53 protein-coding genes are annotated in these 52,834 nt (G+C 56.5%); 13 read left to right on the top strand and 40 right to left on the bottom strand.

Going from position 1 to position 52,834, the window contains the following annotated elements:
* Positions 1–285 (bottom strand): DUF4372 domain-containing protein (locus RQ738_RS03835; RefSeq protein ID WP_314162131.1); only part of this gene is annotated, 285 nt, incomplete at its 3' end.
* A gap of 446 nt (positions 286–731) precedes the next feature.
* On the bottom strand, positions 732–1,604 hold the full coding sequence (locus RQ738_RS03830; RefSeq protein WP_314162130.1) for a phosphate/phosphite/phosphonate ABC transporter substrate-binding protein: 873 nt from the start codon (positions 1,602–1,604) through the stop codon (positions 732–734).
* Positions 1,605–1,826: 222 nt separating this feature from the next.
* Between RQ738_RS03830 and RQ738_RS03825 the strand changes: the two genes are divergently transcribed.
* From RQ738_RS03825 to RQ738_RS03815, 3 genes are all read left to right on the top strand, one after another.
* The gene (locus tag RQ738_RS03825; protein ID WP_314162129.1) at positions 1,827–2,909 is read left to right on the top strand and encodes an efflux RND transporter periplasmic adaptor subunit; all 1,083 of its coding nucleotides are present in this window, start codon (positions 1,827–1,829) and stop codon (positions 2,907–2,909) included.
* A 3-nt stretch (positions 2,910–2,912) separates the two neighbouring features.
* Positions 2,913–6,092 (top strand): efflux RND transporter permease subunit, encoded by a 3,180-nt coding sequence (locus RQ738_RS03820; RefSeq protein WP_314162128.1) that lies wholly within the window; start codon positions 2,913–2,915, stop codon positions 6,090–6,092.
* A gap of 62 nt (positions 6,093–6,154) precedes the next feature.
* The gene (locus RQ738_RS03815) at positions 6,155–6,496 is read left to right on the top strand and encodes a pentapeptide repeat-containing protein (protein ID WP_314162127.1); all 342 of its coding nucleotides are present in this window, start codon (positions 6,155–6,157) and stop codon (positions 6,494–6,496) included.
* On the opposite strand, the gene RQ738_RS03810 is transcribed toward RQ738_RS03815, so the two are convergent.
* The 10 genes from RQ738_RS03810 to hisB all read right to left on the bottom strand — a co-directional run bounded on the left by RQ738_RS03810 (position 6,484) and on the right by hisB (position 13,896).
* Positions 6,484–8,337, bottom strand: coding sequence for a thioredoxin domain-containing protein (locus tag RQ738_RS03810; RefSeq protein WP_314162126.1), 1,854 nt, complete (start codon positions 8,335–8,337; stop codon positions 6,484–6,486). The two genes, RQ738_RS03815 and RQ738_RS03810, sit on opposite strands and share 13 nt — an antisense overlap.
* A 70-nt stretch (positions 8,338–8,407) precedes the next feature.
* Entirely contained in the window at positions 8,408–9,421 is a 1,014-nt protein-coding gene (gene tatC / locus RQ738_RS03805; RefSeq protein ID WP_314162124.1) for a twin-arginine translocase subunit TatC, read from the bottom strand.
* Positions 9,405–9,761, bottom strand: a complete 357-nt coding sequence (tatB, locus tag RQ738_RS03800) for a Sec-independent protein translocase protein TatB (RefSeq protein ID WP_314162123.1) — start codon at positions 9,759–9,761, stop codon at positions 9,405–9,407. The genes tatC and tatB overlap by 17 nt, the downstream gene beginning before the upstream one ends.
* 61 nt (positions 9,762–9,822) lie before the next feature.
* Entirely contained in the window at positions 9,823–10,089 is a 267-nt protein-coding gene (tatA, locus tag RQ738_RS03795; RefSeq protein ID WP_314162122.1) for a twin-arginine translocase TatA/TatE family subunit, read from the bottom strand.
* A 33-nt stretch (positions 10,090–10,122) separates the two neighbouring features.
* On the bottom strand, positions 10,123–10,440 hold the full coding sequence (locus tag RQ738_RS03790; RefSeq protein WP_314162121.1) for a phosphoribosyl-ATP diphosphatase: 318 nt from the start codon (positions 10,438–10,440) through the stop codon (positions 10,123–10,125).
* A 2-nt stretch (positions 10,441–10,442) separates the two neighbouring features.
* The gene (hisI, locus tag RQ738_RS03785; RefSeq protein ID WP_314162120.1) at positions 10,443–10,829 is read right to left on the bottom strand and encodes a phosphoribosyl-AMP cyclohydrolase; all 387 of its coding nucleotides are present in this window, start codon (positions 10,827–10,829) and stop codon (positions 10,443–10,445) included.
* A 164-nt stretch (positions 10,830–10,993) separates the two neighbouring features.
* Positions 10,994–11,767, bottom strand: coding sequence for an imidazole glycerol phosphate synthase subunit HisF (hisF, locus tag RQ738_RS03780; protein WP_314162119.1), 774 nt, complete (start codon positions 11,765–11,767; stop codon positions 10,994–10,996).
* Positions 11,768–11,876: 109 nt separating this feature from the next.
* Entirely contained in the window at positions 11,877–12,620 is a 744-nt protein-coding gene (gene hisA, locus RQ738_RS03775) for a 1-(5-phosphoribosyl)-5-[(5-phosphoribosylamino)methylideneamino]imidazole-4-carboxamide isomerase (protein WP_314162117.1), read from the bottom strand.
* Positions 12,621–12,633: 13 nt separating this feature from the next.
* Entirely contained in the window at positions 12,634–13,281 is a 648-nt protein-coding gene (gene hisH, locus RQ738_RS03770) for an imidazole glycerol phosphate synthase subunit HisH (protein WP_314162115.1), read from the bottom strand.
* A 21-nt stretch (positions 13,282–13,302) separates the two neighbouring features.
* Entirely contained in the window at positions 13,303–13,896 is a 594-nt protein-coding gene (gene hisB, locus RQ738_RS03765) for an imidazoleglycerol-phosphate dehydratase HisB (RefSeq protein ID WP_314162113.1), read from the bottom strand.
* Positions 13,897–14,126: 230 nt separating this feature from the next.
* Between hisB and RQ738_RS03760 the strand changes: the two genes are divergently transcribed.
* Positions 14,127–14,807, top strand: a complete 681-nt coding sequence (locus RQ738_RS03760; protein WP_314162112.1) for an OmpW family protein — start codon at positions 14,127–14,129, stop codon at positions 14,805–14,807.
* A 551-nt stretch (positions 14,808–15,358) separates the two neighbouring features.
* Here RQ738_RS03760 and dtd read toward each other — a convergent pair.
* The 6 genes from dtd to RQ738_RS03730 form a co-directional block, all read right to left on the bottom strand.
* Positions 15,359–15,805: a D-aminoacyl-tRNA deacylase gene (dtd, locus tag RQ738_RS03755; RefSeq protein WP_314162111.1), complete on the bottom strand. Its 447-nt coding sequence runs from the start codon at positions 15,803–15,805 to the stop codon at positions 15,359–15,361.
* Positions 15,802–16,758, bottom strand: a complete 957-nt coding sequence (pip, locus tag RQ738_RS03750; RefSeq protein ID WP_314162110.1) for a prolyl aminopeptidase — start codon at positions 16,756–16,758, stop codon at positions 15,802–15,804. Before pip ends, dtd begins: the two co-directional genes overlap by 4 nt.
* Before the next feature lie 4 nt (positions 16,759–16,762).
* Positions 16,763–17,320: a hypothetical protein gene (locus RQ738_RS03745; protein WP_314162108.1), complete on the bottom strand. Its 558-nt coding sequence runs from the start codon at positions 17,318–17,320 to the stop codon at positions 16,763–16,765.
* A 370-nt stretch (positions 17,321–17,690) separates the two neighbouring features.
* Positions 17,691–19,076: an HDOD domain-containing protein gene (locus RQ738_RS03740; RefSeq protein ID WP_314162107.1), complete on the bottom strand. Its 1,386-nt coding sequence runs from the start codon at positions 19,074–19,076 to the stop codon at positions 17,691–17,693.
* A 136-nt stretch (positions 19,077–19,212) separates the two neighbouring features.
* Positions 19,213–20,358, bottom strand: a complete 1,146-nt coding sequence (locus RQ738_RS03735; RefSeq protein ID WP_314162106.1) for a phosphatidylserine/phosphatidylglycerophosphate/cardiolipin synthase family protein — start codon at positions 20,356–20,358, stop codon at positions 19,213–19,215.
* 23 nt (positions 20,359–20,381) lie between these two features.
* The gene (locus tag RQ738_RS03730) at positions 20,382–20,579 is read right to left on the bottom strand and encodes a hypothetical protein (protein ID WP_314162105.1); all 198 of its coding nucleotides are present in this window, start codon (positions 20,577–20,579) and stop codon (positions 20,382–20,384) included.
* A 69-nt stretch (positions 20,580–20,648) separates the two neighbouring features.
* Here RQ738_RS03730 and RQ738_RS03725 point away from each other — a divergent pair, with 69 nt between their 5' ends.
* Both RQ738_RS03725 and RQ738_RS03720 read left to right on the top strand, forming a co-directional pair.
* A complete protein-coding gene (locus RQ738_RS03725; protein ID WP_314162104.1) occupies positions 20,649–21,473 on the top strand; it encodes a DUF2797 domain-containing protein in 825 nt (274 codons plus the stop codon).
* 59 nt (positions 21,474–21,532) lie between these two features.
* The gene (locus tag RQ738_RS03720; RefSeq protein WP_314162102.1) at positions 21,533–21,883 is read left to right on the top strand and encodes a PilZ domain-containing protein; all 351 of its coding nucleotides are present in this window, start codon (positions 21,533–21,535) and stop codon (positions 21,881–21,883) included.
* A gap of 19 nt (positions 21,884–21,902) precedes the next feature.
* Here RQ738_RS03720 and RQ738_RS03715 read toward each other — a convergent pair whose 3' ends face one another.
* The 5 genes from RQ738_RS03715 to RQ738_RS03695 form a co-directional block, all read right to left on the bottom strand.
* On the bottom strand, positions 21,903–22,625 hold the full coding sequence (locus RQ738_RS03715; RefSeq protein ID WP_314162100.1) for a hypothetical protein: 723 nt from the start codon (positions 22,623–22,625) through the stop codon (positions 21,903–21,905).
* A 77-nt stretch (positions 22,626–22,702) separates the two neighbouring features.
* Positions 22,703–23,485 (bottom strand): Hpt domain-containing protein, encoded by a 783-nt coding sequence (locus RQ738_RS03710; protein ID WP_314162098.1) that lies wholly within the window; start codon positions 23,483–23,485, stop codon positions 22,703–22,705.
* 153 nt (positions 23,486–23,638) lie between these two features.
* Complete coding sequence (locus tag RQ738_RS03705; RefSeq protein ID WP_314162096.1) at positions 23,639–24,193, bottom strand: 2OG-Fe(II) oxygenase; 555 nt, start codon at positions 24,191–24,193, stop codon at positions 23,639–23,641.
* A 3-nt stretch (positions 24,194–24,196) separates the two neighbouring features.
* Positions 24,197–24,397, bottom strand: coding sequence for a DUF2788 domain-containing protein (locus RQ738_RS03700; protein ID WP_314162095.1), 201 nt, complete (start codon positions 24,395–24,397; stop codon positions 24,197–24,199).
* A 90-nt stretch (positions 24,398–24,487) separates the two neighbouring features.
* On the bottom strand, positions 24,488–25,549 hold the full coding sequence (locus tag RQ738_RS03695) for a GGDEF domain-containing protein (RefSeq protein WP_314162094.1): 1,062 nt from the start codon (positions 25,547–25,549) through the stop codon (positions 24,488–24,490).
* 133 nt (positions 25,550–25,682) lie between these two features.
* Between RQ738_RS03695 and RQ738_RS03690 the strand changes: the two genes are divergently transcribed.
* Complete coding sequence (locus RQ738_RS03690) at positions 25,683–26,183, top strand: TlpA disulfide reductase family protein (protein ID WP_314162093.1); 501 nt, start codon at positions 25,683–25,685, stop codon at positions 26,181–26,183.
* A gap of 212 nt (positions 26,184–26,395) precedes the next feature.
* Here the strand turns inward: RQ738_RS03690 and RQ738_RS03685 are convergent, their stop codons facing one another.
* From RQ738_RS03685 to def, 14 genes are all read right to left on the bottom strand, one after another.
* On the bottom strand, positions 26,396–27,154 hold the full coding sequence (locus RQ738_RS03685) for a c-type cytochrome (protein WP_314162092.1): 759 nt from the start codon (positions 27,152–27,154) through the stop codon (positions 26,396–26,398).
* A gap of 131 nt (positions 27,155–27,285) precedes the next feature.
* Positions 27,286–30,978 (bottom strand): methionine synthase, encoded by a 3,693-nt coding sequence (gene metH, locus RQ738_RS03680; RefSeq protein WP_314162091.1) that lies wholly within the window; start codon positions 30,976–30,978, stop codon positions 27,286–27,288.
* 325 nt (positions 30,979–31,303) lie between these two features.
* Entirely contained in the window at positions 31,304–31,747 is a 444-nt protein-coding gene (locus tag RQ738_RS03675) for an NfeD family protein (RefSeq protein WP_314162089.1), read from the bottom strand.
* Positions 31,747–32,682 carry an SPFH domain-containing protein gene (locus RQ738_RS03670; protein WP_314162087.1) on the bottom strand — a complete coding sequence of 312 codons (936 nt, stop codon included), beginning with the start codon at positions 32,680–32,682 and terminating at the stop codon, positions 31,747–31,749. The genes RQ738_RS03675 and RQ738_RS03670 overlap by 1 nt, the downstream gene beginning before the upstream one ends.
* A 396-nt stretch (positions 32,683–33,078) precedes the next feature.
* Positions 33,079–33,396 (bottom strand): tetratricopeptide repeat protein, encoded by a 318-nt coding sequence (locus RQ738_RS03665; protein ID WP_314162086.1) that lies wholly within the window; start codon positions 33,394–33,396, stop codon positions 33,079–33,081.
* A complete protein-coding gene (locus tag RQ738_RS03660; protein WP_314162083.1) occupies positions 33,393–33,971 on the bottom strand; it encodes a class I SAM-dependent methyltransferase in 579 nt (192 codons plus the stop codon). Before RQ738_RS03660 ends, RQ738_RS03665 begins: the two co-directional genes overlap by 4 nt.
* A gap of 94 nt (positions 33,972–34,065) precedes the next feature.
* A complete protein-coding gene (locus RQ738_RS03655) occupies positions 34,066–35,514 on the bottom strand; it encodes a TrkH family potassium uptake protein (RefSeq protein WP_314162081.1) in 1,449 nt (482 codons plus the stop codon).
* 4 nt (positions 35,515–35,518) lie between these two features.
* Positions 35,519–36,892, bottom strand: coding sequence for a Trk system potassium transporter TrkA (gene trkA, locus RQ738_RS03650; RefSeq protein ID WP_314162080.1), 1,374 nt, complete (start codon positions 36,890–36,892; stop codon positions 35,519–35,521).
* Positions 36,893–36,898: 6 nt separating this feature from the next.
* Positions 36,899–38,281, bottom strand: coding sequence for a sigma-54 dependent transcriptional regulator (locus RQ738_RS03645; RefSeq protein ID WP_314162079.1), 1,383 nt, complete (start codon positions 38,279–38,281; stop codon positions 36,899–36,901).
* A 96-nt stretch (positions 38,282–38,377) separates the two neighbouring features.
* The gene (locus tag RQ738_RS03640; protein WP_314162078.1) at positions 38,378–40,597 is read right to left on the bottom strand and encodes a sensor histidine kinase; all 2,220 of its coding nucleotides are present in this window, start codon (positions 40,595–40,597) and stop codon (positions 38,378–38,380) included.
* Positions 40,579–41,163, bottom strand: a complete 585-nt coding sequence (locus RQ738_RS03635; protein WP_314162077.1) for a DUF4390 domain-containing protein — start codon at positions 41,161–41,163, stop codon at positions 40,579–40,581. The genes RQ738_RS03640 and RQ738_RS03635 overlap by 19 nt, the downstream gene beginning before the upstream one ends.
* 97 nt (positions 41,164–41,260) lie before the next feature.
* Positions 41,261–42,592 (bottom strand): 16S rRNA (cytosine(967)-C(5))-methyltransferase RsmB, encoded by a 1,332-nt coding sequence (rsmB, locus tag RQ738_RS03630; protein WP_314162076.1) that lies wholly within the window; start codon positions 42,590–42,592, stop codon positions 41,261–41,263.
* Positions 42,579–43,532 carry a methionyl-tRNA formyltransferase gene (fmt, locus tag RQ738_RS03625; RefSeq protein WP_314162075.1) on the bottom strand — a complete coding sequence of 318 codons (954 nt, stop codon included), beginning with the start codon at positions 43,530–43,532 and terminating at the stop codon, positions 42,579–42,581. Before fmt ends, rsmB begins: the two co-directional genes overlap by 14 nt.
* An 11-nt stretch (positions 43,533–43,543) precedes the next feature.
* Entirely contained in the window at positions 43,544–44,062 is a 519-nt protein-coding gene (gene def / locus RQ738_RS03620) for a peptide deformylase (protein WP_314162074.1), read from the bottom strand.
* A 178-nt stretch (positions 44,063–44,240) separates the two neighbouring features.
* Here def and RQ738_RS03615 point away from each other — a divergent pair, with 178 nt between their 5' ends.
* The 6 genes from RQ738_RS03615 to hemF all read left to right on the top strand — a co-directional run bounded on the left by RQ738_RS03615 (position 44,241) and on the right by hemF (position 50,925).
* Entirely contained in the window at positions 44,241–45,293 is a 1,053-nt protein-coding gene (locus tag RQ738_RS03615) for a LysM peptidoglycan-binding domain-containing protein (protein ID WP_314162072.1), read from the top strand.
* Between the two features lie 40 nt (positions 45,294–45,333).
* Positions 45,334–46,458, top strand: a complete 1,125-nt coding sequence (dprA, locus tag RQ738_RS03610) for a DNA-processing protein DprA (protein ID WP_314162071.1) — start codon at positions 45,334–45,336, stop codon at positions 46,456–46,458.
* Positions 46,459–46,469: 11 nt separating this feature from the next.
* Complete coding sequence (locus RQ738_RS03605) at positions 46,470–46,949, top strand: DUF494 domain-containing protein (RefSeq protein WP_314162069.1); 480 nt, start codon at positions 46,470–46,472, stop codon at positions 46,947–46,949.
* A 125-nt stretch (positions 46,950–47,074) separates the two neighbouring features.
* A complete protein-coding gene (gene topA, locus RQ738_RS03600; RefSeq protein WP_314162068.1) occupies positions 47,075–49,387 on the top strand; it encodes a type I DNA topoisomerase in 2,313 nt (770 codons plus the stop codon).
* Complete coding sequence (locus tag RQ738_RS03595; RefSeq protein ID WP_314162067.1) at positions 49,371–49,949, top strand: L-threonylcarbamoyladenylate synthase; 579 nt, start codon at positions 49,371–49,373, stop codon at positions 49,947–49,949. The genes topA and RQ738_RS03595 overlap by 17 nt, the downstream gene beginning before the upstream one ends.
* A gap of 61 nt (positions 49,950–50,010) precedes the next feature.
* On the top strand, positions 50,011–50,925 hold the full coding sequence (hemF, locus tag RQ738_RS03590) for an oxygen-dependent coproporphyrinogen oxidase (protein WP_314162065.1): 915 nt from the start codon (positions 50,011–50,013) through the stop codon (positions 50,923–50,925).
* Positions 50,926–50,958: 33 nt separating this feature from the next.
* Here the strand turns inward: hemF and RQ738_RS03585 are convergent, their stop codons facing one another.
* From RQ738_RS03585 to RQ738_RS03575, 3 genes are all read right to left on the bottom strand, one after another.
* A complete protein-coding gene (locus tag RQ738_RS03585) occupies positions 50,959–51,810 on the bottom strand; it encodes an REP-associated tyrosine transposase (RefSeq protein ID WP_314162063.1) in 852 nt (283 codons plus the stop codon).
* A 114-nt stretch (positions 51,811–51,924) separates the two neighbouring features.
* Entirely contained in the window at positions 51,925–52,269 is a 345-nt protein-coding gene (locus RQ738_RS03580; RefSeq protein WP_314162062.1) for a hypothetical protein, read from the bottom strand.
* A gap of 80 nt (positions 52,270–52,349) precedes the next feature.
* Positions 52,350–52,772, bottom strand: coding sequence for a transposase (locus tag RQ738_RS03575; protein ID WP_314162133.1), 423 nt, complete (start codon positions 52,770–52,772; stop codon positions 52,350–52,352).
* Positions 52,773–52,834 lie beyond the last annotated feature (62 nt).

Below are 52,834 nucleotides of genomic sequence, written 5' to 3'. Positions count from 1 at the left end.
GTAGAGCGCATAAGGCTTACTGTCATTAATGCGAGATAAATTAGAACGAGACAGCTTTGCACTGCCCAGATGATAAAGGCGATGGGCCTGCGCTGAGATATTTTCAACAATGTCACGCAAGCTGTTTCGCCCCGCCAACTGTGCCATCGACATGGTCACGAACTGCGACCAGCGCGAGGCGGTGCGGAAAGAACGGCCTGTATGATGCTGTTTTGCCAGGGTCTCGAATTCATGTCTAGGGATAAATTTGAGCAATTGTGAAAATACGGTGCTATGATGTGCCAAGGCTTAAATCTCCTTCTATTATAGTGTTTGTTCGCACGTTCATTATAACAGATCATTGAGATTTAAGCCTTTTTTCGTTCGGTTAACGGGACAGCAGTGACTTTCCTTACATATTCAAAACGGGAATTCCTGTCCATCGCTCAGGAATGAGGTTCGTCCTGTTACCAGTCAGGGGAGGCCCGGGGTGTCGCTGGTAAGCTGGCTGTACCACGACCAAACAGATTCAAGGGGTTTTTATTAAAGAAACCGGGCATGGCAAAAATGGGCATCCTGGCCTGGTTAACGAGCCTCATTAAAAACCTTAGTCTAAGTATAGTATATTTTTGCCGATCCGGGAAAGTGGTGCCGCATGACGTTACCAATGCCGCCGTGAGGTATATGTAGGTATATCAGTATGTTGCCGGTTAATAATATTGTCGAGGGTGTTATTCATCTGGTTCGACAGGCTATTCATGAAAGCCCCATACCGATAACAACAGCCGGGACAGGTCATGGTATTCACTTTCCCGCGCCGCGACGAAGTTCTTGCTGCGGAAGCGATTCAACACCGGCAGGGCGCCCGGTTTGCCTTCACTCTCAAGCAGTGCCTTTGTTATCTTCTCGCGGGTTTCTGCATCGATACGCATTGAAATCGAAAACGTCCGCGGCGGCAGGGGCTGCTGACGGGTCGAGTAGAGCAGGCGGTAACCCCTGGTCTCGCCTTTCTTTTCAAACTTCTTCCAGAACTTGATGGGCAGGATCGCAGCCATGCCCTTGCCCTCTTTCAGGCATTGCATGGCCGCCTTGAAACTGTTCTGCGCGACAATAACCGGCTGACGGACCGGGTTAGGGAAGGCATCCAGGACCATTAGCGTCGCCAGGTTCGGGGAGTTCACGGCGCAGATCTTCTTGCCGATGAGTTGATCGATTTGTTTGATCGCCCCGCCATCCTTCACTGCCGCCATGAAAACCAGCTCGCCGGGCAGGCGCGCCATGGGGACATGGTTGGTGTGCTGCATGCGCCAGCTGACAAAATGCGGGCCGTCAAAGATGATATCAAACTCGTCCTTGCGCATTTTACTGGTGTATTCGAGGAAATTACGCACCGGCACAAGCTTGACCTGCTTACCGCTGGCCGCGGACAGGTATTCGGCTATTGGACCATAAAGTTTATGGGTATCGGCTACCGACTGGGTCGGTGCCGTCGTCATCGTGATAACGCCGTCTTCGGCGGCCAGTGCCATTACCGGGATCATCAGGCATGCCCCCAGAAAAAACCCGGCGCGGGCTACACCCTTACGACAGCGGTTTCTGCTGGCGCAGTAAAAGGTTTTTAACATGCTCTCTCCCCATAAATGATGATGGCTTTTTATTGTCACAGCTTCACTATTATTTTGAGTATGGCAAAAACTCCCCTCTTTGTGAAACCTTTACCGCACTGTCAAGTCATAAACATGTGAAGCATGAACAGGCCATCAAACCCTTTCCCCGTTGTTTAGAAAGGGCCTACAATAAGCATTTAATTTATCAGGCATTCCCTGTTGCAACTGCGAGCCCCAGGCATGACAAGAACAACGACGCTTCCCCCCTTTTTATGGTTATTAGTCGCCATCGGCCTGGTCCTGTTAAGTGCCTGTGCCGATGAGACCACTGCAAAGAAGACCGGCACGCGACCGGCCCAACTGGTTGAGTTGGCCCCCGCCCGTGCAGAAACGGTTCGGCATAGTTCGCGGCGCACCGGCACGTTACATGCCCGCACCGAAGTCAAACTCTTTAACCAGGAAGAAGGGGTTTTGACCGAGCTGCCCTTCCATGAAGGTGCCCGGGTAAAAAAAGATGATGTAGTGGTACGCATTGATGACAAGTTACTCCGCGCCGAACTCGATAAGGCCCATGCCACCCGCCGCCAGGCTGAAGAGGATTTGGCCCGCCTGAAACAACTTCGTTCGAAACGACTGGTCGCCGAGGATGCACTCGCCCGGGCGCATACCGCCCTTGATGTGGCGAAGGCTGAAGAAAGCCTGTTACAAACACGCTTTAGCTACACCCGTATGCACGCCCCCATTGATGGTGTGATCAGTCAACGCTTTGCCGAGCCCGGCCTCGTCGCCCAGCGCCATACCCATCTGCTGACCCTTATTGATACCTCGACACTGATCACCGAGGTCGCTGTGTCCGAATTGTTGCTCCCCGGCCTGCGCAACGGTGATGATGTCGAGGTGACGATTGACGCCCTGCCAAACCAGCGTTTCTGGGGCAAGATCCTTCGTATTCATCCCAGCCTGAATGCTGCCACGCGCACCGGGATTGTCGAGATCGTACTGGACCCGGCACCCGCCGGAGCCCTGCCCGGACAGTTCTGCCGGGTCACGTTACAAGGCCCGCCACAGACACGCCTGCTGGTTCCATTTTCTGCACTCCGACGTGATGCCGAAGGCGAGTTTGTATTTGTGGTTGATAACAAGGACAAGACCGTTCGTACGGCGGTGCGGAGTGGCTTGCGCATCGAAGACAAGGTCGAGATTCTTGAAGGTCTCGAAGAGGGTCAGCGGCTGGTCGTGAAGGGCTTTCTCGGTCTGAAGCCTGGCAGCCCGGTTCGCACGGCGGCAGACTCGCCGGTCGGGCAAAAATCAACCAGGGAATAGTCCATGCCATCCCGTAACCATAACATGCGCTTTCGCAGCGGTGGCCTGGCCAGTTGGTCAATCCGTCATCCGATTGGCATTATCATGATCACCCTTGCCGTGGTTGTGCTTGGCGGCTTCGTGCTGGATCGCCTCTCGATTAACCTGCTACCGCACATCATCTATCCGGAAGTGCGGGTGCGTATTATCGATCCCGGCGTGCCTGCCACGGTCATGGAAGATCGGATTACCCGGCAGCTGGAAGAACAACTGGCGATTACCGAAGATGCCATCAGCGTCCAGTCGCGGACCTCGGAAGGTCGCAGCTCGGTAGATCTATCCTTTGAGTATGGCAAGGACATTGACATTGCCCTGCGCGATGCCAGTACCCGCCTGGACCGCGCGAAGCGCTTCTTGCCCACCTCTATCGACCCGCCGGTTATCTACAAGCGTGACCCTGCCCAGATCCCGGTCATGGAATATGTGGTCAGTTCGACAAGCATGGACGCCGTGCAACTGCGTGACTGGGTGGATAACACCTATTCAAAATGGTTTCTCAACCTGCCTGGTGTGGCCGCGGTCGAGGTCGGTGGCGGCCTGGTACGCGAGATCCTTATATTGCCCGACCAGGAACGCCTCAGCGGGCTCGGCCTGTCTATCAGTGATGTTGTCAGGGCCTTGCAGCGCGGTAATGTTGAAGCGCCGGGTGGTCGTTTGATCATGCTTGAACAGGAGATTATCAGTCGCACCTCGGGACGTTTTGAAAACGTCTCTGATATTGCAGAGCTCCCCATCGCGCTTGCCAATGGCGAGACCATCCACCTGAGCAATATCGCCAGGGTCATTGACGGACACGAGGAACAGCGCCTGCAGGTACGTTATAACGATATCCCCGGCGTCAAGGTATCGATCCAGAAGCAACCGAATGCGAATACGGTAAATGTCGCCGATGCGGTCAAACAACAGGTCGAGTGGCTCAAACAGCAGGCCATATTGCCCCAGGGTACCCGGGTGCAGATTGTTGATGACCAGTCGATCTATGTCCGCAATTCACTGAACAATGCCGCGACCGCCGCAATCAGTGGCGCCATCCTTGCCATGATTATCGTCTACCTGTTCCTCGGCAACCTGCGTCATACCCTGATCATCGGCAGTGCGATTCCCATCGCCATCATGGTGACCTTCATCCTTATGGGGCTCGGCGGCCTGAGCCTGAACATCATGACTCTCGGGGGCCTCGCACTCGGCATCGGCATGCTCGTCGATAATACAATCGTCATGCTCGAAAACATTTCCCGTCACCAGCAGGAACGGGACATTGTAGAGACGGAAACCACCGCCGGTCTCGATGCGGATTCCGCTGCCGCGGTAACCGCGGCAGGCGAGATAAACAGCGCCATCGTCGCCTCTACCTCCACCAATCTTGCCGCCGTGCTGCCGTTCCTGTTTATCGGCGGCCTTATTGGCCTGTTGTTCCAGGAACTCATCTTTACCATTTCGGCAGCCATCGTGGCCTCCCTCGCCGTGGCCCTGACCCTCGTGCCGGCGCTGGCCGCCCACTCTGCAAGTAACCGCACCAGTGGGGTTCGTGCAAAAATTGATGCCTTTGTCGAATTGTTGCGCCAGCGTTATGTCGCCGGTCTCGAGGCGGTTCTCACCAATCATGGCCTGCGGCTTGCTGTTATCGGCGTCTTGCTGACAGCACTACTGATCAGCATCCTTACGGTGTTTGCGACAAACAAGAATATCTTCCTGCCCGCCTTTGATGACGGCAAGTTGCGTGTCAGCATCAGTGCCGATCCCGGTATCTCGCTGACTGAAATGGATGCCAGCGTGATCAAGATTGAAAAACTCCTGCGCGCCCAGCCAGAGGTCAGGGGCGTGTTCTCGATTGTGGGCGGCAGGATCTTCGGGCGCTCGGAATATGAGGCGAGCAACCAGAGCACCCTGACCGTACAGCTTGTGCCGACGACTCAGCGCGTGCTTTCCAGCGACGCCTGGAAGGACAAGATGCAAAAGCTGATTCGCCAGCAAAACTTCGCCGGTATCCGCGTGCGGATGCGTACCTATGGTATTCGCGGCTTCCGCACCAGCCGTGGTGATGATGATCTGAGCCTGCGTATCCAGGGCCCGCAACTGGCAACGCTCGATGAAATAGGTGACGAGATTATGCTACGCCTGCGTGACACCAGCGGTTTGCGTAACCTGAAGCATTCCTCGGAGGAAGTCCGCCAGGAACTGGCTATCGAGGTTGACCGTGAACGTGCCGCCAGCCTCGGCCTGGATATCGAAGATGTCACCCATGCCCTGCGCTATGCCCTGAACGGCGAGGTCGTCACAGACTTTATCGACGGCGACAAGAGCTATGATGTGCGCCTGCGCCTGCCGCGTAGCCGCATTGAATCACCGCAGGACATCGAGTCGATCCTGCTGTTCAGTTCGCGCCAGCCGGGGGCTTCCGTCTACCTCGCCGATGTCGCCAACGTCAACATCATTGCCAGCCCCGCGCAGGTATTGCGCGACAAGCAACAACGCTATGTTGAAATCAGTGCCTCGCTAAGCACCGACATACGTACGGCGGGTGAAATCCATGCCGAGATCGAGACACGCCTTGCCGACCTGGCGCTGCCGGATGGCTACACCTTCTATGACGGTGGTGCCAGCCAGGCCTTACAGGAAGGCAAGCAGCTTTCCGGTATGCTCCTGCTCCTCGCCCTGTTCCTGGTACTCGTGGTCATGGCGATCCAGTACGAGTCACTGCAAAACCCGCTGATCATTCTTGTCAGCGTCCCCTTCGCGACCATTGGTGTCGCCATAGGCCTGTTCGTTACCGGCTTGCCGGTTTCCATGCCGGTCGCCCTCGGCCTTATCATGCTGGCCGGCATCGTCGTCAACAATGCAATCGTGCTGGTCGAGTATATCGAGCTGCAGCGCGCCGCCGGACAGGCCTTGCTAACCGCGACCCTGACGGCGGCACGTTTACGCCTGCGGCCGATTCTCATGACGACCCTCACGACCGTGGTCGGTATGTTACCGCTGGCACTCAAACTCGGCGAAGGTGCCGAGATGCTACAGCCACTGGCAGTTACCATCGTCTCAGGACTGAGCTTTTCCTTGCTGGTCAGCCTGTTCCTTATCCCGGTTATCTATACCGAGGTTCACCGCCTGCTTGATAACCGGCGAGCCGCCAGGCTCAAGCCCTAGCTTGCCATCACTGTGCAAACCACCTAATGTGTATCAGGAATATTTAAATCAGGAGCCCCGCCATGAGCGAACCGGAAATGAAAGAAGACCACCTTTACCACTTGTTGCGTGAGGGCAAAATCGATGACTTTAATCATGCCTGTGCCAAGGGCGAGAGCCCTGATTTGATCAATGCCGACATGCGCGGGCTTGGCCTGCAGGGTCTGCATGCCGATGGGCTGGACTTCCAGGGTGGTTACTTTCGTCAGGCCGATTTACGCGGTATCGATTTCAGCAAGGCGAACCTGAACGGTGCCAGTATCCATGCAGCGAAAATATCCGGCTGCCTGTTCCCGGCCGAGCTCAGCGCCGACGAGATCACCCTTTCTCTGATACACGGTACGCGGATGCGCTACGGCTGTTGAAGCATGAAAACCACCCGGGCCTGGCTGGCAAACCAGTAAGGGTCCTCAAGTAATAATGCCTGCCCGGCACTGATGGCGTGCATGGTCTGTGCACGTAATCCACTATCTTCTCTTTCCTGTAACCAGCCAAGCGTTGCCCGCAACAACTCTGCCGAGGGTGAGGGCATCGGGCCATCGGCCAGCACCACCTGGCTGGTGGCAGTGGCCAGCAGGCTGGTTTCGGTCAAGCGCCAGCCCTGGGCTGTGAAAAATCTTTTCCATGCCGTCCTGATAATCCGCCCGACCTCGTCATAATCTTTCGCCTGCTTGCTTAACCCGACCCATGCCAGCAGGCCTTGCGCCACGTAGGCGTAATCCTCGAGCGTCGCCTCACCGAGAGCCTTGCCATTTGTATCCCGGGCACGCAGCAGGCGCCCGTCCTGCCACAACTGGCTGAGTAAAAATGTCCTGATACGATCCGCCATATCTCTATAGCGTTTGTCATCAAAAACTGCGGCGCCCTCGGCAAAGGCTGACAGGGCCAGTCCATTCCATGCTGCCAGCTGTTTGTCATCCACTGGCAGGCTGCGTTGCTTGCGCGCGGCCAGCATTTTCTGTTTTGCCGAAGTCAGTCGTTGTCTCAGTTCGGCGAGCGGAATCGATAGCTCGGCGGCCACCTCCTCGCTATCCCGGTAGGCCAGCGGCAGATAACCATCCTCCGTGGTCATGCTACCTTCTATTTTCCAGGCCTTGCTCACCGCCAGCCATTCGGCTGCAGTCAGTAATGCCTGCAGTTCCTCCGCCTGCCAGAGGTAGTAACCACCTTCGATACCATTGCTGTCAATTGCCGACAGGCTCGCATACAGGCCACCCTGCCTGCCCGCCAATTCGCTTTGCATGAAGTCGAGTGTCTGCCGTGCTGTCGCGAGATAGGCCGGCTCATCAAGCAACGTGCCGGCGCGCAAGTACAGACTCGCCAGCAAGGCGTTGTCATAGAGCATCTTTTCAAAATGCGGCACATGCCACTGGGGATCGACCGTATAGCGGAAAAAGCCGCCACCGACAATGTCATGCAGACCCAGACTGGCCATATTATCGAGCGTCAGGCGCAGGAATTCGGCAGTCTGGGCATCCGCGTCACTGGCGTAACTCTCCAGCAAGGCGGCCAGTTGCGGAACGGAAGGAAACTTGCTCTGGTTGCCAAAACCGCCGGCCATGTGATCAGCCTTTGCAAAGCTGACTTTTTTCAGTTGCGCGCGAACCTGTCCGGCGAGATCCGTTTTTAGCGGGATCCCTGCCGGCAGGGCGGCAGTCACAAATTCCGCGCTGGCCGCTTTGGCATCGGCAGTTAACTGCACATGATCCTGTTGCCAGAGTGTCTGCAACTCGTCCACCAGTGAACCGAAATCCTCCGGTGGCAGGTAGACGATACCAAGCAGGGGGTATCCATCGGGGGTGATAAAGACATTCAACGGCCAGCCGGAATAGCCGCGGGTGCTTTCAACAAACTCAATCAGGCGTGTGTCCAGAGCCGGGTTCAGCTCACGGTCAACCTTGACCGGGATGAAGTTGCTGTTCAGCTTTGCCGCGATTGCGGGGTTCTGGTAACTCTCGCGCTGCATGACGTGGCACCAGTGACAGGCAAAATAGCCTACCGAGACAAACAGGAGTTTATTTTGCCGGCGTGCCATGGCCACGCTCTGCTCATTCCATTCCTGCCAATATACCGGGTCGCCAGCATGCATGGCCAGGTAGGGTGAGGCATGGTTGGCGAGGGTGTTTTTCAGCCCGGCATGGGCATCGGTATGCAGGAGCACTGCCATCAACAGCAGGGCAATGCCCGGTAGCAGGCGTGGCTTCATGTTGAGACTCCCGTCATATACATATAAGACAGCGGGAAGGCATGATTTACTCCCGGGCACGGGTGCCGATTTATTCTTTCTTGTCGCCGCTCCCGGGCGTGTCTTCTTCGTCTTTCTCGTCTTTCTCGTCTTTCTCGGCCTCCTCTCTTTCGATACGGTCGAGTTCGGCCTCCATTTCCTCGTAAGTCAATTCCCTGTATGGATCTTCCTCTTCTTCCATATCAGCCTCAGCTGAAGCGGCCTGTTCCTGCTTTTTATCTGCCGCCGCATGCCCTGCCGCTGATGCCGCCGCGGCAGGCATAGTGCTGTCTTCTGATGCTGTTTCGCTGTCGCTATCCTCGTCACCTCTGCCGCGCTGCGGGGTAAAACGCCGCGCAAAAAATACCCCGACCTCGAACAACAGCCACATAGGCATCGCCAGGAGAACCTGTGAAACGATATCCGGTGGCGTCATGAGCATGCCGATGACAAAGGCGCCAACGATAACGTAGGCTCGCTTCTCGACCAGCTTGTCCGGGGTGGTCATGCCGGTCCAGCACATGAGAATTGTCGCAATCGGTACCTCAAAGGCGATGCCGAAGGCAATAAACAGCTTCAGCACAAAATCCAGGTACTTCGAGATGTCGGTCATTACCGCAACGCCCTCGGGGGCAACTCCGATAAAGAAACCAAACACAAGCGGGAACACCACATAGTAGGCAAAGGCGATGCCCGCATAGAACAACAGCGTACTCGAGGCCATCAGGGGGATGACGAGTTTCTGCTCATGCTCGTAAAGCCCCGGGGCGATAAATGCCCAGGTCTGGTACAGCAGGTAGGGGACGGCGATAAAAATAGACGCAATCAAGGCCAGCTTGAATGGCGTCAGAAACGGTGAGGCCACTTCCGTGGCGATCATCTGCGTGCCTTGCGGCATGTGCCTCAGGAGTGGCTCGGCAAGCAGGGTATAGAGTTCATTGGCGAAATACAGCAGCGGCAGCAGTAGCACCACCACCACCAGGACGCTGCGCAACAGCCGGTCTCGCAACTCGATGAGGTGCGAGAGGAAGGCGGGTTCTGTCGGGGTATTATCCTGCTCGCTCATCGTCGGCTGGTTGCTTTACTTCTTTCTTTGTTTTTTCTTTATCATCATCGACGATAGCCCGCAGCAAATAATCCTGCTCTTTGACGTCATTGGTCGCCGATCTGGTTTCTTCAATGATCTCATGCACGCCGGTAGAGTCAGCATGTTGCTTTATGATGCGCTTGAGTTCCTCAGCCTTCAGTTCCTGATCGATATCCGACTTTACTGAACTGACAAAGCCGCGCATCTTGCCTATCCATAGCCCGGCGGAACGCGCGACGTGGGGCAGGCGTTCGGGACCAATCACGAACAAGGCGACGATCGCTATGAGGATAAGTTCAAAAAAGCCGATATCAAACATGACTTCACCGGGCAGTACAAAGCCGAAGGCTTCCGCTCAACACTGCTAACCGGGGCTGGCCTCAGCCCTTATCCTTTTCTTTTTCTTTTTCTTTTTCTTTTTCTTCTTCGACAACTTCAGCATCGATTGCATCGCTGTCCTGCCGGGACAGCTTCGAGCTTTCGTCATCTCCCTTGTCGTCTTCGCCTTCCTTCATCGATTTGCGAAAGCTACGCAGGGCCCCGCCCAGGTCGCCGCCAACATTACGTAATTTCTTGGTGCCGAACAGCAAAATAACGATCACCAGAATAAGGATGAGTGAACCCGGTCCAATTCCACCAAAACCCATTGTCTTGTCTCCTAGCTAAAAAATAGCTCGCGCCTATTTGTTGCGCGAGGCCTTCTCTTCATGTCCTGAGACACCAAAGCGACGTTGCAGTTCTGCAAGCACATCCTTCGGACCCAGTCCTTCATTGGCCAACATGACCATCGTATGAAACCACAAGTCAGCGGTTTCATACACAATTTGTGATTTGTCACCCGACTTGGCGGCAATCACGGTCTCGGTCGCTTCTTCACCGACCTTTTTCAAAATCGTATCCAGTCCCCTGGCATACAGACTCGCCACGTAAGACGAATCGGCATCGGCCTGCTTGCGCGCCTCGAGCGTCCTGGCAATCTGTTCGAGTATATCGCTCATGCTTATTTATAAATCTCTTCAGGGTCTTTCAATACCGGCTCAACCTCGACCCAGTTATCATTTTCAAAACGCTTGTAAAAGCAGCTATGCCGACCGGTGTGGCAGGCGATACTGCCTCGTTGTTCGACCGTTAACAGGATCACGTCGTTGTCACAGTCGAGACGGATGTCATGCACCTTCTGCACATGTCCGGACTCTTCGCCCTTGTGCCACAGTCTGCCCCGCGAGCGTGACCAGTACACGGCCTCGTGCTTTTCCGCAGTCAACTGCAGCGACTCGCGGTTCATCCACGCGAACATGAGCACCTTGCCCGAACCGGCCTCCTGGGCAATTACCGGCACCAGGCCATCATCGGTCCACTTGATCTCGTCGAGCCACCGCCCTGACATACTCATCTCCACGGAAAAGGTTACCTAGTGTAGCAAATAATCCCCGCCCGTATCCCGGGTTACGCCATTTCTGTTAGCAGAATTACGGAGGCTGGCAAAGGGTGGGGAGGGGTAACCCGACCTTGCGGGCCCATTTTCAATACTGCCGCAGCAGCCCCGCTCGCCTACAGGCGGACCTCGATACCTCGATCGGCCATGTAGCGTTTGGCCTCCTGCACAGTATGGTCGCCGAAGTGGAAGATACTCGCCGCCAGCACGGCATCGGCCTTGCCCTTGATAATACCTTCGGCGAGGTGCTCCAGGGTGCCCACGCCGCCAGAGGCGATCACCGGCACAGCCACGGCCTCGCTGATGGTCCGGGTCAGGTCGACATCAAACCCGTCGCGGGTGCCATCGCGGTCCATGCTCGTCAGCAGGATTTCGCCTGCCCCGTATTCAACCATGCGGCGGGCCCATTCGATGGCATCCAGACCGGTACCCTTGCGTCCACCATGGGTAAAGATCTCCCAGCGTGCAGGTTCGCCCTCGGCACTGACCCGCTTGGCATCGATCGAGATCACGATGCACTGCGAGCCAAACCTCTCGGCCGCCTCGCGTACGAATTCGGGGCGATCCACCGCCGCGGTATTGATGCCCACCTTGTCGGCACCGGCATTGAGCATGCGGCGAATATCCTCGACATTGCGGATGCCGCCACCCACGGTCAGCGGAATAAAGACCTGGCCTGCCACCTGTTCAACGACATGCACGATCGTGTCGCGGCCTTCCGAGCTGGCGGTAATATCCAGAAAGGTGAGCTCATCCGCGCCCTGCTCATCATAACGCCTGGCGATTTCAACCGGGTCGCCGGCATCGCGAATATCGACAAACTGCACGCCTTTGACGACGCGGCCGTTATCGACATCGAGACAGGGGATTATTCTTTTTGCTAAACCCATTATGAACTCTCTTAACGCAAAGGCGCAAAGGCGCAAAGGCCGCAGAGGAAATCGAAAATTTGTTTCATGAAACTTTTATACACTTTGCGTTCTCTGCGTTGGGCTTTCTCTACTCTTTGCCGCACAACTCGTCGGCCAGTGCCTGGCCTTCGGCGAAGTCGAGTGTGCCTTCATAAATGGCACGGCCGGTAATCGCCCCGCCGATGCCCTCGTCGGCAAGCTCGGCGAGCTTACGCACGTCATCGAGATTGGTAATGCCGCCAGAGGCAATCACGGGAATCGTAATGGCACGGGCCAGTTCCACGGTGGACTCGAGGTTAACCCCGGTCAGCATGCCGTCACGACCAATATCAGTAAAGATAATGGCTTCAACACCGTCTTTTTCAAAGTGCTGGGCCAGATCGATCACGTCATGGTTCGACAGTTTGGACCAGCCGTCTATCGCAACCTTGCCGTTTTTCGCATCGAGACCCACCATGATGTGTCCGGGAAACTCCAGGCACATGTCGGAGACAAAGTGTGGTGCACTGACCGCCTTGGTACCGATAATGCAGTATTGCACGCCGGCATTCAGGTAGGTCTGGACGGTGTCTTCGTCGCGGATCCCGCCACCCACCTGGATGGGCAGATTCGGGTAGGCTTCCGCGATGTCGTGAATTACGCCGGCATTCACCGGCTCGCCGGCAAAGGCACCATCGAGGTCCACGATATGCAGGCGGCGTGCACCGGCTTCAACCCAGCGGCCGGCCATTGCCACCGGGTCATCGGAGAACACTGTGGAGTCTTCCATCTTGCCTTGCCGCAGGCGCACACACTTGCCTTCTTTAAGGTCAATTGCCGGTATTAACAACATGCTTTTTTCCTCTTCAGAGATTGCCATCCCACTGCACAAAATTTTCCAACAGGGTCAGCCCGGAGTGTTGGCTCTTTTCCGGGTGAAACTGGGCTGCAAACACATTCTCACGGGCAACGACTGATGTAAACGGGCCACCATAATTCGTTGACCCGGCGATATAATCAGGGCCTTGTGGTTCCACGTAATAGCTGTGTACAAAATAGAAGCGACTGCCATCGGCGACGTTCTTCCACAGCGGATGCTGCATGCTCTGGAAGACTTCGTTCCAGCCCATGTGCGGGATCTTCAGACGCTCGCCCTTCTCGTCTTTCAGGTCATTGCTGAAACGGCGCACGGTGCCGGGAAATACGCCGAGACAATCGACACCGTCGTTTTCTTCACTGCGTTCCATGAGGGCATGCATGCCCAGGCAAACACCGAGCAGGGGCTTGCTACGCGCGCACTCGCGCACCACGGCATCGAGCTCGAGCCGTTGCAGTTCAGACATGCAATCGCGGATAGCACCGACCCCGGGGAAAATCACGCGGTCAGCGGCAAGAATGGCGTCGGCATCGGCGCTGACAATAACGCGCGTGGCCTTGCCGGCAACATGCTCGACGGCCTTGGCCACCGAATGCAGATTGCCCATACCATAATCTATAACTGCCAGAGTACTCATGATTCAGAGAGTCGTTAAGGTTTACAGGCTGCCCTTGGTCGAGGGCAGAATACCCGCCATCCGTTCATCATGCTCGGCGGCCATGCGCAGGGCGCGGCCGAAGGCCTTGAAGATCGTCTCGGCGATGTGATGGGCGTTTTTGCCCCGGATATTGTCGATGTGCAGCGTGGCCCTGGCGTGGTTAACAAAGCCCTGGAAAAACTCCACAAACAGGTCGACATCAAACTCGCCGATCGAGGCACGCGGGAAATCGACACCGTACTCGAGTCCCGGGCGACCGGAGAAATCGATGACGACGCGGGACAGTGCTTCATCCAGCGGCACATAGGCATGGCCATAGCGGCGAATGCCGGCCTTGTCACCGAGTGCCTCGGCCACGGCCTGACCGAGCGTGATACCGATGTCTTCCACCGTGTGGTGGGCATCAATGTGCAGGTCACCCGCCGCCTTGATATCAAGGTCGATCATGCCATGCCGGGCCACCTGGTCGAGCATATGATCGAGGAACGGCACGCCGGTCGCAAAACTGGCTTCGCCGCGCCCGTCCAGATTCAGGCCGATCGAGATTTGGGTCTCGTTGGTATTACGGGCCACAGTGGCCTTACGTTCCGACATGGATGTTTTCCAGTAAATCACAGTCACTTCGGGGCGCATAGGATACCTGCCCTTGCGCCCGGATCAAATTTTATTACATTTCTTTAGCACTTTTCAGAATCATACCTGATTTTTTCTCACAAATAGTCATAAAAACGTATTTTCTTGACCATTGTCAAAGCGCAGAATCTGCCATCCGGTACATTAGCAACTACTTATTTAATACTTTATTTACGAATGGAGAATAACCGATGAAGACTCCCATAAAGCGCCTCCTGCCCGCTGCAATCGCCCTCGCCATGGGCATAACGGCCATGCCGGCCGCCGCCTATGAGGCCGGTGACTGGGTTGTCCGGGGCCGCCTGATCACCATTAACCCGGATGAAAGCAGTAGCGCTGTCTCTGTTAATGGTGCACCGATTGCCGGATCCGGCGTCTCGGTGAATAACGATGCTGTGCCGGAACTCGATTTTACCTATATGCTAAGCCGCAATTGGGGTCTGGAACTTATCCTGGGCACCTCACAACACGATGTGAAGGGCGAGGGTACTGCACCAATAGGTGGCCTGGGCAATATCATTGATACCAACGTTCTGCCACCGACCCTGACCTTGCAGTACCACTTCTTGCCCAGCAGCAATATCCGTCCCTATGCCGGGCTAGGTATCAATTACACGCACTTCTATGATGAAGACGTGAAGGGTGGCCTGGATACGGCCGGCGCCAAGGTTGACCTCGATGACTCCTGGGGTCTGGCTGCTCAGGCCGGTATCGATGTCGACATCAACAAGGACTGGTTCGTCAACTTCGATGTGAAGTACATTGATATCAGCACCGAGGCCAATTTCAAGAACACCACCGTCGGCACGGTTTCAGTCGACGTCGATATCGACCCCTGGGTCTTCGGCATCGGTGTCGGTACCACGTTCTAATCGTAAGCTGAGTCTGTAAACTCAAGGCCGGGCAAATGCCCGGCCTTTTTTATTGATGAATGCTGGCTCACAGAATCCCTTCGGGCTTACACCATAGAACCCTTTCAGGGTTCATTATGGATACCTCACCCATTTCCAATGGGTCGAGGCAATTATGAGTACCCCAACCTTCTTCCCGAAGGTTCAGGGCAATTGATGATTGATGATCGGACACTGCTGTCCCGTTAATTCCCTCTCCCTTCGGGAGAGGGTTAGGGTGAGGGGATTTAGATTCGATAACACATTGTTTTATTTACTCCCTCATCCTGGCCTTCTCCCGGAGGGAGAAGGGATAACACCGGTTAGAAGGGGATGAAATTTCATGTGTTCATGCGCATCAGTTAACCTGTTTACCTTATTTATCCGAAGCTTACCGCTTGTCAGGCTTATGTTAACGGGACAGCAGTGATGATCGGAATAAGCATCGAACATGAACTCAAGTCTTGTGCTATTCGGAATTTACATTATCTCTATTGCTCAAATAACCTTGGTGCAAAAACATTCATCAATCATCAATCACCCTTCACCTGTAACCAGAATGTCACCGGGCCGTCATTCGTCAGGCTCACCTGCATGTCGGCACCGAACTGGCCACTGGCCACATCGGCATGCAGGTCCCTGGCCTTGTTCACAAGATACTCAAACAAACGCTTGCCCTCATCAGGCGGGGCCGCCGAGGAGAAGCTCGGTCGCGCGCCCTTGCGGGTATCAGCAGCGAGGGTGAACTGGGGCACGAGGAGCAGGCCGCCCCCGGTATCACGCAGACTCAGGTTCATCTTGTCGTCATTATCGGCAAACACCCGGTAGCCGAGCAGGCGTTCAAGCAAGCGGTTCGCCTGGACCTCGGTATCGCCCTTTTCCACGCCGACCAGCACCAGCAGACCCGGGCCTGTTTCGCCGATATTCTGCCCGGCAACGTCAACCCCGGCCTTGCTGACCCGTTGCAATAAACCGATCATGCCGCACCCAGTTTTCTGGCCATATCACGCGTGGCGCTGACCAGCGCGTCGATGATCCCCGGTTCGGAGGCGGCATGCCCGGCATCGTGGATAATGTGCAGATCGGCCTGGGGCCAGGCTGCATGCAGGGCCAGGGCATTATCCACCGTGCAGACCACATCATACCGACCATGCACAATAACGCCGGGAATGTCTTTTAACTTGCTGGCATCCCGCAGGATCTGGTCAGGTTCGAGGAAACTTTCGTGCATGAAGTAGTGGCATTCGATGCGCGCCATGGCCAGGGCAAAATGCGGGTCACCGAACGTCTGCTCGCTCTCCTTGCAGGGCAACAGGCTGATGGTTCGCCCCTCCCAGAGCGACCAGGCACGTGCCGCGGCCAGCCTCAGCGCCTCGTCCGTACCAGTCAGCAAGCGATAGTAAGCGCTCACCATATCGCCGCGCTCGGCCTCCGGCACCGGTGCCAGATACTGTTCCCAGTACTCAGGGAAGATACGGCCGGCGCCATGCTGGTAGAACCAGTGGATATCCTCGGGCCGGCAGAGAAAAATACCGCGCAGGATCAGGCCCAGCACCCTCGCGGGGTGGGTCTGCGCATAGACCAGCCCCAGTGTCGAACCCCACGAGCCGCCAAACACCACCCAGCCATCGATGCCCAACGCGATGCGGATGGCCTCGATGTCACTGACCAGTGCCGGGGTTGTATTCCCGCCCAGTTCAGCATGCGGGGTCGATTGCCCCGCGCCGCGCTGGTCAAAGAGAATGATTCGGTATACGGCAGGGTCAAAGAAACGGCGGTGATACGGCAGACAGCCAGCGCCGGGGCCGCCGTGCAGGAACAGCACCGGCAGGCCATCCGGGTTTCCACATTCCTCTATATAAAGTTCATGCGGGGCCTCGACAGCCAGGCTCCCTGTGCGGTAAGGCTCGAGAGCCGGATACAGTCCTCGCATAGGCTCAGGCAGCCTTACCCTTCCAGCCTGTGGCCGAGGCAATGCCTGCCAGTAACAGGCCGAGCAGGATCAGGATCGGACCGATGCCGGTACCGAGCACAGTGCCTGCCCAGGCCAGGTTAAAGACCACTGCCAGGTACAGGGCCCCGGAATGCAACAAGGTACCGAGGATAAACACGCTGCTGATCAACTGCTTGAAACGCACACCGACGGCCAGGAACATGAGCACGATACCGACGACAATATTCAGCATGGCCTCGAGGTTGCCGTGGGCATGGGGGCCACCCTTGATGGCGTTGTTCGGCAACTCGGCATTCAATTGCTTGTTCAGTGCCAGGAGCGCGGCGCTATTGGCCCTGGCGATTTCGGCCGCCGTCATGGGTTCAAGGGTCTCGGTGTTCTCGAAGCCGCTGTCGGCCGCCAGCTGCAAGGCACCCATCGACTGTTGCTTGTCCGCCTGTGCTTCATCGATAGCGGGCAGGTTGTTCACCATCACCGGGCCGAGCGCGGCGGTCAGTAACAGGTACAAAAAACCAAAAACAATGTTGTATTTGCCAGTCATGTTGCATCTCCTTGTGCTTGTGTTATCTGCATCGCTCTTTGATGAGCACATTTCCAGCGCATGCTAATGATAGTATCCGACGCCGGCATACCGCCAACCCTCAAACACCACCCAGAAGAGCGACGTTATTCCCCGATCCCTGCTGGCCGGGGTTTTTCTGTCCGTATTTTATACCACGAGTCTGGTTGTGCTGCCGGGAGAATTTCCTAGGAGGCTGTCGGGTTTAGGGGGATTGAAGCGAGGGAGTGGGAGAGTGAGCACAAATTTTACCGATTTTGAGGCGCATAGTTATTCTACGCAACGAAAAATCGGGGAAATTTGGGCCGCTCTCCCACTTCCGCAGCCAATTCATCCTAAATCCGACAGCCTCCTAGGCCGCCAGATGGTGAATCATCGCCTCGAGTGTGTCGCGACAACCCATGACATTTTTCAGGACCTGCTCCGCCGTGGCCGTGCTCAGGCAGAGTGTCTTGAGTACCTCGGCCGGGAGCTCATCTGTCACCTCGTCACCGATGCCTTGACTCTTGAGAAGGCGGTTTGCCAACAGCAGCAGCAAGACTTCATGGCGGTGCTGGCCAACATAATCTGCGTCATGGTGATGGCGGATGCCCCGAATAACCAGCTGGGGCAGGTCCCAGTGACGCATCAGATCCGCACCCAGTTCGGCATGCGTCATGCCATACAGCTTGCGTTCCAGCTGCCAGATGGCGATATCCGGCTGCCGGGCGAGCAGGCCCTCCAATTCCCGGTGTTCATTGGCAAAACAATGGTTCAGGATCAGAAAACCCACATTGTGCAGCAAGCCGGCAAGATACATGGAGCCCGGCCTTATCTTGAGGCGTGCCGGCATTTCCCGCGCCAGGCCCTCGGCCAATGACGCGCAATGCACGGCATGTTGCCAGACTTGGTTGCTACCAAGCGCACCCGTCCTTTTCCCCTGAAAGACCTTGCCAGCCGCCATGCCAAGGGCAATATTAATCGCCATATCCATGCCCAGAACGTTAAAGATTGCCTCGTCCAGGTTATCGATTTCGCCCGGAAAGGCAAACCAGGGCGAGCGCGCATAGTGCATGATCTGGCCGCTGATCGCCGGGTCTGTGGCAATCACCCGGGCGACATCCGCTGGCATCGACTCGGGGTCACGGCTGATGCGCAGCAGCTGCGAGGCAACATCCGGCATCGGCGGCAAATCCTTCAGGCCTTCGACCTGCTCCCGCATCCGGCGGGCGCGCGACTGCACCTTGCGGGTCTCCAGCGACTGGCCATCACGACTCAGGATCGGGCCTATCGGATTGTCTATGGTAAAGGTCAGCGGCGTGGCATCTTCCTGCAGGCACAGGAAATCTTTTTTCGCTATCTGCAACAGGCCCCGGCCACTGCCATCGGCAATATAGACCTTGTCACTGTTGGCAAATGTCGTATCGATAATGGTCGCAATGCCATACAGGGAGGCCAGTGGAGGGATCGAGCCGGTGTGTACAGCACCGAAGACCTCGGTATATTCCTCGGGCCAGGCCAGCTCAAGGTCACGCCCCAGGGCCGCCTTCAGTGCCACAAAGTCAATGCTCTTGCCAACCGGGAGGACCGCCAGAAGATAGCCCTTTGCATCCCGTAATAACGTCGCGCGGGCAAACTGATAGACAGGCACAAATAGCTGCTGGGCTACCTGTTCCAGGGTCAGTGCGGGTTGATGAGAAATACTCTCTGCGTGGATACCGCGTTGCTGCAGGAAGTCTCTGACGGCGATGGAACTCATTTACAAACCTTATAAATTACTTAATCTTGCATCTGTAAGCATCTATTATCACAGCGGTTATCAGTTTTCACAAGATAATATTGCCAATGCCGATCTATAACGGCCGGGAGACAGGCTTTTTCAAGGCTAAGGCGCATTAATGTCGCTGCAGTCGATCCAGGAGGTTGGCGATTTTCGACCAGAACCGCTGCCGCAGCCGCAGCCACAACGTCCGCTGTTGCCAATCCGAGAGGTTAATGACTTCGCTGTGGACAAAATCGAGCTCGAACTGCTCCCGGACCCGCCCGGCAAATTCAGCAGAAGGAATAACCAGGTTGGCCTCGATATTCCAGCGCATGGTAAAGCGATCGTAGTTACTTGAGCCCATACTGACCCAGTCGTCGCAAAGCATTATCTTGCTATGCAGGATCCGGGAACGGTATGCATATATGCGCACCCCGGCTTTGAGCAAGCGGGTATAGTGGCGCTGACTGGCCAGGCTGACGGCCGGGTGATCAGAACATCCCGGCAACAGCAAGCGCACATCAACACCGCGTTTTGCGGCGCGGACCAGTGCCCGGCGCAAGCGCCGCGAGGGAATAAAATACGGCGTCGACACCCACAGGTGCTGGCGAGTGCGACGAATGGCACGCTTGATACCCTGGTAAATGGCCTGGCCACTAAAGCCATAACTCGCGACCAGTTGCGCCGGTATCGTGCCGGCTACCGCCGGCGGGCGTCCCGGGGAGAGGGCCTTGCCCCCCAGCCAGCGCCACAGCCTGTCGAATAAATGCTGGCAGTCAACCAACACCGGGCCGCGAATCAACAACATGCTTTCCCGCCAGGCAGGCTTGCCGGCCTGGCTGATAAAGGCATCGGTAATACCGGCCCCGCCGGTAAAGCCACAAACATTGTCGACAAGCAGGAACTTGCGATGGTCACGGACGATATTTCGCTTCCAGTGCGAAAGCGGGAACCAGCGCGGGGGATTATAAAACCGCATTTCAATCCCGCCACCAACAATTTTCTCCCGATCCGGCTCCAGCAAGGCACGTGCCCCGAAGGCGTCGAGTAATACGCATACGCGGACACCGCGTTGCGCCGCACGCAGCATGGCCTGGATAAACCGGGTCGCCACCTCGCCTGACTCGAATAGATACATTTCCAGGCAAATGAGTTCTTCTGCGGCATCGATTGCCGCCAGCATCCGCGGCACAAACACATCACCATCGACCAGCAATTCAAAATGGTTGCCGTCCCGTAAGGGGCATTTTCTCACTTTCTTTGCCAGGCGAGCTGTCATGCTGGACGGTCCCCTGCGCTAAACTAGCTCTGCCGCGCCATGTAGATCAACAGCATGATAAACAGCACCATGGCCCCGATCGGCAGGAGAAACCCTGCCCAGTCCTTCTTCGCCTCTTTGCTACGCGCCCAGGTCGCCTTGATACCGGGACGGAATAAAAAAATCACGCCCACTGCCAGCACGCCGATCAAGAGTTTTTCCCAGAGTTCCGGTGCCTCCATGTATAATCTCCTGTAAACCTATCCTGTTAACCCGAATGGTCACCCATCATAACGAGGTCAGAGTCAACAATGAAGCTTGCTGGTCATCTGCGCAAGATGCGCGTCAGTCTGGAATCACCGGTTACCTACCAACTGCCCGTCGATGATCGACTCGAAACCCTCAATCCTTATATTGGTAAACACTTGCGAATCGAATCGGGCGGCGTCATCCACTGCACCGCCTGCGGCCGCAAGACCAGCAAGAGCTATAGCCAGGGCCACTGCTATCCCTGTTCACAAAGCCTCGCCTCCTGTGACCTGTGCATCATGAAACCGGAAACCTGTCATTACGATGCCGGCACCTGCCGTGAACCCGTGTGGGCCGAGCAAAACTGCATGCAGGATCACTATGTATACCTGGCCAATTCGTCAGGGATCAAGGTGGGCATTACCCGTGCACCACAGGTTCCCACGCGCTGGATTGATCAAGGAGCCAGCCAGGCACTGCCGATCTTCCGCGTCGACCATCGCTACCTGTCCGGCCTCGTTGAGGTGCTGTTGAAAGAACATGTTTCGGATCGCACCGACTGGCGGCGCATGCTCAAGGGTGCACCGGAACCAGTCGATCTCGAACAACAACGCGATGAACTATTCGCCGGCTCGCGTCAGGCACTGGCGGATCTGGCAAGCCGCTTCGGCGAGGGAGCGATCGAATTTCTTGAACATAATGACGTCGTCGATATTCATTACCCGGTAACGGCATACCCGGACAAGGTACGCTCACTGAACCTGGATAAGACCCCGCTCATTGAAGGTACGCTGCTCGGCATCAAGGGCCAGTACCTCATTCTCAATAGCGGGGTGCTGAATATTCGCAAATTTTCCGGCTATTACGTCGAGGTCGAACTTGGTTAGCAAAACCAGTGGCTAATTCCCGCACTTCGCCTAAGCTGTAAACGGGATAAGGAGAATCCATGACTGCACAGCCACCAGAAAAACAGCACGATAAGCGCCTGTTCCCGCGCATGGCCGCCGCGTGCCCGGTGCTTTACCGTACCCACGAACAGGAGCGCTGGTGCGTTGGCGTCTTACAGGATTTCTCCGCTACCGGCCTGCTCATGACCTGTGACCGCGACCTTGCCGCCGGCACCCCCATCAGCCTGCGTCTGGAGCGTGGCCGCAACCGCAACCTGCCCGCACTGAGTGGTTCAGGCATCATTGCGCGTAGCGACAAACTCTCCGCGACAAAATACCAGGTTGCCTGCAAGCTGACGCGGATCGATCCGCCAGCCAGACACGCTCCAGCAGCCGTTGATAACGGCTGATAATTATCAGCCGCCCGGACTAGTCAGCAGATAAGTGACTGGTATCGATATTGGCGACCGGCACGTCCTTGCTCTCGACCAGTTTAACCCCCGGCGCATCAAGTGACATGCTACTCGTATCAAACTCTGCCGCCGCTACGGCCACATGTTCAGCGAGTGTTATGCCGGCCTCGGCCATGTCCATCCCACTGGTATCAATGTTCGCCTCCGGCGCCGCCCGGGATTCAACGAGCTGGACCCCCGCCTCGGCCATATCCATGCCGGTAGTATCGATATTCGCCTCCGGCATCACCCTGGGTTCAACGAGCAGGATCCCTGCCTCGGCCATACCCATACCCGTAGTATCGATATTCGCCTCCGGTATCGCCCGCTGCTCGGCGAGTGCTGCACCCGCTTCGGCCAGGCTTACCGTTGCTTCCGCCTGGCGTTGTTCGCTTTCCTGTTGAGGGGCCGATGTCGTTTCGCCGCTCCCGGGATGATCGGCAGCGCTGCTTGCCGGTCGGGCCTGAGCCGCGTCTTCAATCACGCAGATCGCCCCGGCGCGCTGCATGGTGCTTTGATATTTCTCTGCCGTGAGCCGGTCAATGTGTTTTTTCAGAATCAGACGACGGCCGCAGAAGAGTTTTTCGACCCGCTCCGGGTCAAGCGTAAAGACACGCGCCACATTGCGCTTGACCATCTCCAGCTCGGCCCCTTCAATAATCTGCCCACTAAAAATGACCTGGTAGCTTCCCTCAGCCATAGGCGACTCCGTATTTATGCATGTCCTGTGAAAATAGTAGCCACTGGCCGGCGATTAAGCAATCTCGCGACAGGCTCCTAGTGTTGCTTCAGAGTCGCAATGATTTTTGCGGCCGTCTCCGAGAATGTCGTCAGCATATTGGCATTTTTCTGAATGACATAATCAGGATCGGTATCCCGGCCATAACGCCTGAACTCTTTCGAGGTCAGCAGCGCGGCGGGGATATTATGGTTTCCGGTCCGGGTTAAACGTAAGGCGCTGATGAGGGCGAAGCCGTTCAGATCGGGCAGTTCCATATTAGAAATAAGGAAATCAAACCTTTCATGCAGCAAACGCCCCATCGCCTCGTAGCCGTTGTCGGCGAAGGCCATGTTGACCGGATAATCTGCGAATGCCGTCAGGCACAATTGCTGTTGCAGACCCGGCGCAAAAACCAGCAGGCCCGAATATTGATGCTCATTGTCATGCCGGCGCATCTTTCCGAGGCTGGTCTCGATTTCGCTAAAGTCATGCACATCCTCAGCGACAAGGCCAATCGTCTTGCGTAACAGGTCAATGAAACCCAGCCATGCAGAGACAGTCCCGGCGTCCAGCGAAGATGCATCATCTTTAACCTTGACGATCTCGTCTTCAAAGGCATGACATACCGTCGAGATGATCTGCAGGCCGTGTGTGCCGGCGCTGCCCTTGACGCTGTGCACATGACGATAGAGCGTTGCAAAATTTTCCTCAAAGCCCTGAGCACTTTTCAGGTCGAGGATCAGGCCTTCAATCTCAGCCACTCGTGACGGCAGCTCGCCGAGAAATGCATTACGCAAGTCTGCCAGCACCTTGCTGACATCAATTGATGAAGTTGGCATTGATCGAGACATTTACTGATTCTAAAGCATTTTTTTGCGCGAACTCACGCGTTCGCCCAAAGCTGTTATCGACTGTAAGGTCGTTCGCTTTAGGATAAAATTGCCTGTCTCGCGGGGCTCATCCTGATTTGCGTATATTCCTGGCCAGGTTTGTCATGTGCTGTTCTTTTCTTCCGCCGCTGAGCGCAATGGCCCAAAGTTCATACCCACCGAGAGCCGGAACGACTGGCCAAGGTGCTCGCTGACCTCGTGCGGCATCGCCGGCGGAAAAAACACGCAACGGCCGGCTTTGGGCGCAAGCCTAAAGGGGCCATCGGCTGTATGCAGGATGAGGTCACCGCTATGCTCTGGTGCCGTGACGTAATACACCCCCGACAGGCATTCATCATAGTCATCGTGGTTATGCAGCGCCGTGACATGTCCCGGGTACATGGCGTTAAACCAGAAGCCGGCCTGTAGCGGGAACGTCAGCCCCAGGCACTGCCCGGCAACCTGGCAGGCCTGCATCAGCACCTCCGTCATGGCCGGGACCTGTTCTATCCCGGGATAGATATTCTCAAAACGGCCGTTGACGTGATGACTGCGCGTGATTGCTTCATCATGCTCAAGGGCAAGGAATTCGCGGAGGATTTGCCGGTTGAGCGCCGCCGCCCCGACCAGTTCATGGATAAACACGCCCGCAGGCAGGTCGATACAATGCCGCGTCATATGCTAGAGGTCCATCAACTCGACCAGTACCCACTTGACGATAAGCCCCACAAAACCCAGCCCCAGTGCGATAAACAGAATGATAAAGCCAAAGCGACCTGCTTTAGATTCGGAGCCAAGTTTATAGATGATATAGAGCATATATAGTATCAGGCCACCGATACCCAGTATCAGGGAATATTCTTCAAAAAGTTCAATGCTCATACTTTATGATCCTGGCCCGGGATTTGCCCGCCTGGCTGAGCGGCAAGTATAGCATATCAGTAACGACTTATATTCAGCAGGGCGTGCATATCAAGCGCCTACTGCAACCACACAATTGCGTCCGCCATGCTTGCCGGCATAAAGCATCTGATCCGCCTGCTTGATGCAACCATCGATATGCTGCGTCCCGTCAAATATTGCCACGCCAAAGGTCATGGTCACCTTGAATTCCTCACCGCCAAAGCGATAACGGGTTTCGGCAATGGTCTCGCGTATTTTCTCAATGGCCTTTACCCCGCCCTCGATCTCGGTTTCCGGCAGCATGATCAAAAACTCCTCGCCCCCCCAGCGAGCGATCACATCCTGCTTGCGCAGGCAGTTCTGCATCAGGCGCGAAACCTTCTGCAATACATAATCGCCACAGTCATGCCCGTGCAGATCATTAAAACTCTTGAAGTAGTCAATATCAGTGATCGCGATAATGAAAGGCTTTCTATCACGCTCAAAACGCAGGCGTTCGCGCTCCAGCATCTCGCGCATCTTGCGGCGGTTATACAGCCTGGTCAGGGCGTCCGTCGTCGCCAGGCGTTCCATGTCTTTTTCCGCGCGAATGGAGGCAATCCGGAAGAAATAACCGAGCATACCCAGTACCGCAAAATTCACGGCGATATTCATCACCTGCAAGGCATCAAGAATATCTGGATCAATGGCACCCACCTGGAAAGCGGCATAATGGGTATAGAGATAAAGACCAATGTAGGCAATGAATAGCAGCGTCGTCTCGAGTAAGATACTGCGCGTGCTTTGTTTATGATGAAAGAAAATTAAGGGTACCAGTGGCAGCAGGTAGTAATGGAAACCGCTTTGCCAGCCGAGAAAAAATACGGCCAGGAAGGCGTGCAAAATAATTTCGATCACCAGCAGAATGAATGCTTCACGGTGTCTGCCGTGCCGGTTGATAAAGAAGGCTAGCGCCCAGGCCGAGACACTGAAAATATTCAGAAATACTAACGGGGTAACTCCAAGCCAATAAAATAACGGGATAAACAGGCTATGCACAGCACAACCCAGGTAGGCAATGTAATTGATCACCAGAAATATACGATAATTATCACCGCGTACATTTGTGGCAGATAGTGTCTCTGCTTTCATCCAGTTATTCCGGTTTGTCCTCCGCTGTTGTTATTATAACATTAGCTAACCACAGGGGGGCCCGGCAAACTGAACCAATAAACATAAAGTCTGTCATAGTAAATATACTTAATTCAGCCAGCGAGATACCGATATGTCAGCGCAATTTTTCCCAGGCCTTGCAAAACTCTTCATGGCCGGTCTGTTACTTTTCGCCAGTGCCCTTGCCCAGGCCGGTGTCCTCACCGATTTTTCCGGTGCCCCCCGCAGCATCGATGACTACACCGGCAATGGCAAGTGGCTGGTAGTCATGTTCTGGGCCTCGGATTGTCATATCTGCGGCAAGGAGGCACCGGAATATGTAGCCTTCCATAACAAACATAAGGATGACAATGCCCATGTTCTCGGCGTCACTATTGATGGTCTTGCCAACAAGGCGGCCGCCCAGGTCTTTGTCGATGAGCACGCGCTCAATTTCCCCAATCTTATCGGTAACGCCGAGGATATCGGCGGCATGTATTATGAGTTAACCGGGGAGTTCTGGGTGGGTACGCCGACGTTCTTTATCTATGATCCAAGTGGCAAGTTACGGGCGGCACAGGCCGGTGCCGTGCCCGTCGAAATCCTCGAGAAATTTATTGCCGAGAACAGCTAGATATAGCTGATTGATGATTGATGATTGATGATTGATGATTGGTGATTGGTGATTGGTGATTGATGATTGATGATTGATGATTGGTGATTGGTGATTGGTGATTGGTGATTGGTGATTGGTGATTGGTGATTGGTATTCGTTCATCAATCATCATTCCGCAATCATCAATTATCCCCCCCCCCCCCTCTCGCACATCCGTGTGCTTCGGGACACTATTTCTCTGGCAAGGTCTGCATATAGGACAGCAGGTCGATCTGTTCCTGCAGGTCCAGCTTGCCCAGCATATGCGGCATCGGACTACCCATGACAAAGGCCCCCGGCTGGCCATTCCTTATCTTGTGCAGCGTTTCCCAGGGATTGCCATTCGCCTCCGTACCAATATAAACAGGCTTGTCATCGTCATTGAAGTTCCGCTTGCGGCCATCCCGGCCATGACAATCCTGGCAGTTTTGCCTATAGGAACGACGACCCGCCGCAGGCTGTCCGTTGGACCGTTTTGACACCTCATCAATGTAGTTCGACATAGGGACTTGCCCCTCCGAGACAAAGGCGGCAATACGTAACAGACCATATTCCAGCATGACTGCATCATAACCGTGCCGTTGATCTTTCAGCACACTGACAATATCTTCAAGCGGGCGTCCGGCAAAGGCGGTAATACCCTTTATTCCCGTGAAGTGACTGCCCTCGGCATAGGCGCCGGCGTTCCCCCGGTAATCCCAGCCATGACACTCCTTGCAACGCCAGGTGGTCGCGCCGCGCTGCTTGCCCGACAAGGGGTACGCCGGGTGAGTCGAGGTCGGTTTGCGCAAGTCATACTCTTCCCACCACTTGTCATACAGTCGCCCGCCCTCGGCAATCATCTCGGGGCCGGTAACTAGTATTTCGGCATTCGCCTGGCCCTGCATGGCCAGTAACAGTAAAAAACTGAAACGGGCCAGACGGCTTAGCAAAGAACGGCATATAACCATAAAACACCTCCTGTGTGATGTGCTCACCATGCTGGTTAAAAAAGGAACTAGCCCATCCTGTTTAACGCAAAATGACTGTGCTGGCAAGATGCTCTTCCGCATACACTTACTATATTCATGCTTGCGGAATATCAATCCTCATAACCCAGGTTCGGGGATAACCAGCGCTCGGTCTCGGTCACGGTCATACCCTTGCGTTTGGCATAGTCTTCGACCTGGTCACGGTTGATCTTGCTCACGGCAAAGTAACTCGACTCAGGATGTGAATAATAGATACCGCTCACCGCTGCCGTCGGTAACATGGCCATCGATTCCGTCAGTGTGATGCCGGCACTGTTATCGACGTCGAGCAACTCCCATAACAGGCCTTTCTCGGTGTGGTCCGGCGATGCCGGGTAACCACTCGCCGGACGAATGCCCTGGTAGGTTTCTTTCACCAGCTGCTCGTTACTTAATGACTCATCGCTGGCATAGCCCCAGAACTCCTTGCGCACCCGCTCATGCATGCGTTCGGCAAGGGCCTCCGCCAGGCGATCCGCGAGCGCCTTGATCATGATGGCGCGGTAATCATCATGTTCCGCCTCAAACTCAGAAACTTTCTCGTCAATGCCGATCCCCGTGGTCACGGCAAAACCACCGATGTAATCAGGCTTGCCACTGTCTTTCGGTGCCACAAAGTCTGACAGACACAGGTTGGCCTTGCCCGGCGGCTTTTCCTGTTGCTGACGCAGGTTGTGCAGGGTCATGCGCACTTCACTGCGCGTCTCATCGGTATAGATCTCGATATCGTCATCGTTGACACTGTTTGCCGGGAACAGACCAATCACGGCACGGGCCCTGAGCCAGCCTTCGTTGATAATCTGCTCAAGCATGGCCTCGGCATCGGCGAACAGCTTGCGCGCCTCCTCGCCCTTCTCCGCATCATCGAAGATCTTCGGGTAACGCCCTTTCAGTTCCCAGGCATGGAAAAACGGTGTCCAGTCAATGTAGTCACGCAATTCTTGCAGGGGGTAGTCAGCAAACACCTCTATACCCACTTTGGCCGGTACCGGTGGTGTGTAACTGCTCCAGTCTATTGCCGCTTTATTCTCGCGCGCCGCGTCCAGGGACAGCCACTTTGTCTGGGCACGACGACCGGCATGCTTGATCCGCACTGTTTCGTATTCTTCGCGCAGCTTACGGGTAAAGTCTTCGCGCCGATCTTCACTGATAAGATTCTGTGCCACGCCTACCGCGCGCGAGGCGTCCTTCACCCAGACAGTAGGGGCGTGGTAATTCTGTTCAATCTTCACCGCGGTATGCGCCTTCGAGGTCGTGGCACCACCGATCATCAAGGGAAGATCAAAACCAAGGCGTTCCAGCTCCTTCGCCATGTGCACCATCTCATCCAGGGAAGGCGTAATCAGTCCGCTCAGACCGATGATATCGACGTTGTGTTCCTTCGCCGCCTCGATGATCTTGTTGGCTGGTACCATCACACCCAGGTCAATGACCTCGAAATTATTGCACTGCAAGACTACGCCGACGATGTTCTTGCCAATGTCATGCACGTCCCCCTTGACGGTGGCCATGAGGATCTTGCCGTTACTCTGCGCGCCTTCGTTTTTTTCTGCCTCAATATAAGGTATCAGGTGGGCGACAGCCTTTTTCATGACCCGTGCCGACTTCACGACCTGTGGCAGGAACATCCTGCCGTCACCAAACAGGTCACCGACCACGTTCATGCCATCCATAAGCGGACCTTCAATCACATGGATCGGCCGGTCAAACTGCAGCCGCGCCTCTTCGGTATCCTCGATCACATAGGCATCGATACCCTTAACCAGCGCGTGCTCGATGCGCTTGCCGACAGGCCAGCTCCGCCACTCGAGATCTTCCTCTTTTCTACTGGTCGTGCCGTCGCCGCGGTACTTGTCGGCGATTTCGAGCAGGCGCTCGGTTGCATCCTCGCGCCGATTCAAGACAACGTCTTCGACGCGTTCCCGCAGTTCTGCCGGTAATTCATCATAAACGGCCAGCTGACCGGCATTCACAATACCCATGTCCATGCCAGCCTTGATGGTGTGATACAGGAACACCGCATGGATCGCCTCGCGTACCGGGTTGTTGCCGCGGAAAGAGAAAGAGACATTCGAGACGCCGCCGCTGACCAGCGCATGCGGGAGTGTTTGCTTGATCTTGCGGGTCGCCTCGATGAAATCGATACCGTAGTTATTGTGCTCCTCGATACCTGTCGCGATGGCGAAGATATTCGGGTCGAAGATAATGTCCTCGGCCGGGAAGCCGACCTGCTCGGTGAGGATCTTGTAGGCACGCGTGCAGATTTCGACCTTGCGTGCCTCCGTGTCTGCCTGGCCTTGCTCGTCGAAGGCCATCACAATAATGGCCGCGCCGTAACGACGACATAGCCGCGCCTGGTGAATGAAATTTTCCTCGCCCTCTTTCATCGAGATCGAGTTCACCACGCCCTTGCCCTGGATACACTTCAGGCCGGCCTCGATGATCGGCCACTTCGACGAATCCACCATGACCGGGACACGCGCAATATCCGGTTCGCCCGCTATCGAATTCAGGAAGGTCACCATGGCCTGCTCGCCGTCAAGCATGCCCTCGTCCATGTTCACGTCGATGATCTGTGCGCCATTCGCGACCTGTTCACGTGCGACCTCGAGTGCCTCGTCATATTGCTCTTCAAGTATCAGGCGTTTGAATCTGGCAGAGCCGGTGACATTGGTGCGTTCGCCAACATTTACAAATAACGAATCCGCGCCGATGTTACAGGGCTCGAGTCCACTGAGGCGACATTCGGCCGGTCTTTCGGGTATTTGCCGCGGCGGGTACTTGCTGACCGCTTCGGCAATGGCCTTGATGTGTGCCGGCGTGGTACCACAACAACCACCGATGATGTTCAGAAAGCCGTTGCGCGCCCAGTCCTCGATCTCTGCCGCCATCTGTGCCGGGGTCTCGTCGTATTCACCGAACTCATTCGGCAAACCGGCATTCGGATGCGTGTTGATGTGGCAATTGGCAAGGCCCGCTATTTCCTCGATATACGGGCGCAACTCCTTTGCACCCAGCGCACAGTTGAAGCCGAAGCTGACCGGCTGGATGTGATTCAGCGAGTTCCAGAAGGCCTCGGCAGTCTGTCCGGAGAGGGTACGCCCGGAGGCATCGGTGATGGTGCCGGAGATCATAACCGGCAGTCTCACGTTATGGGTTTCGAAATATTCCTCGATGGCAAACAGCGCGGCCTTTGCATTCAGGGTATCGAAAATGGTCTCCACCAGCAGGATATCTACGCCGCCATCGACCATGCCACGGATTGATTCACCATAGGCCTCGCGTAATTGGTCAAATGTTACATTGCGGAAACTCGGGTTGTTCACATCCGGCGAGATACTGCAGGTCCGGTTGGTCGGCCCCATTACACCGGCGACAAAACGCGGCTTGTCAGCGGAGGCGTATTCATCACAGGTCGCGCGGGCAAGTGCTGCGGCCTCGTAGTTAATCTCGTAAACCAGCTCCTCCATGCCGTAATCCGCCATCGAAATGGAGGTGGCATTGAAGGTGTTGGTCTCGATAATATCGGCACCGGCCTCGAGGTAGGCCCTGTGAATATCCATGATAATCTTCGGCTGTGAAAGCACCAGCACGTCGTTATTGCCCTTGACGTCACAGCTCCAGTCGGCAAATCGTTCGCCACGGTAGTCGGCCTCTTCCAGTTTGTAGGTCTGGATAAGGCTACCCATGGCACCATCAAGCACCAGGATACGTTCGGCCAAAAACTTGTGAAATAGACTCGTGCGACTGTGATGTTCCGACATGACTTTCAAACCTGATTTGCTGCCCTGCGCAAACCAGGCGCACAAGCGAGATATTAGAAAAGGCTTATTATAGCACAGCGCCCTGATACTTAAGGGTTATGCGGGGTGTCGCCTCTGCAGCGGCGCGAGCCAAAGGCACCAGCGCCGGTTGTATTCTTGCCGCCATACTGCCGTGGTAGCCGCAGGCACGGCGGCTGTCTGGCAGAAACCCCGCTGCCCATATTGAATTTACGGGAGCTTGTTACTGCCGAGTGATATTTATAGCGGTAGTCACGGGCAAGGAAAACATTCCGCGGTGCCCAAACGATTCACGGAATGCCCCCGTTTACACCCGCTCGATGCGCAAGACCACGCCATCCACCCCGGTCACCCGTACCTTGGTGCCGGCATCACAGTCTTCACCAACGATCTTCCAGCTACTGTCATCGACGTGCAATTTCCCCTGGCCGTCGACTATCGGCACCTCCAGGGTGAAGACGCGTCCCACATACTGCGCGCCGCGCCGGTTCAGGGCCGGCTGGTCAGAGACCTCGGGGTTTTTATTCCGCCATTGCCGGAAGATGACAATACTCAGCACCGAGACAATCGCAAAGATGACAAACTGCGCCTCCCAGCCCAGGTTCGGCATAAATATCATCAGGATACTGATAACGGCCGCGGCGATCCCAAGCCAGAGCAGGAAGGCCCCGGGGGCGAATATCTCGAAGATAATCAGGACCACCGCAATGATGCCCCAGTGCCAGGCGTTCAGCTCGGCAAACAGTTCCATTATGGTGCGTCCTTGTTAAAGGCCTGTTTGGCGATCTCGCTGATGCCACCAATCGCGCCGATCACACTTGTGGCCTCCAGTGGCAGGAACAGCACCTTCTGGTTCTCTGCGGCACCGATAGTGGTCAAGGCCTCTATATACTTGTTCGCGACAAAGTAATTAATCGCCTGCACATCACCCTTGGCGATCGCCTGCGACACCATCATGGTCGCCTTCGCCTCCGCCTCCGCTAGACGTTCACGGGCCTCGGCCTCGCGGAAAGCGGCCTCCTTGTCACCTTCCGCCTTCAGGATGGCCGCCTGCTTTTCACCCTCTGACTTGAGAATGGCGGCCTGGCGAAAACCCTCCGCCTCGAGGATGTTTGCCCGCTTGTCACGCTCCGCCTTCATCTGGCGGCCCATCGATGCAACCAGGTCCTCGGGGGGTGAAATATCCTTGATCTCGATACGCGTCACCTTCACGCCCCACGGTGTGGTGGCATCATCCACGACGGACAGCAGTTCTGCATTAATCTTGTCACGTTGTGACAGCAGTTCATCGAGGTCCATCGAGCCCATGACGGTGCGGATATTGGTCATGGTCAGATTGAGAATCGCGTCATCGAGGTAGTTGACCTCGTAAGCCGCCTTGGCCGCATCCAGTATCTGCGAAAACACCACCCCGTCCACCGTGACCATGGCATTGTCCTTGGTAATGATGTCCTGCGAGGGCACGTCCATGACCCGTTCCATCATGTTCATCTTGCGGCCGATGGCATCGATAAACGGCACAATGATGTGCAGACCCGGGCGCAGGGTCCTGGTATAACGGCCAAAACGTTCCACCGTGTATTCCATACCCTGTGGCACGACCTTGGCACCCTTGAAGACGAGGACAATGCCAACTACAAAGATGGCGATGATGAACAAATCGGCGGATCCGAAAGTTAGGGGCATGGTGTATCTCCTGATGTCATTATTATTCTGCTCCGCAGTATAGAGCGAGACGGGCCAGAGGTGCAGGGTACTTGCAGTAAAAAAATTCAACGCCGGTCGGGCCAGCCACGGTCGGACTCTGTTCGCATGAGTTTACCACAATCACAGCTTAAACCGCCTTAAAGTGGACTCCAAATTACCATATTCGCTTTATTAACCATAATATATTCAATAATCATGCAGAAATATTTAAAGTGGGAATATATTTCCTTTATAAGCCTGTTTTTCGGTATATAGTGGTTTATGGCCTGCATTATAAGGCCTTTTAACCCTTCTTTAGCCGCTTCTGTAACATGTCACGGTGCATACCAAACACCCGTTCTGCCACAGGCCCGGCCTTTGCAGCAGCCTGACAGGTCAGGCCTGTTTCTGCAGGCGACGCAGAAAGACACCCATTTCCCTGGCGGCCTGCTTGTCGCCCTGACCTTCGGCCACCTCAATGCCCTGCCGGTAAGCCTGTATTGCCGCCTCCGTATCACCGTTGGCGACCAGGGCCTTGCCGTAGATCTTCCAGGCCGCGGAATAATCCGGCTTTTGCCGCACGGCCTCGGCCAGGTGCGCGCAGGCCTGCGCATAATCCTCTGCCTTCAGGTATTCATTGCCGAGGCTAAAGCGTAACAAGGGATTATCCTGGCCACTGGCCAGCAGCTTTTCAAAGTTTTCCAGACTGCTCATATTCGCCTCTGTGCGACCAGCATCGCCACGTTGCGCCGGCCTTTGTCCATTGCGCCCACCAGGCCTTCCTCACGATAGGCGAGCACGTGCAGATCGCTAAACAGTCTCAGGAGTTCATTCCCGGCCAGCAGGTAATCCGGGTTGGACGGCCCGACACCCGACGGTTTTTCGCGCAGAAAGGTTTCGTAAAATAACAGGCCCTGCGGTTTAAGCGCCTTACTGATAAGCGGCGCAAGTTTTCGCTCGAGAAAATAACTCACCACAATGACATCAAAACTGTTTTCTGCTGGTGGGCATTGCACAATATCATGTACAGAGGCATGTACCGCCAGCCCGCGAGCCCCTGCGGTGGCCTGTAACTGCTCCACTGCCACGGGCGACAAATCCCAGGCCTCGACCTGCAAACCCTGCTCCGCAAGCAAGAGGGCATTGCCACCCCGGCCACAGGCCAGATCCAGTGCGTCGCCTGTTGCCGGTAGCAAGTGGACAAACTCGCGCAGCACATAACAGGCTGTCGCCTCCTCTTCGACCGCACGGTAACGGGCATTCCATTTTTCAGTCAGGTCTTTGTTCATACGAATTTATATGAATACAAACAGGTTTTATTAACAAGGTGGAATAAACACTCAAGGCATTCAGGTTTTGCAGGAAAGAACGCCAAAGAAAAAATCAACGCCGCCAGAAGGCCGGGGTCAGCAACACCAGGATTGAAAAAATCTCGAGCCGCCCGAGCAGCATGGCAAAGCACAGCATCCACTTCGCAGTATCATTAATGTCACCGTAATGCAGGGCCACTTCGCCCAGGCCCGGACCAAGGTTATTCATACTGGCCGCGACGGCGGAAAAGGCCGTTACCTGGTCGAGCCCCGTGCTCATGACAATAAGCAATATGATGCTGAAGCTGGCGACATAAGCGGAGAAGAAACCCCACACTGAGTTGATCACGCGATCCGATATGGCCTTTTTGCCAACCTTGACCGGGATCTGGGCACTGGGATGGACCAGGCGCATGATCTCCCGCATCCCCTGTTTTAACAACAACAGGAAACGAATGACCTTCATCCCCCCGCCAGTTGAGCCGGCACAGCCGCCTATAAAGCTGGCGAACAAGAGCAGCACCGGTAAGGTGCCCGGCCAGTCGGCGTAGCCGGTGGTCGTAAAACCGGTGGTGGTAGCAATAGACACAGTCTGGAAAAGCGCATGGCGGATCGATTCGCCAAAGGCATAGGTTTCGCTCAAGAACAAAAACCCGGAGGCAAGCACGGCAATGACGACCATGACGCTGACATACATACGCACTTCGGCATCCTGCAAATACGGCCGGATACTCAGCGAGCGCCAGGCCATGAAGTGCATGGCAAAGTTCATGCCCGCCAGGAGCATAAAGACAATGGCAATGCCCTCGATCAGGCTGCTATTAAAATAACCCATACTGAGATCGTGAGTCGAAAAACCGCCGATGGCGACGGTGGAAAAGCTGTGCGAAATAGCATCAAAGGTATCCATGCCCGCGAGCCGGTAGGCGAGGGCACAGGCAATGGTCAGCCCCAGGTAGATATACCAGAGCGCCTTCGCGGTTTCGGTAATGCGCGGGGTGAGCCTGGAATCCTTCATCGGCCCCGGCGTTTCGGCACGGAACATCTGCATGCCACCAATACCCAGCATCGGCAGGATGGCGACGGCCAGCACGATGATGCCCATGCCACCCAGCCACTGCAGTTGCTGGCGATAAAAAAGAATTGAATGCGGCAGACTGTCGAGGCCAGTCAGCACGGTGGCACCGGTCGTGGTCAGGCCGGAGACGGATTCAAATACCGCATCCGTGTAGGATATATTCAGATCTTCGTAAAGGATAAAGGGCAGGGCGCCGAACAGGCCGAGCACCGTCCAGAACAGGACCACGATCAGGAAGCCGTCCCGTAACCGCAACTCGCGCCGTGAACGAGATACCGGCAACCATGCGGCCAGCCCGGTCAGCAAGATAAAGACAAACGCCATGATAAACGGCACCATCGCGCCGTCATCATATAGCCAGGCCACGCCCGCCGCCGGCAACATGCTCAGACTGAACAGCATGAGCAGAAGGCCCAGGATGCGTTGTATGGCAATCGGCTGCATTGGCTTAGATAAAGGTAATGCCGACCTGGAAGAGTTTTTCGACGTCACCGATCCGTTTCTTGTCGACCAGGAACAGGATCACGTGGTCGTCTTCTTCAATCACCGTGTCATGATGGGCGATGATGACTTCTTCGCCACGAACGATGGCACCGATCGTCGTGCCCCTGGGCAGCTTGATATTCTCAATGGCGCGGCCCACTACTTTCGAGGTATGACTGTCGCCGTGTGCAATCGCCTCGATCGCCTCGGCGGCACCGCGCCGGAGCGAGTGCACGGCTACCACGTCGCCGCGGCGTACATGTGCCAGCAAGCTGCCAATGGTTGCCTGCTGCGGGGAGATGGCAATATCGATAGTGCCGCTCTGCACCAGGTCCACATAGGCGGCACGGTTAATGAGGGCCATTACCTTGCGCGCGCCCATGCGCTTGGCCAGCATGGCGGACAGGATATTGGCCTCATCATCATCGGTCAGGGCACAGAAGACGTCGGTGTTCTCAATGTTTTCTTCCAGTAACAAGTCCTCGTCTGCCGCATCGCCATAGAGAACAATCGTACTCTCCAGTTCCTCGGAAAGTCTCTTCGTCGCATCATAGTTATGATCAATAAGCTTGACCTGGTAACGTGACTCGAGTGACTTGGCCAGACGCCGGCCGATGTTACCGCCGCCGGCGAGCATGACGCGCTTGCACGGCTTGTCGAGTTTGCGCAGCTCGCTCATCACGGCACGGATATTCTTGTTCGCGGCAATGAAAAAGACTTCGTCATCGGCCTCGATAACGGTCGTGCCTTCCGGAATAATGGCGCGGCCGCGACGGAAAATCGCCGCCACTCGTGTTTCGATCTTCGGCATGTGCTTACGCAAGTCATGCAGTTCATGGCCGACCAGCGGGCCACCGTAATAGGCCCTGACAGCCACCAGGGATACCCTGCCATTGGCAAAGTCCAGTACCTGCAACGCACCGGGGTGTTCTATCAAACGCTGTACATAATCCTTAACGAGCTGCTCCGGACTGATCAGCACATCTACCGGCAGGGCTTCCTGGGTAAACAACAGCGGTCGCGAGAGATATTCGACTTCGCGCACGCGGGCAATCTTGGTCGGGGTATGGAAGAGGGTGTAGGCCACCTGGCAGGCGATCATATTGGTTTCATCGCTATTGGTGACGGCGAGGATCATATCCGCGTCTTCCGCGCCGGCCTGCGCCAGTACGCCCGGATGTGAGGCATAACCTACAACAGTGCGGACATCGAGACGATCCTGCAAGGTCTGCAAGCGCTTGCTGTCGGTATCGACAATTGTTATATCGTTCGCTTCACTAACGAGATTTTCCGCTACCGAACTGCCAACCTGCCCTGCACCGAGGATAATTATTTTCATTGCCGGCTACCCATCCGAGCCACTGGTTTTTTTTGTATCAATACCAAGGGCACGCAGCTTGCGATACAGGTGCGTGCGTTCAATACCGGCCAACTTGGCCACCTTGCCGACACTGCCGCCGACTTCCTGCAAACGGTGCTCGAAGTAGGCCTTTTCAAACTGCTCACGCGCTTCCCGCAACGGCAGATCGAAGATCTGCGGCATCCCGGCCGGCTGCCCGCCGGCCGGGATTCTTTCCTCGCTGAGCATCGGTTCAATCTCATCGAGTTCCACTGAAATCGCACCATCGCTGATCAACACGCGTTGTACCAGATTTTGCAGTTCACGGATGTTTCCAGGCCAGACGTAATGACGCAGACGGTTTTGTGCCGCCACCGTAAAATTGCGATAGGGCAGGTGATCGTGGGTCACAAACAGGTCCACAAAATGATTCAGCAACTCCGGAATATCTTCACTGTGTTCCCGTAGTGGCGGAATCTGCAGGGGCACCACGCTCAGGTGGTAATAGAGATCGTCGCGAAACTTGCCTTCGGTGACTTTTTTCTGCAAGTCATGATGGGTGGCGGCGATCACCCGCACATCGACCTTGACAGGCTCACTGCCGCCAACCCGCACAAAGGAACCGGTATCAAGGGCACTGACCAGGCGCCCCTGGGTGGCCAGATCCATGTCCGCAATATCGTCGAAATACAGAATCCCGCCATTGGCCTGTTCGATACGGCCAAAGTTAACCCGGCCTTCGCGTTCACTGCCAAACAGTTCGGTAGCGGAATGCTCATCCGCTATTGAGGCGACCCCGACCTCGATGAAGGGCCCGTCATTACGGGTACTTTTCAGATGCAGGTACACGGCTGCCTGGTGCTTGCCGCTGCCCGGTTCGCCGCTGATTAACACGCCGGCATCATGTTGCGCGACGCGCTCTATCTGCTCGCGCAGCTGCTGCATAATGACACTCTTGCCCAGCGGCTCGACGATCGGGCGCAGGTGTTCGCGCATATCAACGTTTTCACGCTGCAGCCTGTCGGCCTCGAGCGCGCGCTCCACGGTCAGTAACAGCTTGGCGAGGGACAGGGGTTTTTCGATAAAATCGTAGGCGCCGAGGCGCGTCGCCTCGACGGCGGTTTCCACCGTACCGTGCCCCGACATCATGATGACGGGCACATTGCCCACGCCTTCCGATTGCCATTCCTTGAGCAGGGTAATGCCATCGACATCCGGCATCCAGATATCAAGCAGGATTAGATCCGGCCGGCGGGTGCGACGCGATTCGCGTGCCTCGGTAGCATTTTCAGCCACGGCAACATCATAGCCCTCGTCAATCAGGATCTCCTGAACAAGGTTCCTGATATCCGGCTCGTCATCAACAACAAGAATGTGTGCCGTACTCATGTCTGGGTCGTTTCTGCCTGTCTTTTTGTTTTGTCAGTCTGCTCGTCTGCGCATTGTAACGCGGCGGGCGTATTTTGCTAATCCGGGCCGGGTTTTTTACCGCATTTCCGGCCTGCCGGTCCCGCCGTGGCTTGCCTGCACCAGACCACTATGCAGTACCGGCAAGCGTATCACGATGCAGGCACCACCCTGTTGACTGTTTTCCGCCCAGACCATGCCACCGTGTTCTTCGACAATCTTCTTCACGATCGCCAGCCCCAGGCCGGTACCCTTGGTCTTGCTGGTGACATAAGGCTCGAATAACTCATTCTGCAAATCCGTCGGCAGGCCGGGGCCTTCATCACGCACGCGCAATTCCACAAAGCGGCAATTCGACTCTTCCATACAGCGCGTCGAAACATGCACGCATGGCTTCGGCATCGATTCCATCGCCTCGAGGGCATTTTTAATAAGGTTGTGCAGCAACTGACGCAGGCGCCCGACATCGGCCTCAACCTGGGGCACCGCGGTGTCGAAGCTGACGTCGATATCCAGCTGCGCGGCCTCATGCCGGTAAAGATCCAGTACCTCATTAACCAGGGCATTCAGGTTCAGGGGTTCCAGTTTCATTTGCGGGGCGCGCGCATATTCAGAGAATGCATCGACCATGGCCTTCATCGCCTCGACCTGTTGCACAATCGTATGCGTGGAGCGGTCCAGTAGCTCGGCCGATTCCTTGTCCATCGTTTTCAGGTACTTGTGCCGCAGGCGTTCCGCCGAGAGCTGAATCGGGGTCAGCGGATTCTTGATCTCATGTGCGAGGCGACGCGCCACTTCGCCCCAGGCCGCGTCGCGCTGGGCCTGTACCAGGGTGGTCACGTCCTCGAACACAATCAGGATATCGCCGGCATGCGCTTCAGTCGCGGGCAGGCGCACACCGCGACACATCACGACCTGGCGACCGCCACGGCCAAAGAGGATAATTTCCTCACGCCATTCCTCTGCATGATCGAGATGCGGGGCAATGGCCTCAACAAAATGCCTGATCGTTGGTTGCTTGACTGCCAGTTGCGTGAAAGGCTGGCCCAGTTCGGGCTCGAGCTCGACACCGAGAATCTGGGCGGCGGCCTGGTTAACTGTGCGCAAGGTGTATTCCCTGTCCAGAGTCAGCACGCCGGAACTCAGGTGTGCCAGCACGCCCTCCATGTAGGCGCGCTGCTCCTCGGCCTGTTGCCGGCTTTGCTGGGCATCGTTACGGGCACGTTCAATCCGGCGCGTCATCTGGTTAAACGACTGCACGAGGAAACCCAGTTCATCATTGCCCGATAACGGCAGGCGTTTACTGTAATCACCGGCCGCCACCGCACGGGTGCCTTCCGCCAGGTCAGAAATCGGTTCAACCATGCGCCGCGCCGAGAAGAAGGCCGCCCAGACCGCGCTGAGAATACTCAGTAACAAGACCAGCGACAGTGTCAGGATGAACGAAAACTTCAGGGGCTGTCGCAGGAAGACCAGCTCCTTATATTCGGAAAAGGCCTGCTGCACACTATCCGCCAGCTCACTTTGGCGCTCGGCGACCGGGAACAGGGCCTGAACGGCGCGCACATCGAAACCCGGCGTCGTCACGGGCACGCGGATCACAACGCGGATATACAGGCCCTTGTCACCGATGGGGGTCAGGCCGACGTAATGCCTGCCTTCGCGGATATAACTGAGAATGGATTCATCAGGCCTGTTCGGGTTAATTATCAGGGTATTACTGCCACTACTCGAGGCAATGATCCGGCTGCCGGCAAACAGGGTCATCTCGTGTGCGCCGCTACGGTTCACCAGATCATCCAGCGCCAGGGCGGCGGTATCAACCGATACATCCGCCAGTTCTACTGACATACTGTCCATCTGGCGCAACAAGTCACGCATCCGGTTATCCAGCGAGCTGCGTGACAGTTCCAGTGAATCTTCCAGCGCCTGCTCAATGCGCACATCAAACCAGTTATCGATACCGCGGTGTAAAAACTCTACCGAGAAGTAATAAACAATGGAAACCGGCACGACCGCAATCAGAATAAACATCCCCAGCAGGCGCGTGGTCAGTCGCGAACCGGGGGCGTTGCGTTTATAGCGCAAATAAAGGCGATAACTATTGGCACCGATCATCACCACCAGCATGGTCAGGCCGATGATATTGGTAATCAGGAGGATATCGTAATGGCGATTGAAGGTAGCCGAATCGTTCGTGGCTCCGCTCATCAGGTAGAGAGACAGCAACAACAGGACTGACAACAGGGCAGCCGACAGGGGTCCGGAGGTCAGCCGTTTCAGGAACTTAGTGGGCATACATACCACTCACTGTGCAATCTCCATTCATGGCTTAACCAGGCCATCGGTCGTAGCGGCGCCGGCAGGGCATTGATATCGATGTGGCTACGCAACTGTACCTGGTAGCGCGCATCTGTCTCTTCCAGCAAGGACTCGTCCAGTAACGGCAATGCCTCGATCTCGCCCATGGTCTGCAGGGCGGCGGGCAAGGAGCGAAAACTCTGCTGAGCGCCACTGTTCAGGTTCCTCACAATATATTGTTCGCTCAGGGCGTGAAACTGGACGGTGTATTTCTGTAGCAGGCTGGCCACGGTTTTGTTCCACAGGTAGTCGCGTTGCCGCTCAATCTCTATCTGCAGACCAATCGTAATCGGGACGCCATTCGCAAGCGCCTCATGGATCGGGTCACTCAGCTGGTACCGGATATCGGCCTCGAGCTGATAGACACCATCAACCAGCCGGGTGCGCGCGTCACGGACGGTAAAGTCTGCGGCCTGCAGCCAGCCGGCCGCCAGCAACAGGGCTGCGGCCAGCAACAGTGGCCAGCGCGAATACCGAATGGGCTGTGTTAAGAATGGCGACATGGGTGATAACGACCAGGATCAAACCGCGGCCTGACAACATCTCTTATTTATAATATATGGCTGATGTTATACCCGCGCATGACACGCAGACAAATCATTACGCCGATTTTTCCAGCACAGCATAATAAAAGCCGTCCATATCCGCCTCACCGGGCAGGATTTGCCGGCCGGCGGCTTGCGGCCTTCCCCAGTCTGCGGCAAGCGGTTGTTCTTGTGCATCTGCCTGCCGTGCGAGGAAGGCCTCGATCTGGGCGGTATTCTCGGCACGCAAGATGGAGCAGGTGGCGTAAACCAGTCGTCCCCCGGGCTTGAGCACCGACCAGAGCCGGTCGAGGAGCCCGGCCTGGGTGGCCACCAGCGTCTCGATATCCGACTCGCGGCGTAACAGCTTTATGTCCGGGTGACGGCGGATCACCCCGGTGCCACTGCACGGTGCATCCAGCAGGATACGGTCAAAGCGTTCACCTTCACTCCAGGCCGCCAGGTCTGCTGCATCGGCAACCCGCAGGTCGGCACTGAGTGCCAGCCGGTCGAGGGTCTCGGCGACACGACCCATCCGCCGCGCATCACTATCCAGCGCCACCAGTTCGGCCGCGCCATCCCGTGCCGCCAGCCCCTCAAGGATATGCGCGGTCTTGCCGCCCGGTGCCGCACAGGCATCGAGGACCCACTGGCCCGGTTCAGCTCCAAGCAGGCCGGCCGCCAGTTGCGCGGCGGCATCCTGTACCGAGACCCGGCCGGTGGCAAAACCAGGTAGCGCGTCCACGGGCATGGCCGCAGCCAGTTGCACGGCCGTGTCGACCGCGACGACAGGCCCGGCGTCGATAGCCTCGGCCTGCAAGGCCGCAAGATAGGCCTCACGATCGCCCTGGGCCAGGTTCACGCGCAATGTCATCGGCGCGCGGGCATTATTCGCGGCCACGATCGCCTGCCAGGCCTCTGGCCAATCGGCCTGCAGGCGCGCCAATAACCATTCCGGGTGCTCATAGCGCTGAACGGCCGTCAGGTGCCCGAGCAGGTGCACGCTCTCACGCTGGTACCTTCTCAACAGGGCATTGATCAGGTTCCTGGCCCACGGCTTTTTCAGGGTTTGGGTGGCGGCCACGGTCTCATTGATCGAGGCGTGATCCGGCACCCGCAGATGAATCAGCTGGTACAGACCTACCATGATGAGGCAGCGCACATCCGCGTCTTTGGCGCGAAGCGGCTTGCTGAGCAAGGCATCGGTCAGGGCGGAGAGGGAAAAGACATGGCGTAGCACGCCGTAACAGAGTTCCCGCAGCAAACCGGCATCACGGCCGGCAGCTTCCTCTTCCTCAAGACGCTGCTGGAGCACCGCTGTCAGTGACTGGCCATCTTCGATGACCCGGGCCAGCACCCGTGCCGCCTCGGCGCGGGTATTTTTGGCCCGCGGCTTAGTCTTCGCCATCAAAGCAGACCCCGCCGTTGCGCAGGGCCGGATGGGCATTCACAAAATCGGCCGCACTCATGCGCCGCTTGCCCGCCGCCTGGACCTCGAGCAGGCGCAGCACGCCCTCACCGGTAGCGACATCGATACCGGCCGGGCCGGCCGCGATCACCGTGCCCGGGGTCGCCGGGCTGGTTTCTCCACTCACCTCGCTGCGCCAGACACGCAGCGTTTCACCCTCAAGCCGGGTCTGCGCCACCGGGTAGGGATTAAAGGCACAGACCTGGTGATGTAACGACAATGCCGGCCGCCGCCAGTCCAGCGGGGCCTCGGCCTTACTGAGCTTGGCCGCGTAACAGGTCTGAGCCTCATCCTGTCGTTCCGGCCGGGCCAGGCCTTTCGCCAGTGCGGCGATGCTGCCAAGCAGGGCATTGTTGCCAAGCGATGCCAGCCGGTCATGCAGGTCGGCGGCGATTTCATTATCACCAATTGGCGTAACCACTTTCGCCAGTATGTCGCCGGTATCCAGACCCTCGGCCATTTGCATTATGGTGACCCCGGTCTCGGTATCGCCGGCAAGGATAGCGCGCTGGATCGGTGCCGCGCCGCGCCAGCGTGGCAACAGCGAGGCATGTACATTGATACAGCCGAGGCGCGGGATCGCCAGCACCGCCGACGGCAGGAGCATGCCGTAGGCCACCACGATCATGATATCCGGCTGGTAGGCTGCTAGCCGCGCCTGTGCCGCGGGGTCTTTGAGGCTGGCAGGCTGCTCGACTGGCAGGCCCCGCTCAAGGGCGCATTGCTTGACCGGGCTCGCGGTCAGCTTGCGACCGCGCCCGGCTGGCCGGTCCGGCTGAGTGTAAACGGCCTTTATCCGGTGCGGGGAATCCAGCAGGGCCTGCAGGCTTGGCACGGCAAAATCCGGCGTGCCGGCAAAAACAATATTCAGTGCTTGCATGCATCCTGCTCTTATAGGGAGACGTGATCCGCGTCGTGTTTGTAGGCCTTTTCCAGCTTTTTACTGATGCGCTGCTGTTTCAGGGGCGAGAGATAATCAATAAATACATTGCCATCGAGATGGTCGATTTCGTGCTGGATGCAAACCGCCAGCAGACCATCAACCTCGAGCTCGAAAGGCTTGCCATCACGGTCGAGCGCGCGCACGGTGATCCTCTCGGCCCGTTCAACCTTTTCATAGATACCCGGCACCGAGAGGCAGCCTTCTTCCATGACTTCGCCACCCTCCTTGCTGATGATCTCGGGATTGACAAACACCCTGGGATCATCCTTTTCCTCTGAAATATCAATTACTAACATTCTTTCATGAATGTCTACCTGGGTTGCGGCCAGGCCGATCCCGGGGGCCGCATACATGGTCTCCAGCATATCGTCGAGCTGCTGGCGATGGGTGTCGGTAACGACGGCGATCGGTTTCGCCACCGTGCGCAGGCGCGGATCGGGGTATTTGAGTATGTTTAATTTAGCCATGTGAATTGCGTCAACAAATTCTAGTATTTACACAGGTTAAGCTGCTAAGATAATGATCATAATGGATTCCGTCCCCGATTGCGCGATCCGATATACGCGATATCCGGCACGGGAAATACTAATGATTGAGTAAACTCCGGATTATCGCTAAAAGTCCGGTATAACAAAAGGGATGCTCATGTTAGCCAGAAAATTTTTTACGTTCGTTTTCCTGTGTCTGGCCAGTGCCTTGCTGGTTGCCGCCCCCCCGGTGCTGAATAATTCACATCCCGACAACTACGTCGTCGTCAAGGGCGATACCCTCTGGGATATCTCGGCCCGTTTCCTGCGCGACCCCTGGCGCTGGCCGGACGTCTGGCAGGCCAACCCGCAGGTCAAGAACCCGCACCTTATCTACCCGGGCGACGTTATCAGCCTCACTTACGATGCTGACGGCAAACCGGTTCTCAGCATCAAACGCGGCCGGCCGACAGTGAAACTCTCGCCGGAGGTACGCGCCAACCGACTGGACCGCGCCATCCCGACCATCCCGCTGGACGCGATTCGCCAGTTCCTGTCACGGCCGCTGGTCATCTCCCAGGAAGAACTCGATGCCGCCGCCTATGTCGTCGCCACCGCCGATGAACATGTCATCGCTGGCGCCGGGGATCGCGTCTATGTTCGCGGCATCGAGGGTGACAAACAAGCCAAGTTCAGTCTCTTCCAGCCAGGCAAGCCCTACCGCAACCCCGGCGCTGACGAGGATGATATCCTGGGCATCGAGGCCATTTATGTCGGTGAAGGTACCGCACTGGCCTTTGGTGACCCGGCTACCCTGTTACTGACCAGCACCGAACGTGAAGCCCGTCGTGGCGACCGCGTCATGCCTTTCGATGCCGAGGAAATCAATGAACACTTCCTGCCGCACCCACCGAAAGCAACCATTGATGGCTCCATCATCAGCGTAGTCGACGGCGTCAGCCAGATTGGCCAGCACCAGATCGTGGTATTAAACAAGGGCCAGCAAGACCAGGTCGATGTCGGTACGGTGCTGAGCGTGTACCGCCGCGGCGAAACCATCAGTGACCTGGTCACTGAGGAGGTTCGCGATGATACCGTCACACTGCCGGATGAACGCGCCGGCACGGTAATGGTTTTCCGCAGTTTCGAGCGCGTCAGTTTCGCCCTGGTGATGGATGCCACGCGCCCCATGCATCTCTATGATGCCGTGCGGAATCCACCCGAACTCTAGATAAATAACCAGCCAATCGGCGGGGCAGGGAGGCCTTGTCATGAATACACCAGAGGACGGTCGCGAGTGTTCGCTTCCTGATAACAACCCTTCGCTGGAGACACTGGCCGACTGGCTGGTGCTCCTGCATGCGCCGCGCCTGGGTGCGCGCGGGCTGCTGACACTGCTGACAGAATACGGCAGCCCGCAGGCCATCATTGCCGCCGCCGCGGATCTCGCACCCGCACTCCGCGCCTATCTGCAAAACCCGGATAACAAATCCGTTCAGCTTGACCTCGACTGGCTCGAGGCCCGGGACGGCCGGCATATCCTGTGCATCGACTCGCCCCTCTATCCACCGATGCTGCAGACCATTCCCGACCCACCGCCGGTGTTATTTATCGCCGGTGACCCGGCCTGCCTCAGCCAGCCACAACTGGCCATGGTCGGCAGCCGCAATCCAACGGCGGGTGGCCGTGAGCATGCGCAGGCCTTTGCCGGCGAACTCGCCCGGGCCGGGCTGGTCATCACCAGCGGCCTGGCACTGGGTATCGATGCGGCGGCCCATCACGGCGCCATGGCGGCAGCGGGCAAGACGGTGGCGGTGACCGGTAACGGCCTGGACAGCATCTACCCGGCCCGCAACCGCTCACTGGCAGGGGAGATCGCCCGGCACGGCGCCATCGTCTCCGAGTTTCCGCCCGGTACCCCGCCGCTGGCAGCCAACTTTCCGCGCCGCAACCGGATTATCAGTGGCCTGAGCATCGGTACCCTGGTCATCGAGGCCGCCTTGCGCAGTGGCTCCCTGATCACGGCCCGCCTTGCGGCCGAGCAGGGCCGCGAGGTCTTTGCCCTGCCCGGTTCGATCCACAACCCGATGGCCAAGGGTTGTCACCGTCTGATCCGGGACGGCGCGACCCTGGTAGAAACCTCGACCGACATCATCGCGGAACTCGGCAGCCTGCTCGGCGCTTTGGAACAAACTGCCCCCGCAGAGACGACCGAAAGCGCCGAAAAGTCGCCAACTCACCCCTTATTTGTCCATTTGGGCCATGATCCGGTCGATATTGACACATTGGTTGCCCGCAGTGGATTGACGGCGGAGCAAGTTTCGGCGATGCTGTCCGCACTTGAATTACACGGCAGTATAGAGGCGCTACCGGGAGGCCGGTATTGTCGCAGCTGAAAAAAGGCTCAATGAAAGAAAACGTACTCGATGTTCTCGTCTACCTGTTTGAAAACTATATGGCAGATGATATCGACCCCCCCCAGGATCACGAATCCCTGCAAACTGAATTACGCCAGGCCGGTTTCGGTGCTGGCGAAATCAGCAAGGCCTTCGACTGGCTCGAAGGCCTGACCAGGTTGCACGGTAGTGACAGATTACCGAAGCTGAAAAATCCTTCGGCGCTACGCATCTATATCGATGAGGAAACCGACCGCATCGATGTCGAGTGTCGCGGTCTGATCATGTACCTGGAAGAGGCCGGCGTGCTCGATCAGCACAGCCGGGAACTGGTCATTGACCGCATCATGGCGCTGGAGGCCGAAGAGGTCGACAGTGATGTAGTCAAGTGGGTCGTGCTCATGGTGCTCTTCAACCAGCCAGACCAGGAGGCCGCCTATGCCTGGATGGAAGACTTCGTTTTTGAGGAAAACTTCGGCCAACTGCACTAGGCCGGCACAGCCATCCCGAGGATTAAATACGGCGGGCGGGCTTCTCTTTTGCAGAAAATTGGCTTAACGTGAATAAGCAAGCAATCAAAAAAGGAACCACGGGCCGCTAACGCCCGGCTGCAACAATGGGCAAAAATCTCGTTATCGTCGAATCACCGGCGAAGGCAAAAACCATCAAGAAATACCTTGGCAAGGACTATGAAGTCCTGGCTTCCTATGGTCATGTGCGTGACCTGCTGCCAAAAGAAGGCGCCGTCGATACCGCGCACGACTTCGAAATGAAGTATCAGCCCATCGAAAGAAACCAGAAACACATCGATGCGATTGCCAAGGCGTTGAAAAAGTGTGACGCCCTGTACCTCGCGACTGACCCGGATCGCGAGGGTGAGGCCATTTCCTGGCACCTGCTGGAATTACTCAAGCAAAAGAAACTGATCAAAGACAAGCCGGTCGGCCGTGTCGTCTTCCACGAAATCACCAAGCGCGCCGTCCAGGATGCCATCGCCCAGTCGCGCGATCTGTCCTATGACCTGATTAACGCCCAGCAGGCACGCCGGGCGCTCGATTACCTGGTCGGTTTTAACCTCTCGCCATTGTTGTGGAAAAAGATCCGCCGCGGTCTTTCCGCCGGCCGTGTACAAAGCCCGGCGCTGCGCATGATCGTCGAGCGCGAAATGGAAATCGAAAAGTTTGTGCCACAGGAATACTGGAGCATAGAGGCCGATGTTGCCGCGAAGAAGAAGGCCTTCGCCGCCAAACTGCAGCAGTACCACGGCGAAAAACTGAACCAGTTCAGTGTCACCGACACCGAACAGGCCCATGCTATTGAGCAGGAACTCAACGACGCGGCGCAGGGCAAGTTACTGGTCGCCAAAGTCAGCAAGAAACAGCGCAAGCGTAATCCGTCCGCGCCGTTCACTACCTCGACCCTGCAACAGGAAGCCTCGCGCAAACTCGGCTTTACCACGCAACGCACGATGCGCACCGCGCAGCAGTTATATGAAGGTATCGATACCGGCGATGGCGCCGTCGGTCTGATCACTTACATGCGTACCGACTCGGTGACTCTCGCCAACGAGGCGCTGGATGAAATCCGCGCGGAGATCGCCAAGCGCTTCGGCAAGGAGAAGGTCCCGGCCGAAGCCCGCACCTTCAAGACCAAGGCCAAGAATGCCCAGGAGGCCCATGAGGCGATTCGTCCTACCTCGGCGGCGCGTGACCCTGACTCGATCAAGAAATCATTATCCACCGAGCAGTTCAAGCTCTACTCGCTAATCTGGAAACGCACCATTTCCTGCCAGATGATCCACGCGACCATCGATACCGTGTCTGCCGATCTGCAGGCCGGCGAAGGTAACCTGTTCCGTGCCAACGGTTCGACCATTGTCGACCCCGGCTTCATGGCCGTGTACATGGAAGGTGTCGATGACCAGCCGGAAGAAGCTGACGAAAAACTCTTGCCGCCATTGAAAGAAGGCGACAGCGTCGATCTGAAAAAGATCCGTCCCGAACAGCACTTTACCGAGCCGCCACCGCGCTTTAACGAGGCGACGCTCGTCAAGGCCCTCGAGGAACACGGCATCGGCCGCCCCTCGACCTATGCCTCTATTATCTCCACCTTGCAGAACCGCGAGTACGTGGAGATGGACAAACGCCGCTTTATCCCCACGGATGTCGGCCGCGTCGTCAACAATTTCCTGACCAGGTATTTCACCCAGTATGTCGATTACGACTTTACGGCGCACCTCGAAGATGACCTCGATGCCGTCGCCCGCGGGGAGAAAGACTGGGTGCCACTGATGCGCGACTTCTGGCAACCCTTCAAGGACCTGGTCGACGATACCGAGAAAAACGTTGACCGTCGCGATGTCACGCACGAAAAGATCGAAGAGAAGTGCCCGAAGTGTGGCGGCGAATTATCGATCCGACTTGGTCGCCGCGGCCGTTTCATCGGTTGTATGAATTACCCCGAATGCGACTATGCCCGTAACCTGAATGGTGACGACGACAGTAAGGACGCCGAACTCCTGCAGGGCCGCAAGTGCCCCGATTGTGGTAGCGACCTGGTCATCAAGCATGGCCGCTATGGCAAGTTCATCGGTTGCAGCGGCTACCCGAAGTGCAAGCATATCGAGCCTATCGAAAAACCGCAGGATACCGGCGTCGAGTGCCCCGAGTGCCACAAGGGCCACATCCTCAAGCGCAAGTCACGCTACGGCAAGATCTTCTATTCCTGCGAACGCTACCCGGACTGCACCTATGCGCTCTGGAACGAGCCGCTGGCCGAACCATGCCCGAAGTGTAACTGGCCGATCCTGTCAGTGAAGACCACCAAGAAGCGCGGTACCGAAAAGGTCTGCCCGCAAAAAGACTGCCGTTTCTCCGAACCTTACGACCCACCGGCCAGGCCTGATGGCGAGGATGACGAAGAAGCCTGACGCACGCGCCAGGCGCTGGCCGATCCGCCAGGCAGCAGCGACACTGCGCAGCGGCGGGGTGATCGCCTATCCGACCGAGGCGGTGTACGGCCTCGGTTGCGACCCCCTCAATCTCGACGCCGTTGTGCACCTGCTCGGTATCAAGCGCCGCGACCCTGACAAGGGCCTGATCCTGGTCGCCGATGACATCCAGCGCCTGTTGCCCTTTATCGACATCACCGCCGCGCAACGCCACACCCTGACACAAAGCTGGCCGGGGCCACACACCTGGCTGGTGCCGGCACAGGACTGGGTGCCGGAGTGGTTGACCGGCCGGCACGATACCCTGGCCGTGCGCGTCAGCGCGCACCCGCTGGTGGCCGCGCTGTGTCGCGAGGCGCAGATGCCCATCGTCTCCACCAGCGCCAATCTCGCCGGCCATCCGCCGGCCCGCAATGCACTGCAGGCGCGCAGGAACCTGGCCGGGCAGGTCGATTTTTTCCTCACCGGCAGGACCGGCGGCCACAGCCGGCCCACCACCATCCGTGACCTGAGAAGCGGGCGCCTGATCCGCGCCAGTTAAAACCGCCACGCGGTTACTCGCATTCGTCAACGACCCACTCACTGTGGTTTAATACGGCGCCATGGACATACCAGATATCAATGCCGTCAAGGCCTACCTGCTCGACCTGCAGGACCGCATCTGCGCCGGCCTCGAAACCGAGGACGGGCAGGCCACCTTCGAACAGGACGACTGGCAGCGCGAGGGCGGGGGTGGCGGTGGCCGCACCCGGGTCATGACCAATGGCGCCATCTTCGAGCAGGCAGGCATCAATTTCTCGCATGTCGAGGGGCCGAGTCTGCCCGCCGCCGCCACCGCACACCGCCCCGAGCTGGCCGGTCGCGGCTTCCAGGCCATGGGTGTCTCGCTGGTCATTCACCCACATAATCCCTACGTGCCCACCTCACACGCCAATGTGCGTTTTTTCATTGCCGAGAAAGAGGGTGCCGCGCCGGTCTGGTGGTTCGGTGGCGGCTTCGACCTGACTCCCTACTACGGCAATGAAGAAGATGCCGTGCACTGGCACGAGACCTCACGCGCCGCCTGCGCTCCGTTTGGCGAAGACGTCTATCCGAAATACAAAAAGTGGTGCGACGAGTACTTCTACCTCAAGCACCGTAATGAACCCCGCGGCATCGGCGGTCTGTTCTTCGACGACCTGAACGAGGCGGGCTTTGAACAGAGCTTTGCCTTCATGCAAAGTGTCGGTGACCATTACCTGCCGGCCTACCAGCCGATTGTCGCCCGCCGCAAGCATAGCGAATATGGCGAACGCGAACGTGACTTCCAGCTCTACCGTCGCGGCCGCTATGTCGAGTTCAACCTCGTCTACGATCGCGGTACCCTGTTCGGCCTGCAGACCGGCGGCCGCACCGAGTCCATCCTCATGTCACTGCCACCGCTGGTAAAGTGGCGCTACAACTGGCAGCCGGAGAAAGGTAGCCCTGAGGCCGAGCTGTACGAGAAGTATTTGCAGCCGCAGGACTGGCTGAAATGATTGATGATTCCCCAACGGGGTCCCCCAACGGGGTCAGGTCTTGCGTTTTGCCCGAGCGTTTTTCAGTATGCGACTGACCCGAGAATAGTGTATGTCAAAGTACTCGCCTATGACCTTCATGCTGTACCCGCCACTGGCGTACGCCAGGCGGATGGCCTCATCCCGGCTCGCAGCTTGTCGTTCATAGTCCGGCAGTGATTTCGGCACAGGCCGTCGCTGGGCCGTCGGAATTTCGCTCAGGTCCTTGTCAGGACCCAGTTCCCGCTGGAGTTTTTCAACAAATACTTCATCACCCAGGTAAATCTGGTTGGTCAGCCCTGCCCAGGGTGAAGGTTGATTTTTGCCCTCGGAGACAAAGGTCCAATAGGCGCGCATTGCGGCCAATTTTCGGTTGCCGAAGGCCGCCAGAATCCAGTCTGTGGTCAACCAGTCGGGCCGCGTAGTCTGCCCGGTCGTAGCCCGATAACTGCTCCAGGGCCATTCCCGCGCGCTGTGCACCATTCGGGCCCGGACCGGGTTGAGGACAATGTAGCGCGCCAGCTCGAGCAGATAGCTCTCTTTTTGCACGATGATGGCCGTGTAGCGGCCCTGGAAAACATGCCCCACCCGGTGATGGCGACGATTAGTGCGTTGGGTATACACCCCGTTGAGCTGGCGCATGCCCAAGGACAGGTTCGCATCCGGAGTCTCGACCAGTAAATGGTAATGGTTGCTCATCAGGCAATAGGCGTGGACATGCCAGTTAAACCGGTCGCAGACGTCGCCAAGGATTTCCAGGAAAGTCAGGCGATCGGTGTCATCCAGGTAAACCTCTTCCTGACGGTCGCCTCGCGAAGTGATGTGATATAACGCACCGGCAAATTCAATCCGTAGTGGCCTGGCCATCTTTGCACCTCCTTGTGCAACGTATGTTTGTAATCCTGGCTATCTAACCGACCTATAAGGCAAAACGCAAGACCTGACCCCGTTGTTTGTTCATGTTTGTTCATAACAGGGCTATCACAACAACTCATTATTTTCCGAGAATTCACCCCGTTCTAGTTTGGGGATAACCATTTCTAATTCATCAATACGTTCTTTCGTGCAGAATGATTTTATGCGCTTGCTCTGAGCATGATGGAAGCTCACGCCATTTATTTCGTGGATAATAGGAGGATTCCCATATTTTTTACTCATCTCAGATAAAACCCTATCCTTTTTATATTCTATGTTACATGTGAGTGCCGCACCTGCACGTGACCAAGCATATTGTAAACCTGAATCCCAACCCATTGCGTCTACTCCAGTAAAACCATTTTTATAATGGTACTCATACGCCTCGGCCGTAATTTTATAATCTGTCATACCACCTGTGCCTGAATACTCTGCCTGGATGTTGCTTGCAATTAATAAAATGGCTCTTCCCCAGATGTGGTGGGTAAGATTTACCGTATAACACCATCAGGATAAAGATCCAGTCCGCCAAGGTGAAAGTAGATTGCATTCGCAAAACGGTCTTTATTACGAAAACCACGGCTGCGTACCTTGATCATTTTGATGCGACTATTGAGTCCCTCTGCTGGACCATTACTGACCTTTAATACAACAGCGTTGAGTATGCCCCACAGATGTTCTTTTATCGTTCGAGCCACTTTCTTGATGGGGTCAAGGCGACTTCGAACGGCCCATGACAACCACCGTTCCCAGCCTTTAAGCGCCCATTTTTTATTCACGTAATGCCAGAGTGACATGGCCAGTTCCTTTATGGCCCAGGCACGTGCTGTCTTGAGTGCGCTGTCGCGCAAGACTTTGAATCGTATCTTTTGTTTGCGGGACATGTTGGCAGAATTATAGGCTCTTCCCCAGATGTGGTGGGTAAGATTTACCGTATAACACCATCAGGATAAAGATCCAGTCCGCCAAGGTGAAA

The sequence above is a fragment of the Sulfuriflexus sp. genome, from assembly GCF_032250955.1.
Classification (GTDB): Bacteria; Pseudomonadota; Gammaproteobacteria; order AKS1; family AKS1; genus Sulfuriflexus.
This window is presented reverse-complemented; position numbering and strand designations above follow the sequence as displayed.

Coding starts and splice junctions, on each gene's coding strand:
- RQ738_RS03695 (WP_314162094.1), bottom strand. CDS start 25,549: ATGAAAGCAGAGACACTATCTGCCACAAATGTACGCGGTGATAATTAT.
- RQ738_RS03730 (WP_314162105.1), bottom strand. CDS start 20,579: ATGGAGGCACCGGAACTCTGGGAAAAACTCTTGATCGGCGTGCTGGCA.
- fmt (WP_314162075.1), bottom strand. CDS start 43,532: ATGCAAGCACTGAATATTGTTTTTGCCGGCACGCCGGATTTTGCCGTG.
- tatB (WP_314162123.1), bottom strand. CDS start 9,761: ATGTTTGATATCGGCTTTTTTGAACTTATCCTCATAGCGATCGTCGCC.
- hemF (WP_314162065.1), top strand. CDS start 50,011: ATGGACATACCAGATATCAATGCCGTCAAGGCCTACCTGCTCGACCTG.
- RQ738_RS03830 (WP_314162130.1), bottom strand. CDS start 1,604: ATGTTAAAAACCTTTTACTGCGCCAGCAGAAACCGCTGTCGTAAGGGT.
- RQ738_RS03635 (WP_314162077.1), bottom strand. CDS start 41,163: ATGTCGCCATTCTTAACACAGCCCATTCGGTATTCGCGCTGGCCACTG.
- RQ738_RS03660 (WP_314162083.1), bottom strand. CDS start 33,971: ATGAACAAAGACCTGACTGAAAAATGGAATGCCCGTTACCGTGCGGTC.
- RQ738_RS03820 (WP_314162128.1), top strand. CDS start 2,913: ATGCCATCCCGTAACCATAACATGCGCTTTCGCAGCGGTGGCCTGGCC.
- dprA (WP_314162071.1), top strand. CDS start 45,334: ATGAATACACCAGAGGACGGTCGCGAGTGTTCGCTTCCTGATAACAAC.
- RQ738_RS03585 (WP_314162063.1), bottom strand. CDS start 51,810: ATGGCCAGGCCACTACGGATTGAATTTGCCGGTGCGTTATATCACATC.
- RQ738_RS03670 (WP_314162087.1), bottom strand. CDS start 32,682: ATGCCCCTAACTTTCGGATCCGCCGATTTGTTCATCATCGCCATCTTT.
- RQ738_RS03815 (WP_314162127.1), top strand. CDS start 6,155: ATGAGCGAACCGGAAATGAAAGAAGACCACCTTTACCACTTGTTGCGT.
- def (WP_314162074.1), bottom strand. CDS start 44,062: ATGGCTAAATTAAACATACTCAAATACCCCGATCCGCGCCTGCGCACG.
- topA (WP_314162068.1), top strand. CDS start 47,075: ATGGGCAAAAATCTCGTTATCGTCGAATCACCGGCGAAGGCAAAAACC.
- RQ738_RS03760 (WP_314162112.1), top strand. CDS start 14,127: ATGAAGACTCCCATAAAGCGCCTCCTGCCCGCTGCAATCGCCCTCGCC.
- RQ738_RS03745 (WP_314162108.1), bottom strand. CDS start 17,320: ATGACTGGCAAATACAACATTGTTTTTGGTTTTTTGTACCTGTTACTG.
- RQ738_RS03790 (WP_314162121.1), bottom strand. CDS start 10,440: ATGAGCGATATACTCGAACAGATTGCCAGGACGCTCGAGGCGCGCAAG.
- RQ738_RS03725 (WP_314162104.1), top strand. CDS start 20,649: ATGAAGCTTGCTGGTCATCTGCGCAAGATGCGCGTCAGTCTGGAATCA.
- RQ738_RS03675 (WP_314162089.1), bottom strand. CDS start 31,747: ATGGAACTGTTTGCCGAGCTGAACGCCTGGCACTGGGGCATCATTGCG.
- tatA (WP_314162122.1), bottom strand. CDS start 10,089: ATGGGTTTTGGTGGAATTGGACCGGGTTCACTCATCCTTATTCTGGTG.
- hisB (WP_314162113.1), bottom strand. CDS start 13,896: ATGTCGGAACGTAAGGCCACTGTGGCCCGTAATACCAACGAGACCCAA.
- RQ738_RS03735 (WP_314162106.1), bottom strand. CDS start 20,358: ATGACAGCTCGCCTGGCAAAGAAAGTGAGAAAATGCCCCTTACGGGAC.
- RQ738_RS03595 (WP_314162067.1), top strand. CDS start 49,371: ATGACGAAGAAGCCTGACGCACGCGCCAGGCGCTGGCCGATCCGCCAG.
- metH (WP_314162091.1), bottom strand. CDS start 30,978: ATGTCGGAACATCACAGTCGCACGAGTCTATTTCACAAGTTTTTGGCC.
- RQ738_RS03665 (WP_314162086.1), bottom strand. CDS start 33,396: ATGAGCAGTCTGGAAAACTTTGAAAAGCTGCTGGCCAGTGGCCAGGAT.
- RQ738_RS03700 (WP_314162095.1), bottom strand. CDS start 24,397: ATGAGCATTGAACTTTTTGAAGAATATTCCCTGATACTGGGTATCGGT.
- RQ738_RS03825 (WP_314162129.1), top strand. CDS start 1,827: ATGACAAGAACAACGACGCTTCCCCCCTTTTTATGGTTATTAGTCGCC.
- RQ738_RS03720 (WP_314162102.1), top strand. CDS start 21,533: ATGACTGCACAGCCACCAGAAAAACAGCACGATAAGCGCCTGTTCCCG.
- RQ738_RS03690 (WP_314162093.1), top strand. CDS start 25,683: ATGTCAGCGCAATTTTTCCCAGGCCTTGCAAAACTCTTCATGGCCGGT.
- RQ738_RS03605 (WP_314162069.1), top strand. CDS start 46,470: ATGAAAGAAAACGTACTCGATGTTCTCGTCTACCTGTTTGAAAACTAT.
- dtd (WP_314162111.1), bottom strand. CDS start 15,805: ATGATCGGTTTATTGCAACGGGTCAGCAAGGCCGGGGTTGACGTTGCC.
- hisF (WP_314162119.1), bottom strand. CDS start 11,767: ATGGGTTTAGCAAAAAGAATAATCCCCTGTCTCGATGTCGATAACGGC.
- RQ738_RS03645 (WP_314162079.1), bottom strand. CDS start 38,281: ATGAGTACGGCACACATTCTTGTTGTTGATGACGAGCCGGATATCAGG.
- trkA (WP_314162080.1), bottom strand. CDS start 36,892: ATGAAAATAATTATCCTCGGTGCAGGGCAGGTTGGCAGTTCGGTAGCG.
- RQ738_RS03655 (WP_314162081.1), bottom strand. CDS start 35,514: ATGCAGCCGATTGCCATACAACGCATCCTGGGCCTTCTGCTCATGCTG.
- RQ738_RS03740 (WP_314162107.1), bottom strand. CDS start 19,076: ATGAGTTCCATCGCCGTCAGAGACTTCCTGCAGCAACGCGGTATCCAC.
- RQ738_RS03810 (WP_314162126.1), bottom strand. CDS start 8,337: ATGAAGCCACGCCTGCTACCGGGCATTGCCCTGCTGTTGATGGCAGTG.
- RQ738_RS03615 (WP_314162072.1), top strand. CDS start 44,241: ATGTTAGCCAGAAAATTTTTTACGTTCGTTTTCCTGTGTCTGGCCAGT.
- RQ738_RS03580 (WP_314162062.1), bottom strand. CDS start 52,269: ATGACAGATTATAAAATTACGGCCGAGGCGTATGAGTACCATTATAAA.
- RQ738_RS03710 (WP_314162098.1), bottom strand. CDS start 23,485: ATGCCAACTTCATCAATTGATGTCAGCAAGGTGCTGGCAGACTTGCGT.
- RQ738_RS03640 (WP_314162078.1), bottom strand. CDS start 40,597: ATGCCCACTAAGTTCCTGAAACGGCTGACCTCCGGACCCCTGTCGGCT.
- hisH (WP_314162115.1), bottom strand. CDS start 13,281: ATGAGTACTCTGGCAGTTATAGATTATGGTATGGGCAATCTGCATTCG.
- RQ738_RS03685 (WP_314162092.1), bottom strand. CDS start 27,154: ATGGTTATATGCCGTTCTTTGCTAAGCCGTCTGGCCCGTTTCAGTTTT.
- hisA (WP_314162117.1), bottom strand. CDS start 12,620: ATGTTGTTAATACCGGCAATTGACCTTAAAGAAGGCAAGTGTGTGCGC.
- pip (WP_314162110.1), bottom strand. CDS start 16,758: ATGCGAGGACTGTATCCGGCTCTCGAGCCTTACCGCACAGGGAGCCTG.
- RQ738_RS03705 (WP_314162096.1), bottom strand. CDS start 24,193: ATGACGCGGCATTGTATCGACCTGCCTGCGGGCGTGTTTATCCATGAA.
- rsmB (WP_314162076.1), bottom strand. CDS start 42,592: ATGGCGAAGACTAAGCCGCGGGCCAAAAATACCCGCGCCGAGGCGGCA.
- RQ738_RS03715 (WP_314162100.1), bottom strand. CDS start 22,625: ATGGCTGAGGGAAGCTACCAGGTCATTTTTAGTGGGCAGATTATTGAA.
- tatC (WP_314162124.1), bottom strand. CDS start 9,421: ATGAGCGAGCAGGATAATACCCCGACAGAACCCGCCTTCCTCTCGCAC.
- hisI (WP_314162120.1), bottom strand. CDS start 10,829: ATGTCAGGGCGGTGGCTCGACGAGATCAAGTGGACCGATGATGGCCTG.